The sequence below is a fragment of the Streptomyces sp. NPDC034084 genome, from assembly GCF_055575535.1.
On the sequence record NZ_JBVISK010000009.1, the window covers coordinates 129,716 to 187,386 of the forward strand.

47 protein-coding genes and 1 pseudogene (1 of these 48 cut by a window edge) are annotated in these 57,671 nt (G+C 69.3%); 18 read left to right on the top strand and 30 right to left on the bottom strand.

Annotated elements, in window-relative coordinates:
- The 4 genes in view from ACZ51I_RS28825 to ACZ51I_RS28840 are tightly spaced (at most 59 nt apart) and all read right to left on the bottom strand, a layout consistent with a single transcriptional unit that may run on beyond the window.
- On the bottom strand, positions 1-1,284 hold the beginning of the coding sequence (locus tag ACZ51I_RS28825) for an AfsR/SARP family transcriptional regulator (protein WP_468881557.1). 2,007 nt of this gene lie to the left of the window's left edge; 1,284 of the gene's 3,291 nt are visible here — the first part of the coding sequence; the start codon lies at positions 1,282-1,284; the stop codon falls past the left edge of the window.
- 59 nt (positions 1,285-1,343) lie between these two features.
- Positions 1,344-2,342 (bottom strand): ArsR/SmtB family transcription factor, encoded by a 999-nt coding sequence (locus tag ACZ51I_RS28830; RefSeq protein WP_468881560.1) that lies wholly within the window; start codon positions 2,340-2,342, stop codon positions 1,344-1,346.
- A gap of 52 nt (positions 2,343-2,394) precedes the next feature.
- Positions 2,395-3,189 carry an ABC transporter permease gene (locus ACZ51I_RS28835; RefSeq protein ID WP_468881563.1) on the bottom strand — a complete coding sequence of 265 codons (795 nt, stop codon included), beginning with the start codon at positions 3,187-3,189 and terminating at the stop codon, positions 2,395-2,397.
- A gap of 5 nt (positions 3,190-3,194) precedes the next feature.
- A complete protein-coding gene (locus tag ACZ51I_RS28840) occupies positions 3,195-4,181 on the bottom strand; it encodes an ATP-binding cassette domain-containing protein (RefSeq protein ID WP_468881565.1) in 987 nt (328 codons plus the stop codon).
- 336 nt (positions 4,182-4,517) lie between these two features.
- On the opposite strand from ACZ51I_RS28840, the gene ACZ51I_RS28845 reads away from it, so the two are divergent.
- Both ACZ51I_RS28845 and ACZ51I_RS28850 read left to right on the top strand, forming a co-directional pair.
- Positions 4,518-6,584 (top strand): SpoIIE family protein phosphatase, encoded by a 2,067-nt coding sequence (locus ACZ51I_RS28845; protein WP_468881568.1) that lies wholly within the window; start codon positions 4,518-4,520, stop codon positions 6,582-6,584.
- A gap of 300 nt (positions 6,585-6,884) precedes the next feature.
- On the top strand, positions 6,885-8,039 hold the full coding sequence (locus tag ACZ51I_RS28850; RefSeq protein ID WP_468881570.1) for a DUF2254 family protein: 1,155 nt from the start codon (positions 6,885-6,887) through the stop codon (positions 8,037-8,039).
- A 30-nt stretch (positions 8,040-8,069) separates the two neighbouring features.
- Here ACZ51I_RS28850 and ACZ51I_RS28855 read toward each other — a convergent pair whose 3' ends face one another.
- Positions 8,070-8,459, bottom strand: a complete 390-nt coding sequence (locus tag ACZ51I_RS28855; RefSeq protein ID WP_468881573.1) for an SHOCT domain-containing protein — start codon at positions 8,457-8,459, stop codon at positions 8,070-8,072.
- A 341-nt stretch (positions 8,460-8,800) separates the two neighbouring features.
- The gene (locus ACZ51I_RS28860) at positions 8,801-9,445 is read right to left on the bottom strand and encodes a LysE family translocator (protein ID WP_468881576.1); all 645 of its coding nucleotides are present in this window, start codon (positions 9,443-9,445) and stop codon (positions 8,801-8,803) included.
- A 763-nt stretch (positions 9,446-10,208) separates the two neighbouring features.
- Between ACZ51I_RS28860 and ACZ51I_RS28865 the strand changes: the two are divergent.
- Both ACZ51I_RS28865 and ACZ51I_RS28870 read left to right on the top strand, forming a co-directional pair.
- Positions 10,209-10,973, top strand: a pseudogene (locus tag ACZ51I_RS28865) (collagenase); the annotation flags it as partial.
- 525 nt (positions 10,974-11,498) lie between these two features.
- Positions 11,499-12,833: a hypothetical protein gene (locus ACZ51I_RS28870; RefSeq protein WP_468881579.1), complete on the top strand. Its 1,335-nt coding sequence runs from the start codon at positions 11,499-11,501 to the stop codon at positions 12,831-12,833.
- A gap of 248 nt (positions 12,834-13,081) precedes the next feature.
- Here the strand turns inward: ACZ51I_RS28870 and ACZ51I_RS28875 are convergent, their stop codons facing one another.
- Complete coding sequence (locus ACZ51I_RS28875; RefSeq protein ID WP_468881582.1) at positions 13,082-13,990, bottom strand: hypothetical protein; 909 nt, start codon at positions 13,988-13,990, stop codon at positions 13,082-13,084.
- 421 nt (positions 13,991-14,411) lie between these two features.
- Here ACZ51I_RS28875 and ACZ51I_RS28880 point away from each other — a divergent pair, with 421 nt between their 5' ends.
- On the top strand, positions 14,412-15,068 hold the full coding sequence (locus tag ACZ51I_RS28880) for a hypothetical protein (RefSeq protein ID WP_468881584.1): 657 nt from the start codon (positions 14,412-14,414) through the stop codon (positions 15,066-15,068).
- A 263-nt stretch (positions 15,069-15,331) separates the two neighbouring features.
- On the opposite strand, the gene ACZ51I_RS28885 is transcribed toward ACZ51I_RS28880, so the two are convergent.
- Positions 15,332-15,784 (bottom strand): hypothetical protein, encoded by a 453-nt coding sequence (locus ACZ51I_RS28885; protein ID WP_468881587.1) that lies wholly within the window; start codon positions 15,782-15,784, stop codon positions 15,332-15,334.
- A gap of 14 nt (positions 15,785-15,798) precedes the next feature.
- Entirely contained in the window at positions 15,799-17,442 is a 1,644-nt protein-coding gene (locus ACZ51I_RS28890) for a restriction endonuclease fold toxin-2 domain-containing protein (protein WP_468881589.1), read from the bottom strand.
- A gap of 792 nt (positions 17,443-18,234) precedes the next feature.
- On the opposite strand from ACZ51I_RS28890, the gene ACZ51I_RS28895 reads away from it, so the two are divergent.
- From ACZ51I_RS28895 to ACZ51I_RS28920, 6 genes are all read left to right on the top strand, one after another.
- Complete coding sequence (locus tag ACZ51I_RS28895; protein WP_468881592.1) at positions 18,235-19,842, top strand: hypothetical protein; 1,608 nt, start codon at positions 18,235-18,237, stop codon at positions 19,840-19,842.
- A gap of 26 nt (positions 19,843-19,868) precedes the next feature.
- Complete coding sequence (locus tag ACZ51I_RS28900; protein ID WP_468881594.1) at positions 19,869-20,264, top strand: hypothetical protein; 396 nt, start codon at positions 19,869-19,871, stop codon at positions 20,262-20,264.
- 171 nt (positions 20,265-20,435) lie between these two features.
- On the top strand, positions 20,436-20,936 hold the full coding sequence (locus ACZ51I_RS28905) for a very short patch repair endonuclease (RefSeq protein ID WP_468881597.1): 501 nt from the start codon (positions 20,436-20,438) through the stop codon (positions 20,934-20,936).
- 989 nt (positions 20,937-21,925) lie between these two features.
- Entirely contained in the window at positions 21,926-22,912 is a 987-nt protein-coding gene (locus ACZ51I_RS28910) for an AAA family ATPase (RefSeq protein ID WP_468881599.1), read from the top strand.
- 34 nt (positions 22,913-22,946) lie between these two features.
- Positions 22,947-24,902: a S8 family peptidase gene (locus tag ACZ51I_RS28915; protein ID WP_468881601.1), complete on the top strand. Its 1,956-nt coding sequence runs from the start codon at positions 22,947-22,949 to the stop codon at positions 24,900-24,902.
- Positions 24,899-25,552 carry a hypothetical protein gene (locus ACZ51I_RS28920; RefSeq protein ID WP_468881604.1) on the top strand — a complete coding sequence of 218 codons (654 nt, stop codon included), beginning with the start codon at positions 24,899-24,901 and terminating at the stop codon, positions 25,550-25,552. Before ACZ51I_RS28915 ends, ACZ51I_RS28920 begins: the two co-directional genes overlap by 4 nt.
- A 67-nt stretch (positions 25,553-25,619) precedes the next feature.
- On the opposite strand, the gene ACZ51I_RS28925 is transcribed toward ACZ51I_RS28920, so the two are convergent.
- From ACZ51I_RS28925 to ACZ51I_RS28945, 5 genes are all read right to left on the bottom strand, one after another.
- The gene (locus ACZ51I_RS28925) at positions 25,620-28,694 is read right to left on the bottom strand and encodes a type I restriction endonuclease subunit R (protein WP_468881606.1); all 3,075 of its coding nucleotides are present in this window, start codon (positions 28,692-28,694) and stop codon (positions 25,620-25,622) included.
- Between the two features lies 1 nt (position 28,695).
- Positions 28,696-29,925 (bottom strand): restriction endonuclease subunit S, encoded by a 1,230-nt coding sequence (locus tag ACZ51I_RS28930; RefSeq protein ID WP_468881609.1) that lies wholly within the window; start codon positions 29,923-29,925, stop codon positions 28,696-28,698.
- Positions 29,918-31,432, bottom strand: coding sequence for a type I restriction-modification system subunit M (locus tag ACZ51I_RS28935; RefSeq protein ID WP_468881611.1), 1,515 nt, complete (start codon positions 31,430-31,432; stop codon positions 29,918-29,920). Before ACZ51I_RS28935 ends, ACZ51I_RS28930 begins: the two co-directional genes overlap by 8 nt.
- A 495-nt stretch (positions 31,433-31,927) precedes the next feature.
- Positions 31,928-33,256 (bottom strand): class I SAM-dependent RNA methyltransferase, encoded by a 1,329-nt coding sequence (locus ACZ51I_RS28940; RefSeq protein WP_468881613.1) that lies wholly within the window; start codon positions 33,254-33,256, stop codon positions 31,928-31,930.
- Positions 33,257-33,329: 73 nt separating this feature from the next.
- Complete coding sequence (locus ACZ51I_RS28945) at positions 33,330-35,381, bottom strand: APC family permease (RefSeq protein ID WP_468881616.1); 2,052 nt, start codon at positions 35,379-35,381, stop codon at positions 33,330-33,332.
- Between the two features lie 235 nt (positions 35,382-35,616).
- Between ACZ51I_RS28945 and ACZ51I_RS28950 the strand changes: the two genes are divergently transcribed.
- Positions 35,617-36,285: a potassium channel family protein gene (locus tag ACZ51I_RS28950; protein ID WP_177151612.1), complete on the top strand. Its 669-nt coding sequence runs from the start codon at positions 35,617-35,619 to the stop codon at positions 36,283-36,285.
- The gene (locus tag ACZ51I_RS28955; protein WP_468881619.1) at positions 36,285-36,962 is read left to right on the top strand and encodes a potassium channel family protein; all 678 of its coding nucleotides are present in this window, start codon (positions 36,285-36,287) and stop codon (positions 36,960-36,962) included. The genes ACZ51I_RS28950 and ACZ51I_RS28955 overlap by 1 nt, the downstream gene beginning before the upstream one ends.
- Positions 36,963-37,060: 98 nt before the next feature.
- On the opposite strand, the gene ACZ51I_RS28960 is transcribed toward ACZ51I_RS28955, so the two are convergent.
- From ACZ51I_RS28960 to ACZ51I_RS28995, 8 genes are all read right to left on the bottom strand, one after another.
- Positions 37,061-37,810, bottom strand: a complete 750-nt coding sequence (locus ACZ51I_RS28960) for a DUF3159 domain-containing protein (protein ID WP_468881621.1) — start codon at positions 37,808-37,810, stop codon at positions 37,061-37,063.
- A gap of 3 nt (positions 37,811-37,813) precedes the next feature.
- Positions 37,814-38,212, bottom strand: a complete 399-nt coding sequence (locus tag ACZ51I_RS28965) for an OB-fold nucleic acid binding domain-containing protein (RefSeq protein WP_468881623.1) — start codon at positions 38,210-38,212, stop codon at positions 37,814-37,816.
- 69 nt (positions 38,213-38,281) lie between these two features.
- Positions 38,282-38,968, bottom strand: coding sequence for a response regulator (locus tag ACZ51I_RS28970; protein ID WP_468881625.1), 687 nt, complete (start codon positions 38,966-38,968; stop codon positions 38,282-38,284).
- A 108-nt stretch (positions 38,969-39,076) separates the two neighbouring features.
- The gene (locus ACZ51I_RS28975) at positions 39,077-41,623 is read right to left on the bottom strand and encodes a DUF4118 domain-containing protein (RefSeq protein WP_468881627.1); all 2,547 of its coding nucleotides are present in this window, start codon (positions 41,621-41,623) and stop codon (positions 39,077-39,079) included.
- A gap of 107 nt (positions 41,624-41,730) precedes the next feature.
- Positions 41,731-42,459, bottom strand: a complete 729-nt coding sequence (locus tag ACZ51I_RS28980; RefSeq protein ID WP_468881629.1) for an ABC transporter ATP-binding protein — start codon at positions 42,457-42,459, stop codon at positions 41,731-41,733.
- Between the two features lie 250 nt (positions 42,460-42,709).
- The gene (locus tag ACZ51I_RS28985) at positions 42,710-43,471 is read right to left on the bottom strand and encodes a DUF3710 domain-containing protein (protein ID WP_468881632.1); all 762 of its coding nucleotides are present in this window, start codon (positions 43,469-43,471) and stop codon (positions 42,710-42,712) included.
- A 1-nt stretch (position 43,472) separates the two neighbouring features.
- Entirely contained in the window at positions 43,473-43,985 is a 513-nt protein-coding gene (gene dut / locus ACZ51I_RS28990) for a dUTP diphosphatase (protein WP_468881634.1), read from the bottom strand.
- Positions 43,985-44,569, bottom strand: coding sequence for a PaaI family thioesterase (locus ACZ51I_RS28995; protein WP_468881637.1), 585 nt, complete (start codon positions 44,567-44,569; stop codon positions 43,985-43,987). The genes dut and ACZ51I_RS28995 overlap by 1 nt, the downstream gene beginning before the upstream one ends.
- 58 nt (positions 44,570-44,627) lie before the next feature.
- Between ACZ51I_RS28995 and ACZ51I_RS29000 the strand changes: the two genes are divergently transcribed.
- On the top strand, positions 44,628-45,119 hold the full coding sequence (locus tag ACZ51I_RS29000) for a DUF3093 domain-containing protein (RefSeq protein ID WP_468881639.1): 492 nt from the start codon (positions 44,628-44,630) through the stop codon (positions 45,117-45,119).
- Between the two features lie 16 nt (positions 45,120-45,135).
- Here ACZ51I_RS29000 and ACZ51I_RS29005 read toward each other — a convergent pair whose 3' ends face one another.
- The 4 genes from ACZ51I_RS29005 to ACZ51I_RS29020 all read right to left on the bottom strand — a co-directional run bounded on the left by ACZ51I_RS29005 (position 45,136) and on the right by ACZ51I_RS29020 (position 48,762).
- Positions 45,136-46,161 carry a hypothetical protein gene (locus tag ACZ51I_RS29005; RefSeq protein WP_468881641.1) on the bottom strand — a complete coding sequence of 342 codons (1,026 nt, stop codon included), beginning with the start codon at positions 46,159-46,161 and terminating at the stop codon, positions 45,136-45,138.
- A 12-nt stretch (positions 46,162-46,173) separates the two neighbouring features.
- The gene (locus tag ACZ51I_RS29010; RefSeq protein ID WP_003955561.1) at positions 46,174-46,470 is read right to left on the bottom strand and encodes a DUF4193 domain-containing protein; all 297 of its coding nucleotides are present in this window, start codon (positions 46,468-46,470) and stop codon (positions 46,174-46,176) included.
- Positions 46,471-46,865: 395 nt separating this feature from the next.
- Positions 46,866-48,104 carry a sensor histidine kinase gene (locus ACZ51I_RS29015; RefSeq protein ID WP_468881643.1) on the bottom strand — a complete coding sequence of 413 codons (1,239 nt, stop codon included), beginning with the start codon at positions 48,102-48,104 and terminating at the stop codon, positions 46,866-46,868.
- A gap of 4 nt (positions 48,105-48,108) precedes the next feature.
- Positions 48,109-48,762 carry a response regulator transcription factor gene (locus ACZ51I_RS29020; protein WP_017237674.1) on the bottom strand — a complete coding sequence of 218 codons (654 nt, stop codon included), beginning with the start codon at positions 48,760-48,762 and terminating at the stop codon, positions 48,109-48,111.
- A 363-nt stretch (positions 48,763-49,125) separates the two neighbouring features.
- Between ACZ51I_RS29020 and ACZ51I_RS29025 the strand changes: the two genes are divergently transcribed.
- Positions 49,126-49,299: a hypothetical protein gene (locus ACZ51I_RS29025; protein WP_468881647.1), complete on the top strand. Its 174-nt coding sequence runs from the start codon at positions 49,126-49,128 to the stop codon at positions 49,297-49,299.
- Positions 49,300-49,455: 156 nt separating this feature from the next.
- Here the strand turns inward: ACZ51I_RS29025 and ACZ51I_RS29030 are convergent, their stop codons facing one another.
- Positions 49,456-50,265, bottom strand: coding sequence for an inositol monophosphatase family protein (locus ACZ51I_RS29030; RefSeq protein WP_468881649.1), 810 nt, complete (start codon positions 50,263-50,265; stop codon positions 49,456-49,458).
- 9 nt (positions 50,266-50,274) lie between these two features.
- The gene (locus ACZ51I_RS29035; protein ID WP_468881652.1) at positions 50,275-51,402 is read right to left on the bottom strand and encodes a ferrochelatase; all 1,128 of its coding nucleotides are present in this window, start codon (positions 51,400-51,402) and stop codon (positions 50,275-50,277) included.
- Positions 51,403-51,650: 248 nt separating this feature from the next.
- Here ACZ51I_RS29035 and ACZ51I_RS29040 point away from each other — a divergent pair, with 248 nt between their 5' ends.
- Both ACZ51I_RS29040 and ACZ51I_RS29045 read left to right on the top strand, forming a co-directional pair.
- Complete coding sequence (locus ACZ51I_RS29040) at positions 51,651-52,922, top strand: MFS transporter (protein ID WP_468881655.1); 1,272 nt, start codon at positions 51,651-51,653, stop codon at positions 52,920-52,922.
- Positions 52,852-54,201 (top strand): D-arabinono-1,4-lactone oxidase, encoded by a 1,350-nt coding sequence (locus ACZ51I_RS29045; protein WP_468881658.1) that lies wholly within the window; start codon positions 52,852-52,854, stop codon positions 54,199-54,201. Before ACZ51I_RS29040 ends, ACZ51I_RS29045 begins: the two co-directional genes overlap by 71 nt.
- Before the next feature lie 34 nt (positions 54,202-54,235).
- Here the strand turns inward: ACZ51I_RS29045 and ACZ51I_RS29050 are convergent, their stop codons facing one another.
- A complete protein-coding gene (locus tag ACZ51I_RS29050) occupies positions 54,236-55,153 on the bottom strand; it encodes a hypothetical protein (RefSeq protein WP_468881659.1) in 918 nt (305 codons plus the stop codon).
- A gap of 465 nt (positions 55,154-55,618) precedes the next feature.
- Here ACZ51I_RS29050 and sepH point away from each other — a divergent pair, with 465 nt between their 5' ends.
- Positions 55,619-56,659 (top strand): septation protein SepH, encoded by a 1,041-nt coding sequence (gene sepH / locus ACZ51I_RS29055; RefSeq protein ID WP_468881662.1) that lies wholly within the window; start codon positions 55,619-55,621, stop codon positions 56,657-56,659.
- Between the two features lie 126 nt (positions 56,660-56,785).
- Here the strand turns inward: sepH and ACZ51I_RS29060 are convergent, their stop codons facing one another.
- Positions 56,786-57,613, bottom strand: coding sequence for a sulfurtransferase (locus ACZ51I_RS29060; RefSeq protein ID WP_468881664.1), 828 nt, complete (start codon positions 57,611-57,613; stop codon positions 56,786-56,788).
- Positions 57,614-57,671: the final 58 nt, after the last annotated feature.

Here is a 57,671-nt window from a genome sequence, read left to right on the forward strand (position 1 = left end):
CCCCGGGCAGGCGGCCAGCAGCTTGGCGGCGAACCGGGAGACCTCGGTGATCAGGTGCTCGCAGTTGTCGAGTACCAGCAGTACACGCCGGGCCGACAGGAACGCCGCGAGCCGGTCGAACCGGCTTCGGCCGGGCTGGGGCTGTTCCAGCAGGGGGGTGCCGGGGAGACCGAGGGCCCGTGCGACGGCATCGGCGAGGTCCTCGCCACCGCTGAGTCCGACGAGTTCGACCAGATGGACGAGGTCGGCGGTGTCCGTGCGGGTACGCGAGGCGAACTCGGTGGCGAGCCGTGTCTTGCCGACCCCGCCCGGCCCGTACAGAGTGACCAGGCGGGAGCCGCGCAGCGAGGCCGCCACACGCTGCAGTTCGTCGTCGCGACCGACGAAGCGGGTGATGGGGCTGGGCAGGCCCGGGGTTCCCGCCGCGGGCGTACCGGTCCGCGATGCGGCCGTCAGGGCCGCCGTGTCAAGGCCCGGACTCCGCGGCCGCGCACCGGGGGGCCTGTCCCCCGGAGCCTCGCCGGAGCCCCGCCGGGCGCCGTCGGTCAGTGCCTGGGTATGGATGCGCCGTAGCTCGGCCGACGGTACGGCACCGAGCTCGTCGGCGAGCGCGGCCCGCAACCGCTCGTACGCGGTGAGTGCCTCGGCCGGGCTGCCCGAGAGCTGCAGGGCGCGCATGAGCAGCCCGGTGCCACGCTCGCGCAGCGGATGACTGCTCGTCAGAGCATAAAGTTCAGCAAGGAGTTCGGGGGCACGGCCCAAGGCCATCCGTGCCTCGATGTGGTCCTCGACCGCGGCGAGCCGCAGCTCCTCCAGCCGGGCGGCGGTGCGGCTGGCGAACCCGGTGTCGGTGTATTCGGGCAGGGCCGCCCCGCGCCAGAGCGACAGGGCCTCCTGGAGCACGGGTACGGCCTGCTCGGGGGCGCCCGCGCGCAGCAGCCGACGGCCTTGCGCGGCCAACTGTTCAAAGCGGTGCGCGTCCACGTCGGCGGGACCGACGGTCAGGGAGTAACCGCCGGGCCCGGAGATCACGCCTCCGTCGTCGTGGCCGGCCTGCTGCAGTGTGCGGCGAGCCCGGGAGACCAGCCGGTGGAGCGCGTTGATCCCGCCGGCGGCCGGCGGTTCGTCCCCCCACAGATCGGCGATGAGTGTGCCGGTGGGGACGAGTTCGGCGGGGTTGAGGGCGAGCCGGGCGATGAGCAGACCGACCCGGCGGCCACCCGGCGGTATCGGTCGCTGATCAGGGCCGCGCAGCTCGAGCGGACCCAGCAGCAGTAATCGCACGATCGCTACACTCTCGCCACGTCTCTTGACACGTCTCGCCGTCCATGACGATCACCTCGTCATGCGACCTGTTCCCTCGCTTCGCTACCCATGGCACGCCGGTCTACGCAGTCACGGCACCATGAATGGGCGGGATCCTTGGGCGAGTTCAGCATCAGCGCGCCGAGTGCCGTCACCTCGTGGCGCACGCTGACGCCGTTCCGGGTCGTGGAGACGAGCCCGGAGCTGCGCAGCACCGAGGTGTGCTCGCTGGCCGTGGTCGCCGAGATGTGCAGTGCGGAGCTGAGTTCACTGGTCGACTGCGGCTCCGTGAGACGTTCCAGTACCGCTGCCCGGGTCCGGCCGAGTAACTGAGGCAGCGGCTTGGCGGTCCGCTGGGTCTCCTTCACCAGGGCGGTGGAGGCCAGACCGTGCGGGCACACCGGAAACACCATGACGCGCACGGGCCGGACGACCGCGCGCTCGGCCGCGGTGCGCCCCGCTGTCCGGTCCCGGAAGGTGTACAGCCGCGGGGTACCGCTGAGGAACACCGACGGCACCAGCTCCAGGCCCTGGCCGTCGAGGAAGACCTCGCGGTCCACACCGTCGTCGACGGTCAGGGTGGCGGCCTCCCATTTGGCGTTGCACTGCAGTCGTTCGAGCGTCGCCGCCAGGCCGAGCCGCGCGACCATGTCCGAATAGCAGTGACGGGTCTCGTCGAGCATCTCCTGGATGCTCGTGCGATATGGCGTGATGCAGGCCTTCTGGAAATCGGCCAGCGCCGCCAGCGCCTGCCGCATGTCCTCCGGAACCGCCGCGTCCCGGTCCGGAGCGTGCCGTGTCAGGAGGAAGGGCAGCAGTTCGTCTCTGCGTCTCAGCGCGTGCTGCAGACCGGGGCGGCGCGACGGTCTGGCCGCGACCCAGGCGCGTGCGTGCGAAACCCAGCCACCCACGCCCCTGTTCCGCTGCGCGGAGCGTTCCAGATGGCCGAGGGCGAACAGCGTCTCTGCCCGGTGGCGGGCCCTGGGCGACATATGGGTTCTGGCGATGTCCTCGTGAGTGAAGTGCACGGTCAGCACGCTTGTCCTCCTGGCCTGTGTCCGACGGCCGGCTTGCCCGCCCGTGACCGACTCATCTCGTCCGGCGGGCGTACGCCCGTACGGCCAGCGGGAACAGTACGGTAAAGAGAACGGCCATCCAGATGAGACTGGCCATAATCGGCCCCGAGGCGTCGCCGCCGAGCATCAGGGCCCGGGTCGAGTCCACGAAGTGGCTGACCGGGTTGACATCGACCCACCACTGCAGCCAGCCGGGCATGGTCTCCGGCGAAGCGAAGATATTGCTGCCGAACGTCAGCGGGAGCACCAGCGCCATGGCGATGCCGGGAACCGCCTGCGGGCTTTGCGCGACCATGCCGATCAGCACGGACAGCCAGCACAAAGTAAGGCCGAAACCGATCGACAGCAGCATCGCGAGTGCGACCTCGACGGGGCCGGTTTTGACCCGGAAGCCCATCGCGAAGGCCAGCGCGAGCAGGACGACCAACGCGAGGGCGTAGCGCACCACATCGCCGAGGACGGCACCGACGAGCGGCGCGGAGCGCGCGATGGGCAGGCTGCGGAAGCGGTCGAACACTCCCTTGACGACGTCGGTGTTGAGCGCGAGGCCGGTGCCCACGCTCGCGTAGAGGATGATCTGCACCATCAGGCCGGGTACCAGCGGCTGGAGGTACGACTGCCAGTCGCCCGCGATCTCGCCGCCGAACAGCAGCGCGAACACCACGAGGAAGAGCACCGGCTGGATGATCGTGTCCACCAGGGTGGCCGGGGAACGCAGGATGTAGCGGATGTTCCGGGCGGCCAGGGTGAGACTGTGCCCGAGCCCGCGCACCGGACCTATCCGCACGTCGACGGGGGGCTCGACCATGGCACTCATGCTGCGCTCCGCTCGGTGGTCGGTTCGAGGGCGTCGCCCGTGTTCTCCGTGGCGGGCTTGCCGGTGAGGGAGAGGAAGACCTCGTCGAGGCTCGGCAGCCGCAGTGCGAGCTCGTCCACCGCGATGCCCGCCTCGTCCAGCCGCCGCACCAGCGCGGACAGCAGGACGGTGTCGTCGGCCAGGGTGGTGATCAGGCCGGTGTCGGCGTCGGCGGTCGGGGCGGCCTCGGTGAGCAGGCCGAGTATCCGCATCACCTCCGGCACGTCCCGGGGGTCGGCGGGCCGAACCTGGAGCGTCTGGCCGCCGGTGCGCTTCTTCAGCTCGTCGGCCCGGCCCTCCGCGACCACACGGCCCTGGTCGATGACCGTGATCCGGTCCGCGAGGCGGTCCGCCTCCTCCAGGTACTGGGTGGTCAGCAGGACGGACACACCGTCATTGGCCAACCCCTGCACGACGTCCCAGACTTCGTTCCGACTGCGCGGGTCCAGGCCCGTGGTCGGCTCGTCCAGATAGAGCACCTCCGGCCGGCCGACCAGGCTGGTGGCCAGGTCCACCCGGCGGCGCATCCCGCCCGAGTACGTCTTGACCTGGCGTCCGCCGGCGTCGGTGAGCGAGAACCGCTCGAGCAGCTCCGCGGCGCGCGCCCGCGCATCCGCCCTGGACAGTTCGAGCAGCCGGCCGACCAGAACGAGGTTCTCGAGTCCGGTGAGTTCCTCGTCGACCGAGGCGTACTGTCCGGTCAGGCCGATCCGGCGACGCACCGCGACCGGCTGGCGCAGCACGTCGTATCCGGCGACAGTGGCCCGGCCCTCGTCGGGCCGCAGCAGGGTGGAGAGGATGCGTACGGTCGTCGTCTTGCCCGCACCGTTGGGGCCGAGCACGCCGAGAATCGTCCCGGCGGGTACGGCCAGGTCCACGCCGGCGAGCGCCGTGTGCGATCCGTACCGTTTCACCAGACCTTCGGCCTGGATTGCGAGTGTCATGGAGCCTCCCTGGTCCGCAAGGGATCGTTCAGGGACGCTCTGACAACGGGCCCACAACTCGCTGACAGAGTGATGGGGCCTGGTCGGAGAGTGCGGTGGCCGTGGCGGGCGCGCGCTGAGGCCCAGGACCACGACCGCGCGGGGCTGTGACGGAGCGGTGGCCGGGTCTTCGACACCGGTCTCGCCTTCGCGGCCCGTATCCACCTCGCGCCGGCGCCCCCCACCTGCTGCCTCGTGATGTCCGAACCTCGGACGACGAGCAGAATTGACGTGAGGTCCCCGTCGACCGACGAGTGGCGCACTCGGCTGAGGCGTGTGCGCTCGAAAGGGCGCCTGGTGTCATCGAATCCCACGGGGGTGCAGGGTCCCGGCCCGCTCTGGTCGGAGCCGGGAACCCTGCTGGAGCACGTGGCCGTCGCCGTGCTCGGGATGGATGACGAGGACCGGATCTGCTACTGGGGACCCGGCGCGCGAAGACTCTTCGGATATGAGGCCGGGGACGTGCTCTCCCAACCTGCCGCGAACCTCTTTCCCGCCGCCTCCGTGGACGGGTCCAGCGCGGCGGAACGGCTCGCGGAACGCGGCCGCACCCTGGGCTACTGGCGGGTAAGAATGCCCGCCCTGCACCAGGACGGCACGGTCTTCGACTGCGGATTCCGGGTCTTCCCGGTGACCGGCCGCCAAGGCCGCACCGTGATCGTCGGTCTCGCCAGCAGGGGCGACGAACTCGACCGCGTCAAGACCAACCTCGCCTTCCTCGACGCCCTCTTCGAAACCTGCCCGATCGGCCTCGTCATGCTCGACGAGGACCTGCGCTACGTCCACCTCAACCAGGCCCTCGCCGACATGGACGGCATCCCGATCGAGGACCACATCGGGCGCAGCATGGAAGACTTCATGATCACATTCGACGGCGGCGAGTACCAGCGCATGCTGCACGCCGTCGCCGACGAGGGGCGGCCCGTGGTGAGCGCGCTGGTCGTCCTGCGCACACCGGGCCGTCCCGACCGGGACCAGGTGCGCTCGGTGAGCTTCTTCCCCCTGAGCCAGGCGGGGGACACGCGGCCGGGACTGGGCGGTCTCCTCGTGGACGTCACCGACCGTGAGCAGGCCATCGTGGAAGTGACGGCCGGACGGCAGCGGCTGGCTCTGCTGGACAGGGCGGCGGCCAGGATCGGCACCACGCTGGACGTGGACGTCACCGCCCGTGAGCTGGTCGAAGCGGCCGTCCCGGAGTTCGCCGACGCCTCCGTCGTGGAGGTCGTGGAGTGGATGGACGAACCGGAGGTGTTCGACCCGGCCATGCCCCTGGTCACGCGTCGGATCGCAGCCGGCACCACTCTGCCGCCTCCGGCCCCCGAACTCGTCGGCGGTCTGGAGCGCGTGACCTACCCACCGGGCTCCACGATCCACGAGACGCTGAGAACGGGCCTGCCCGTCTGCGTGCCCGTGAACGAGGAGTTCATGACACGGACCGTGACCCACCAGGCCCGCAGCCGGTTGCTGATCGACAGCGGTCTGACCTCCCTCCTCATCGCTCCCCTCATCGCCCGGGGAACAGTCCAGGGCATCACCATGTGCGGCCGCTCGGCCGACCGCCCGGTCTTCACCGAACAGGACCTCAGCCTGGCCGGCGAACTCGCCTCCCGCGCCGCCCTGTGCCTGGACAACGCACGCCTCTACAGCCAGGTCCAGGAGATCGCGCTCACCCTCCAGCGCGCGCTGCTCCCCACCAATCTGGCGACCAGCCCAACCCTGCGCATCGCTCACCGCTACCTCCCCGGCAGCCACCTCACGGAGGTCGGGGGCGACTGGTACGACGTGATCGACCTGCCGGGCGGTGGCGTGGCCCTCCTGGTCGGTGACGTCATGGGGCACGGCGTACCGGCTGCCGCGGCGATGGGCAGATTGCGGATCACCGCGAAGGCGCTGGCCCGCCAGAACCTGGAACCCGGCGATCTCCTCAGGGAACTCGACGCCTGCGTCCAGGAGGCGGGCATCGAGCTGGCGACCTGCCTCTCCGTCCACTACGACCCCGGGACGGGCCGAGCCCGCATCGCGAACGCCGGCCACCCACCGCCGCTCGTACGGGAACCGAACGGCTCGGTGAGGATCATCGACAACGTGCCGGGGGTTCCCCTCGGCGTCGGCGGTTTCCCCTTCGGCACGCTCGAGATCACACTCCGGCAGGGCGACATCCTGGCCCTCTACACCGACGGCCTCATCGAGTCCCGGGGCAAGGACATCGACGAGGGCATCGCAGCACTGCGCACCCGACTGTCCGCAGCCACGGGCACGTTGGAGCAGACGGCGGACGGCATTCTCGCCCACCTCCTGCCGACCGGCCCGACCGACGACACCGTCCTCCTCCTCGCCCAGGTCACTCCACCGAGAGGCCCGTAGTCGCGAAGCGCCGCGATCTTGGCGGCTGGAGTGGGCGGGCCGGGTCCGACCCCCGGAAGGCGCCGGTGCCGGTGCCGGGGTCGGACTGTGCAGGCGTGGCGGCTGCTTGTGTGGATTTGGGCGTGGTTGCATCCGTATCGGCACGCGATGAGGTGGGTAAGAGGAGGCTGGATGACCGGCTCGGCTGACGTTCCGACGCGGCGTGGCCGGTGGGGACGCCGTTGGAAGCAGACGCGGGAGAGAGGGTTTCGGCACCTTTCCCGGACGGAGCGCCGGGGTGCGTCCCAACTGCTGTGTGCGGTGGTCGGCCTGGCGCTGGGGATGCTGGTTCCGAAGGTCTCGGCAGGACCGCAGGTGGAGACCGAACGGGTGGTGTCTTTCCTTTTCACCATCGGATTCGGAGTCGTCAGCCTGGTGAGCATCATCTACTCGATGCTGTTCCTGGTCGTGCAGTTCTCCTCGAGCATGTTCACGCCGCGCCTGGCACTGTTCCGCGAGGAGCCGATCGTCTGGCGCACGTTCGCCGTCACCGTCGGCGTGTTCGTCTTCTCCATCACCGCGGCCCTGTCACTCGGGACGCGCAGCGACGTCTCGGCCCTGGTGCCCACACTCGCCATGGTGTTGGCGCTGGTCGCCCTGGCATTGATGTGGACTCTGCAGGCCAGGGCGTTCCACTCGATTCAGCTCGCGCATTCACTGACCGCGATCACCGCGCGCGCGTACCGGCTCCTCGAAGGACTGTATCCGCCGGTCCGGGAACAGGCCGTGGACGCCGTGGCGCCGCCCACGGCTCCCGGCGTCCCGGTCCGATGGACAGGAGCCGCGTGCGTGGTCCAGCAGATCGACGTGCCTGCGCTGGTCGGGATGGCGAGGCAGCGGGACTGTCGCCTCACCTTTCGCGTGCGCCCTGGTGAGACCGTGTCGTGGGGGATGGTCCTGGCCGAGGTGGCGGGGGGCGCGGTGTCCGAGGACGAGCTGCGCGGCGCTGTGATGACCGGGGTGGAGCGCACGTTCGATCAGGATCCCGAGCTGCCGTTCAGGCTGCTCGCCGACATCGCGCTGAGGGCCCTGTCCCCCGCTGTCAACGATCCGGCCACCGCGCTGGAGAGCATGGATCGTCTGGAAGACCTGCTGGCCCGTCTCGCCGACCGCGAGCTGGAGGTCGGCACCTTCACCGGGAGCGACGGCGTCGTGCGCGTGGTCGTCCCGGTGCCAGACTGGGAACGGTACGTCCGTACGGCTGTCGACGACGTCATCGTCGCCGCAGCCCACTCCCCGATGGCGCTGCTGCGCATGCGTACCCTGCTGCGTCGGCTGGTGGAGCGAAGTCCCCGAAGCCGCAGGCGCGTCCTCGAAGACCGGCTGCGCTGGGTGGAGCGCACGGGCCGTGGGGCCTACCCGCTGATCTGGCCGGCCGACACCTGGCCCCCGGCGCCCGCCGGCAGGTCTTCCTGAGGCGGACGGGGAGAAGAGCTTCGGGCGGGCTCACGCCAGGAGCTTGGCCTTGGCGCGCTCGAACTCCTCCTGAGTGATGCCGCCCTCGTCCCTGAGCGCGGAGAGCCTGACCAACTCGTCCACCGAACCGTTACCGGGCCCCGCCGCCTTCCGCACGTACTGACGGAATGCCTCCTCGTTCTCCCGGACCTGCTTCACGTCCCTTTCGCCCATGCTCTTCCCGCGGGCGATGAGATACACGAAGACACCGAGGTAAGGAAGCACGAGCACGAGGACGAGCCATCCCGCCTTGGCCCAGCCGCTGAGGCTGTCATCACGGAAGATGTCGGTGATGACCTTGAACAGCAGGAAGAACCACATCACCCACAGAAAGAGCCACAGCATCGTCCAGAACAGGTTGAGAAGGGGGTAGTCGTCCATTCTTCGCTCCGATCATGGATGCCCTTCCTCATTCATACCGTCAGACGCGAAGGCCCGCATTTCAGCAGGTGTGTCTCTGCCGCATCGGCAAGCTACGAGGCCGGTAGCACCGGGTCACCACGAACGGCGGGCTACGCCCGGGCGTCGGTGCGACTGAGGAGGGAGACACCGATGGAGGGAGACAACGCTGTCACGCTCGGCTCGTCCGCAGCGTCGCTCCAAGTCTGCCGACGAACGCGTAACCCGGTCCATGTTTTCCGGTCGCGTCCAGCTGAGATCAGCTCCCCGTCGACGCCACGACTTCCTGCGGAGCACCGGTCTCACAGGCGCACGTCCCTGGCTCAGGCCGAGACAGGGGTACGGGACAGGGCTGTGCGCAGCGCGAAGACACCGAGCAAGCCGCCTGCCGCGAACCGCTGAGCGGTCATCACGCGGGGCCGGGTAGCCAGAAAGCCTGACACCCGTGCGGCGCCCAGCATGACCAGAGCGTTCACGGAGATCCCCACGATGATCTGGACACTGCCGAGCTGCAGCAGTTGCGCCCAGGCCGGACCCGCCTGCGGATCCATGAACTGGGGCAGAAGAGCGGCGTACAGGAGAGCGATCTTGGGGTTGAGCAGGTTGGTCAGAAGCCCCATGGAGAACAGGCGGGCATCGGATACGGGAGGCAGGTCCTGGGCCGGAGCGAAGGGGGAGCGCCCACCGGGCTTGAGCATGCTCCAGGCCAGGTAGGCGAGGTAGGCGGCCCCGGCGAGCTTGACGATCGTGTACGCGAGCGGCACGGCGGCGAACAACGCGGACAGGCCGGCAGCCGCGGCCAGCAGATAGCACAGGAATCCCACGGCGGTCCCGCTCAGGCTGACGAGGCCGGCCCTGCGGCCTTGGGTGATCGCGCGGGAGGCGAGGTGGATCATGTTCGGTCCCGGGGTCAGCGCCATGCCGAGCTCGACCAGGGCCACTCCCCCCACTGCGGCCAGACTGATCACTGTCAACTCCCGATCGTTTGGCGGGCACCCGGTACCCAGCCGGAGCGGCGACGGACGCTGCGACGCATCGGCAGTGCCGGCGTCGCCTGCCTCAGGATACGGCCCGGCCGTTCGGTCTCTCCGTGCACCCTCACTCCGGCCGTCAACGGCAGCGACGACTGCCGGCCCGCGAGGTCCCGCCGTCGTCGGCACTTGAGGACGGCAGGGCGCCGAGCGTGGGGGACGATCACTCCGGATCCGGGAAACGCTCACCGGGTCCAGTCGTTCTGACTGGTCAGGCCTGCTCGTGCCGCTGCGCGAGCTGCGCCGCGCCGACCTGCTGGACCAGGACGGTCGCTCCGTGGACGGCTCGCACGTCCGGGGGCTTCGGGGACGCCCTCTCCACAAGCCGCAGGGTCTGTACAAGGCGCGCGGGATGGTCGAGCGCGCCTCCGCCTGGTCGCGCCGGTTCAAGCGGCTCCGCGCCCGACCTCGGCATGAATCGATGTGTCCCTGTCAAAAACCTTGTACAGCCATGTGACATGTGCCATTTTACAGCGCAGCCCGTCGTGGACGGGACCCCTCCTCCCCTCCCCAGGAGTGAATCTTGCGCACCATGGCCGTCGCCACCGCCCTGCTCATCGCCGCCGTCGCGGCCTCCCCCGCCCAGGCCTCCCCTGCCTCCCAAGCCGACCCGAAGCCGGACCACGTCTTCGCGGACCCGGGCCGACGCCCGGCCCACGGCAACGCCAAAGACACTCTCGGCGCGACCGCCGGCGGCGGAAGGCTGGAGTCGCGCATCCTGCCGCTCGTCCACGACTGCAGCCCGTCGCTGCGGATCCGCGCCCAGGAGATGACGGCAGACCAGCTGACGGCGACCTGCGCGAGCCTGGCCAACCAGGACGCCTACTTCCACAACGTGGTCAAGGACTCCGGGCCGGTCGCAGACGACCACAACACCACCCTGGAGGTCGATGTCTTCAACTCGAGCGCCGACTACAAGGCCTACGCGGGGAGGATCTACGGCATCGACACCAACAACGGCGGCATGTACCTGGAGGGAGACCCCTCCCGTACGGGCAACCAGCCGCGGTTCATCTGCTACGAGCGCACCGACGTCAGCCCCGGCTGGCAGATCTGGAACCTCAACCACGAGTACACCCACTACCTCGACGGCCGCTTCGACCTGTACGGCGACTTCGACGCCGGCCAGACAACCCCCACCGTGTGGTGGGGCGAGGGCATAGCGGAGTACGTCTCCTACTCCTACCGCGGCGTCACCTACTCCCAGGCGCTGGCCGAGGCCGGCAAGCACACGCACTCCCTGCGCACGCTGTTCGACACCACCTACGCCAACAGCGACGTCAACCGCACGTACAACTGGGGCTACCTCGCCGCCCGCTACATGGTCGAAAGACACCCGGCCGACGTCGCCACCGTGCTCGGCCACTACCGCACCGGAAACTGGACCGCCGCACGTGCCTTCCTCACCTCGCTGGACTACGAGAGCGACTGGAACGCCTGGCTGACGGCCGTGGCGGCGGGTTCCTGACCCATACGCCGGCTACAGCCGGACTTCCAGATCCCGACCGATCAAGCAGATCGGTCGGGATCTCGTCACCGTTCCTGATCGTCGTGCCGGCCTGCTCATCAGCGTCACGAGCATCAAGACATCACCCGTAGCGCCCCCACCACGCATAAAGCGCACCCATAATTCGTCAGTGGCATGCTCATTCGGCCAGACGAGCGGCTACCACGCTCGGCATCACGCAGGCCTCCGGCAGGGTGAAGCGGACCCGCGAGGAGGGACATGTGCTGGTCGCAGACGAACGGCCGCAGGCACGCTACGCGGGCGGGCTGGCGGCTGAGTGATCTCTGCAATTCTCGCTGCGGCAACAGCCTGTAGGAGGCGGCCGCCTCACGGACGATGCTCAGGTTGCGAACGCCCCGCGCCGCGCAAGGTCGCCGTCGCCGGGCAGCTGCCGAGATGAGCCTTGCCGACCGCGCCGATCCGGGACGGCCGTGCGGCTCTCACAACTTCTGCCATAGGGTGATCGTTTGACTACTGAGAAAGGTGCATCGCCTCGTGAATTCATGCCGCGCGTCAAGCAGTTCAGCCTTGATCACCGCTCTCGCGATGGTCTTCGCTGTTGGCTGCACCCAGCAGCCCGAGCGCGTCGATGCCGCCCCTCCAGCCCCGTCCGGCAAGCAGACGTTACCGGCCCGCGCCGTCTATGATCCCCCGGCGAAGTTCGACACCCAGGCTGGCATCCTCATGCCCTGGGAGGCTTCATCCGGGTTGCTGAGCATCGGCGGAACCTGGCTGGGGGACAGCAAGATCCCGGTGGCGCTCCACAAGGACAAGGCATACGTGGCGACCCTCGACCGCCTGCTGGCCTTCAACACGACCACCGGTTCGCTCACAGCCACCATCACTCCCACGGCTGATGCGCTGAGTGTGCTCAGCCGGGACGATCGCAACAACGCCGCTCCTCCGGTCGTCACCCCAGGAGCCGATCCGCTGGTCCTCGCGCCGTTCTTCGTACGGCGGCCCGGAGTCGGAACCCAGGCAGCCACCAACTTCATCGAACTCACTGCCATCAACGCGTCCAGCGACAAGGTCGGTTGGAGACTGCCCCTGACGCTGCCGTCCTGGACAAAGGACGGCAGTCCGCGCACCGTCTCGGTCGTAGGAGCCTCGGAGAAGGTCGCCATCGTGACGGTCAGCACCGGCGCGTCCTCACTGTTCTCCGCTGCTACCACCTACGGCATCGACCTCACCGCACGCCGTGTCCTGTGGACCAAGGACCGGTTCGAGGCGACCGCCGTAACCGGGAACATCGTGGCAGGCGAGCTGGAAACCTCCGACGGGACCTACGAATCCGCACGCGGTTACGACCTGCTCACCGGCACCGAGCGCTGGCGCGGAGAGGACCGTCTCAACCTCGACGTGAAGCCCGCCGGACCGCACCTCCTCCTCGTCCAGGCACAGAACAAGGACGACTACCGCGTACATATCCAGCAGTTCCTCGATCCCGTGACCGGCGCGGTGAAGCACGAGGCTCCGGAGGACATCGCCGGCTCCCGCTGTGACCATGACGGGCAGAACACCGTTGTCTGCTCCTGGAACCAGGGAAACCTGTACAAGGTCTGGGCGTTCAACGACCGCACCACCTCCCTGCTGTGGCAGCTGCCAGACCAGACTGCCAATCGCATCGCGCCGCGGGTGACAGCCGTCTGGAACGGACGGGTCTACGGCAAGACGGACACCGGCCCCCTCGCTCTGGACTCACAGACCGGAGCGGACCTGCCGACCCTCCCGGGTGTCGCCCCCTTCCTCGTCAACGGGTACACCGGACTCGCCCTGTCCCCGGAAGACGACCTGACCGCGTACCCGGCCGCTGGGTAGCCAGGATGCTGCCCGGTCGACGTCCCTGACCGAGGGGTGGCCGCCGCCGCACAGAGCCGGGCATCGGATGAGGGCTGCCGGCAAGGCCGCATGCCGTGCCCGCCGCTCCGCCTTTGCTGAAGTTCTTTGGCGGGCCCCCAAATGGGGAGGCCGGCAGGCCTGTCCGGTCTACGTCACCTGAGGTTGGTAAGTGCGCCAGAGACGTCTTAGGGCTTCGAGTTCGGTTCGGGGGAACGATCTGCACGAAGTCAGGCCTGATCCCACGGTGTGGGATCTGGGCGGCGATGCCACCACCAGCCGACCGAGGTCCGTTCAGACACAGCGGTCAGCTCCCTGCGCAGGCTTCCCGACGGATCTTCGGCTGTTGCCGCGGAAAACCGGCTGTCCAATTCTTCCAGAGCTCTGTCAAGCAGCTCGGTGACCTCGCGAGGCAGCCGGGCACCGATGCCGGCGAGCTCGTCGCGGGCTTCCAACCGTTCTCGATAGAGGTCGGCCGGATACCACCCGGATGGCGCCCACCCGGATTCCAGCTGCCTGATGACTCGCTCCCATACGACCAGGATGCCCTTGGCCGACCAGATGGGACCGCCCGTGTCGTCGTCCCAGGCAAGCCGCGCCAGGCCCGAGGCTGCTTGCCGCACCCGTTCCACCGATGCCGCAAAGGCCTCGGCCACAGGAGTGTCCGGCTTCTGTTCCCGCACGATCTCGGCAAACCTCGTCACGATCGCCCGGGGCAGCTGCGGTACCGGCGCCTCGACGGCGGTGACCTCGTAGAGAGGGGGCTCGTCGTCGGAGAGTTCGAGCCGGGCGCGCGTGAGAAGGCCGTCCGGCGTCACCGCCCAATAGGCGCTCGGGATTGCTTCGGCTGCGGGATACAGGACCGTCGTCGCGGCCGCCTGCGCAAACGCCGCGGCGAGCTCGGACTCGAGCGGCTGATCAGCCGCTTCGCCCTGGACGTAGATGTCCAGCGACCACGCGATGTCACCGTGGACTGCGCGGTGTTCGCACGAGACGGGTGCATCCCAGTTCCGAAGGTCCGGGTCGCCGTCAGGATCGGCCACGTCCACATCACCGACTGCGATACCAAGGCTTCCGGCAAATGCGACGCCCATGGTCTCGGGGCTGACGGCGCCGACGGTGAGGAGGTTGTATGCCACGGATACGTCCCGTTGTAGATGGCCAGGGCTCTCTCGACGATGCCTGGGTTGTTGGTGAAACGCGGGTTCCTGGTCAGCTGCGGTGCGGCGCTGATGTCCCCCTTCGCCTTGGCCACCTGCTGCAGGGCTGCGTACTCATTTCTGTCGAGCTTCACGATGCCTGGACCGGAGTCGGGATAGACCGTTCCTGAGTCTTCTACACCATAGGTCCGCCCGTTCACCTCGTAGCGGTTGAGTTCCTTGACGTAGGTCGCCTTACCGCTGGCGATGTCGGCTGTGTCCTGGGAGACAGCTTCCTGGTGGCCCCACAGGATGACACTGTTGTTCTCTTTCACCTCACCACTGGCCGACCCCGAAACGGTGTGGCGCGCGTTGGGCCGTTTGAGCTCCTTGCCTGCGGCCGGTCCTTTCAATTCGCTCGATGCCGACCAAGGGCCTCGATCAGGTCCCGAGCCTGTCCCGGAGGGTGCCCCCGGCTACACACTGCACGCTGCCGCCTCAAAAGCACCTGGCGCAGAAGCGAGCTACCGGAAACCATGCTCACCGATATGGCGCAAATCTGGGGGACGGGACTCTGACCAGCCCAACACAGCCGGAGCCCCCAGCCCTGGCGGCCGTCACCGCGATGTTCGTGGAGGTCCTCGTGGTTGGCATTGGCACTCTCACCGCAGCAGTGCTGCTCTTCATCGCCCTCCTGGGTCCGGCCACTACGACCAAACTCGCTCCCATCGCGGATTCCTCTCTGGCCGCCGGCGTAGGACTCGCCGCCGCGTACGCTCTGGGCATCCTCATCGACCGCGCCGCCGACACGATCCTGACCCCTCAGCGCCGCCGCCTACGCACCCGGCACTTCCCCGCCCACAACACCTACGCTCAGGCACGCCTACGCCTGTCCGACTATCCGGTCCTGGCCGCTCGGGCGGACTACGCCCGTTCTCGCATGCGCATCTGCCGTGGATGGCTTCTCAGCACCATGGCCTTGACCCTCACCACCTACCGCAAGCTTGCTGAGCAGACCACCCCCGCCGCCAGCCCACCAATGGCGGCCCAGCCCCAACACGGCGCGGTTCCAACCTGAGCCACCCAGAGATCGCCGGCTCCCGGCCTGCGTTGCCCGCAGGTCTGGGGCCGGTCAGTCGTCCATCTGCCCGCGGATCTATGCGTCGAGTCGCCACGATGCCGGGGACGATCCATTAGCGATGCTCTGGATGAGGGCGGGGATGTCGGAGTCCTCTGACAGTCGGGGCCGTGGCTCGGAGCCGTAGCGCTCGCGAGTCGCATCGCAGATGCGGCGAGGAAGGCCCCCGATTCGGTAATCGCCGGAGTCGAGGTCGTGCCCCATCAGTAGTCGAATGTGTCGAGGTGCCGACGCAGCAGGTCACCGATGTCTTCGCGGCCCCCTTCGAACGGCAGAGGCGAGGGGGTGTCCTCCCCGTTCGCCATGGCGAGGCTGCTGGTGAAGCGCACGAGGTTCGGTGCTGGGACGAAGGAGTCACGTAGCCAGACGGCGAAGGCGCCGGCTTCGTGGGCGGTCACGTCGGTGAGGGTGATGTAGGCGTAGTCGGGGGTGGTGATAGCCGCAGTGCCGTCCAGCCACACGTCCGGCGCCAACTCGATCTCGAAGTCGAGCACGGTCATCTCGTGGATGCCGGACCGCCGGTGTCCGATAGTGGGATCGGGAAACGCCTCACGCAGTGCCCGCTCCAGGGTCTGCAGTGTGGCGTGCCAGGCTCCGCCCTCCCCCTCGGGTGGATAGAAGGCGAAGTTCGTCCGGATGTTTCGTTCCGTGGCCATGGTCTTCCTTGTGCTCAGGGGACGTACCGCGTCGAGCCGGGCGTGCCCGTCATCGCCATCATGGACTGCCAGTAGGCGGCGTTGTCCTGTCCATTCGTCACGATCTCCAGACCCCTGATCTCTCTGTTGGCGGGATTGGCCATGGCCTGCTTATAGCGGACGAGCTCCCTCTCGTCGCCCGCGTACATGGAGTCGATGACGGGGTCGAAACCGATCTTCCCCTGTTTGTTCACCTTGACGGGCTTCGTCAATGCTGCCTCGACCCGGTCGAGTGTGCGGAAACTCTTGTTCGTGCAGTCCGGGTCCCGTACGTGCTTCGCCTCGACGAGATATCCGTCAAGAGGGCGGATGCCGTCCACCATCAGTCCGCGTCTGCTGCCGAGCAACGGCACCTCCCGCTCGGGATAGCCGGACACACGGAGCTGGTAGGCGTTGTCTGGATCCAGCGGTCCGCCGCCTCCCGCAAAGCCACCGGTCTGGAGACCGTTCATCCACGCACGAAACTGCTGCTGCTCCGCCGCTGTGAGCAGGCGCGTCGTGCCCGGCGTCGGCGGAATCGGGTCGGCGGAGGGGATTGCGGGGTCGACCTTATTGCCCATCGGGGCAAGCGCCGGCACCTGTCCCGTGTACGACGCGAGCACAACCGGCATGGGCGCCGGCGCAGGTACGAGGGGCGGCAGAAACGGAAATCCAGGGATGACGGGCGCCGCCGGCGGATCTGCAGCGGGAAGCGTGATTCGTGCGGCGGAGGAGTCCAGTGCGTGCCCCACTGAGCCGAGGTCCCGGATCCAGGAGTCTCCGAGTACGGCGTCTAGCAACCCGCCGTCGTACCCGTTGCCCCCGAACATCGGCTGGTCCCAAGGCATGTCGACCGCAAAAAGGTCCAGCTGGTGCTGGGCGATCTTCCCCTTGGCGATCTCCACATGCTCGGCGTACCGGTCGCATGCCTTCGCGATCTGCGTGCAGGCGGCGACGAGGTTCGTCACCAGCGGCTCGCCGTCCTCCGCCTTCGCCGGCGGGCAGGTGAGGCCGACGCTGTGCTTGACGTACGTCTGGAAGGCATCGGCAGCCTCACCGGAGTGAGCCTTGCTCGCGGTGAGGGAGTAGGCCTGCGCGTCCTCCAGGAAGCGCTGCATGAGCACTCCGGCGTGACGCCAGGAGCCGGCGACATCCCGGATCTTCTCCGGCGAACCACGGAAGCGGTCGCTGCCGCCGCTGGGGACGTATTGCTCGTACCAGGCGGTCTCTCCCACTACCTCGGGCAGTTCCTGGCCGAGCCCGAGGTAGTTCTCGGTGCAGTCGGCCCCGGGGTCGCCCATCCCCGCCGTGAGGTCGGTCTGTCGCCCGAGGAAGGCGGCAACCCGCCGGCTCTCCTCGGCCATGAACTCACGGGCGTTACGCATCAGCCCCTTGCTCGTCTCGCCCAGGACGTAAGAGCTGAAGCCCATCTTGTCGAGCGTTGCAGCGGCTGCTGAGGCGTACACCTTGGCAAACGCTCGCCCGGCGTCGTCGTCCCCTGCCATCCCGTGTTGCCGCGCCAGTTCGTGGCCCAGGGCGATAGCCGTGTCACGCGCTCCCCGCATGGTGTCGAGAAGCCCCATGGAACCGCGGATCATTCCTTCCGCGATGAACTTGACGTCCGCAGCAAGACCGGTCACCGTCGCCCCCCTTGCAGACGTGAATCGCCAACCTATCTCAGGCAGGTCGCCGTTGTCTGGGCGGTGCCGACCCTCGGCTCATTGCTGTCGCTGAAACAGGCGCGAATCAATCAGCGGCACCACACCCGGGTCGAAGCTGTCGGAGACCTGCCTCCCAGAACGCGAAGACGAGCCAGCCAGAAGCTCTGCGCATCGCCTACGGACCATCTGGCCTCCGGCTGTCCCGAGAACGCCCGAATTTTTCGGGCGCAAATGAGGGCTGAGCACAAAACCGCAGGTCAGAGCCACCCCGCTTCCCCATCCACCAAGTCCCTTCTAAGCACTTGGCCGAAGGTTCGAGTCCTGCGGAGGGACACGACGGACGGCATTCCCCGGTTACGCACAGTTCCTCAATGGCCATCGAACGATCGGCGCGCCCGGCCCTCCGGGTCGACGTGTCCGCCCCCAAGCTCCGGATGAGGCTTCGCCCCCCTCGCGATGAACACCCGTCGCACCCGCCGCGTAGACAGCAAGGGTGGGCCGCCGGCCGCTCTCAAGCACTCGATTCGACCCGAACCGAAAATCTTGAGCACCCGAACAGCCTCTCCCGCGAGGATGTAACTTTCGGTCATTGTCCGACCGGAACACCTCCCCGACCGCCTTGTGCGGGTTTGCGGTATGGCGCCCCCTCCTCCACCCGAGGACGATGCCCCTCTGTGTCCGCCCCTGATCTTCAGCGCGGTCGACACGAGGAGACACGGGGGTGGGACCTTGTCATACGCGGAGCACCAGTCGGTGTTCTCAGCTCCTGCAGTGCCCCTGGGCACCGCAGCCAAAGCTCGAGAGTCGATCGGCCACGGCACCTACACCGAAGGCGTCACCCGTCGGTTGAGCGCTGCCGCCTTCTCCCGCGCCGACTGGTCGGCCGTGCTCCGCGCCGTTCTGGCACAGCATTGGAAAGCGCTGAAGGCCGCGGTGCGGAAGCGTCTGCGATGGATCTTCCCGGATAAGGCCCAGGAGGCCGCCGACCGAGCGGAGTCGGCGACCCCTGCGGTCGTACTGGGCGAGGACTACGCCGTCTGGGTCCGCCGTCGGATCAAGAAGCCGGCACGACCGGTACCGGTCTACGGCTTCCACCAGGAGCCGGTGGTGCACGCGTGCGACCGGGCCGTCCGGCATATGCGTGGACGCCGGACGGCGATCGTGATCCTCATCGCTGCCGTCGCGTGGCAGACGGCCGTCGGCACCCTCGGCGCGGGGTGGGCGGTCCTCGTCCTACTGGCCGGGTCATGGGGCGTGCACCTGGTGGATCGCTACTTGGCGCAGTTGCGGCTCAATGCCCTGCTGGCCGGGGAACTGCAAGCGCCTGTGGCAGCGGAGCAGGCCCACGCCCTGCCCTACCAATACGAACACCGCCCCACCGGCGACCGGCACCGATTCATCGGGGCGGGACTCCAAGGGTGGCACGAGGCCGTCATCGGCATCGACGTCGAGCCGGCCCCTGAGTATCAGGACGCCGAACACGACGGCGCAGCGGAACCGTTCCCGAGCCCTGGCTCACCGACGTTGCGCTCCGGAAGCCCCGACATGGCGGCGGTGGCCAAGGCGGTGCTCGACGCGTTGACGAAGCACAACGAGCCGGTGGCCAAGAAACCGCTGAAGCACTTCACCGCCGCCCAGCTGCACGCTTACATCGCACGCCGCCTCGGCGACCCGGCACCTTCCCATCACCAGAGCCATCCGAAACTCCGGGTGGAGGTCGTGGGAATCGCCGGCATCCACCAGAAGCGGTGGAACCAGATCGATGACGACACCTGGCGCAGCCTCCATGCCCTCGCCGCGGACGAGACCGGTGACAAGCCCGCCGAGGAGATCGCCCGTCGCTACATCTGGGCCCGCGTCACCGCCTGGAACGGGGAGCTCGTGGCGACAGTACTCGTCCACTTCGCATACCAGGGCGGCTTCCTGCGCGTCACCGTTCGCCCCCACATCATGGGGCCCCTCAATCCGAAGGTGGCCGGGCTCGTCCCGGCCGTCCCGCGCACTCCCACGTGGCTGGCCCGGGCCGCCTTCAACGCGTTCGTGGACGTCTACGTCGGCCTTGACCGTCTCCTACGCCGCAAGGCCCGCCCGCGCCCCGAGCTCGACCCCGGCAGCGGCCCCGTGAGCCTCCGCGAGGTCTACAGCACCCGCCGCCTGGACGACATGCACGCCTACGACGACGCCCGCTACTACGTGCAGATGATGCAACGCAGGGTCTTCGACTCCACGGAGATCTTCTTGCGCGACCACAACGTCGACATCGCCGCCTACCGCCAGCAGTCCACCGCGATCTACAACTTCGGCGTCATGAACGGCGGCACCATGACCGGCCCCGTCCAGGCAGCGCCCCTCTCGGCCAATCCGTCCATGAGCAACTGACCCTTCGAACAAGCCAGGAGCCCAGCATGCCCCTCCGAAGCCAGCCCGACCCCGACCCGAACGGCGTGAACTTCGGCATCATCAACACCGGCCGCATGACCGGACCCGCCCAAGCCGCTCCCTTCTCCCAGAACGCCGCTCAAACCAACAACCTCACCAACGAGGCCGTGGACAGGGCCCGCGAGAGCATCGACGAACTGCGTCAACGCCTGGAAGAGCTGCGCGACCAGCACCCCGGAGTGGACGGCGCCCTGCGCGACCTCGACATGATTGCCCCACGGTTGGACGAGCCCGACCGAGACCCCGGAGCCCTCCGCTACATGATCGAGAGCCTGGTCGAACGGTGCGGGGGCATCCCCGGCGTCCTCGCGGCGGCCCAACTCGTTCAATCCACGGTCACGGCGCTGCTGCCCGGCTCCTGATGCCTCCCCGTCGCGCAGCCATGTCCGACCGCCGCTACGCAACCCCTCGCTGAAACCGGGAAAGAACGCGATGCCGAGTTCGGTCGCAGCATGAGCGGCGGTCGTGAACGGCCCGGGCAGATCACCGGCACGCCGCCCGTAACGGCGAGGCGACCCGATGGTTGACCAGGCGTGGGAATCCAGGAACGCCGCAGAGGGACGCCGACGCCGCGCGATGCCAACGCGCGGAGGGTCATGGTCGCCCAGCGAAGCCGGGACACGGCTCCGGAGCTTGTGCTTCGCCGGGCTCTGCACTCATTGGGCTTCCGCTACCGCGTGGACCTGCCGATCGTCGGCATGCCACGTCGTCGCGCCGACGTCACGTTCACGAAGTGGCGCACCGCCGTGTTCGTACAGGGCTGCTTCTGGCATGCGTGCCCGAGCCATCTACACGAGCCACGGCACAACGCGGAGTGGTGGCGGCAGAAGCTTCGGGGAAACGCCCGCCGCGACGAGGAGACCGATGCCCACCTCGCGCTGATGGGTTGGCTGCCCCTCCGCATCTGGGAACACGAGACCGTCGACGGCGCGGTCGAGCGGGTGGCGGCGGCGCTCGCCACCCGGGGGCATCCCCGCGCCCTGGCCATCAGCGCCTGGGCGCCCGTGTCGGAACGGGCGACCGAGGGATCGTAGAGGAGCTCGTGCGGCATCCAAACATACGCGGGGCGGGGCTCAGTCGTGGGGAAGCCGCCACGCCCAGCGCCGCCCAGTGGAGGTGGAAGACGCCTTGCGTAGTCAGCAGGACAGGGAGGAGAACGACCTGGGCGACCTAGCCATGGACTGACACCCCATCAGAACAAGCGTCAAATGAGCGTCACGGGCGTCATCTCAGCGTCAAGACATCGCCCGTGACGCCCACACCGCGCATATGGCGCGCACGCAAAACCGCAGGTCAGGCGTCCTACTTCACCGGCTCCAGAATCGCCACGCACTCCACATGGTGCGTCATCGCAAAAATGTAGAGCCAAAACAGGTTGAGGGAAATCGCAGGTCAGAAGCACGCAAATCACAAAACGGACTCAAGATCAATGTGCATTACGTGCGCTATGGGCGCTACGGGGCGACCTCTGACGCACACCAGAGAGCGCCGACGGATCTCCTCAGACAGAGACTCGGACAGAGGCTCCCGGCACCTCGAGCACTTTCAGGCCGACGCCCTCCTGCTCTGGGACATCGGCAACGCCGCCGTCGGCACGGGAGCCGCGCCCGCCTCCTTGCAGGGCTTGGCGAACATCGTCATCACCGTCGAGCGGCTCATAAGGCGAGATCCGCTCCGGCATGTTTGGAGGCCCCTCCCTGCACGCCCTCGCCGCCCTCATCTATGCCTTATCCACCCCACAGGCCCCAAGACCGACGCCACGCGCATCGACGGCCTCGACTACGAGGGCTGGGGATGGGGTCGGCTTTGACAATCAGTAGTCCGCACCGCCGCCGGGCGCCACGGCAGCGGGATACGGTCGCCCTCGGTGTGGCGTCGCTGCGGCTCACGCTGGCCATGCCCACTCTGGCGGCAACCGGTCCGATAGGGCCGTACGATGCAGGCGCGGGCGCATTCGTGGCTCCCGGGTATCGAACCACCTAACGCTCTTACGAGGAAGCCAGCATCAGAAGGGTGACAGGCGATGGCAGCGAACGCCGAGCACCTGAAAGCCCTGGTGCGCGCGCATGCCGAAGCCGATGACGATCTCTTCTACAGCGTGGCCCTGCAGGTGGCGGCCAAGTCGGCCCGCCAAGGGCAGGGAAAGTTCGCTGTGGACCTGCGGGAGCTGGTCGAGGCCGCACGGCAGAAACAGGGGCAGGCAGATAAGCGGCGTGCCGCGACGCCGGTGGTGCAGCCCCGCGGTGAGCTCTCCAGCCTGCTGACGGCCGGATACCCCGACACACAGCTCGACGACATGACTCTGGATGCCGGGCTGCTCGCGTCTCTGGACCGGGTGCTGCACGAGCAACGTCAGCGTGCCAGGCTGGAGCGTTTCGGCTTCACTCCAGTACACCGGATCCTGCTGTCGGGGCCCCCGGGCACGGGCAAGAGCATGACGGCTTCGGCACTGGCCGGCGAGCTGAAGCTGCCGTTGTTCACCATCCGCCTGGACGGTCTGATCAGCCGGTTCATGGGCGAGACGGCGGCAAAGCTGCGGCTGGTCTTCGACGCGGTGGCCCAGACACGGGCGGTCTATCTATTCGACGAGTTCGATGCGCTCGGGGCTGAGCGGGCGGCGGGTAATGACGTCGGCGAGGCCCGAAGGATCCTGAACTCGTTCCTGCTGTTCCTCGACGAGGCGCCCTCCGAGAGCCTCGTGGTGGCTGGCACCAATCACCACCAACTTCTCGACCGGGCGCTGTTCCGCCGTTTCGACATGGTCGTCACCTACGGCCCTCCCACTCCCAAGCAGGCGGTTCAGGTGATGCGCCGACGCCTAGCCGGAATGGATACGAGCACACTACGGTGGAGTGCTGTGACAGACAGTGCATCCGGCTTGAGCCATGCCGAGCTGGTCAAGGCGGCGGAAGCCGCGGCCAAGCGGGCCATCCTCGCCGACCAGCACGTGGTGGACGAGCAGCTGCTGCTGGAAGCGCTGAGCGAACGGCACGCCTCACACCATGCCTGAGCCCTCCATCGCCGCACGCTCTACGCCACACCTCATGGTGCCCTGGCAGGCCGCCACCCTGACACCGCGTTCCGAGCCCTCCGGCGGAGGCGGTCCGAAGCTTGTCCGCCGTGAGGACCGCAACAGGCACGCAGCCGCGCTGGTCGATGGTCTGGAAACGGCCGAGGAGGAATCGGCTCGGCTTGCCCAGGAGGCACCCGACGAGTTCCGTCCCGACGGGTTCGCGGTGCGGATCAAGGCAGCGCGTGACCATCCGCTTCAGCTGGAGCGGCTGGACGGCTCCGGTCTGACCCTGATGAGCAGCCATCCGCAGACCGAAGACCGTCAGCAGGACGCGCTGGTGTGGATCCCGTTCGACAAGGTCGCCTCATTCACGCAGCGGATCGCCGCCTTCTCCCAGGACACCGACGACGGCAATCCTCAGCAGGCCGCGCTCGTGGCCAATATGGAGCAGATCCAGCGAGCGCTACTGGAACACCTCTGGCAGGAGCGGCATGAGCTGCCGCCGCTGGACGACGAGCGGTGGTGGGAACTGTGGTTCGACCCGCGGATCTCACCGACGGACCCGGTCGCCACTCTGCGTGCCCTGGCCGAGGCGCGGCAGTGGCGGATGAGCGACCGGGCGATCCATGTGGGTGAACGCCTCGTAGCACACGTCTCAGCGACCGGCAACGACCTCGCGGTCCTGCTGGGCACGAACGCCTGCCCTGTCGAGATCCGCACACCGACGTTCGCCGAGGGCCTCTACGCCGTTGACCGCTCCTTCCGGGTGAACCTCGTCGAGGAACTCGCCCAGCGCGTCAAGCCGGCTGCCCCGCACGCACCCACGGTGTGCGTCCTGGACACAGGGATAGCCCAGGAGCATCCGCTGCTGAAGCCGGCACTGCACGAGCGCGCCTACAGTGTGCTGCCCGGCAGGGCCCCGGCCGATCGGAACGGACACGGCACACAGATGGCCGGACTCGCGCTGTTCGGCGATCTCACCTCCGCCCTGGAAGCACAGGGCCCCGTGGTTCTCGGCCACGGGCTTGAGTCGGTGAAGATCCTCGACGACGGTCTTGCGCCGGTCGAGTCCCCGCGGACCTTGGCCGAGACCACCGCGAACGCGGTGGCGACCGCTGAGATCGGCAACGGCGGTCCCACACCGTCCGCCCGAGTCTTCTCCATGGCCGTGACCCGGTGGTCCCGGGACGGCGAGAACGGTGTCGACGGCACAGCGACCCTGTGGTCGGCCACCCTGGACGCTTTGGCAGCCGGAACAAGCGTGGCCGTACGCGAGGACCGTATCGACCTCATCGGCGCACCGGACCCGCAGGCGTCGCGGCTGATCATGGTCAGCGCCGGCAACATCCGCGGGCACCTCCCCCACCAGATGCGTGACGACAACGGCCGACTCGACCCCTTGCTGCTATGCGACCTGTCCCGGATCGAGGAACCCGCCCAGGCACACAACGTGCTGACCGTCGGCGCTTGCACCCATCTGGACACCGTCCCCGCCACCCCCCTGTTTCAGGGTTACCGGCCCTTGGCCGCTTCGGGCGGCCTGTCCCCGTTCAGCCGGACTTCGGTGGCCCTGACCAACGCGGCCATCACCAAGCCCGACATCGTCCTGGAGGGCGGCAACCTGCTCGTTGCCCCGGACGACAGCTTCCTGGACCCGCACGAGCTGTTGAGCGTGCCAACCACGCACCACGACGCCGCGCACCATCTGGCCTGGGCCAACGCCACCAGCGCTGCGACCGCCCAGGCAGCAGCCCTCGCCGCCACCGCGATGACCACATACCCCGGACCGCGGGCGGAGACGGTCCGAGCCCTGCTCGTCCACGAGGCCCAGTGGACTCCGGCCATGGTCGAGCCTGGCCTGTTCAAGAAGACCGGCGCCCCCAAACTCAACAAGGGCGAGCTCATGCGACAGGTGATCCGCCGGTACGGCTGGGGAGTCCCCACCGCCGAACGCATCCGAGCAGCGCTTCCAACGCCGTCACAATGATCATCCAGAACACTCTGGTCCCGCTGAAGCAGGGCAAGAACGGACAGGTCCGGCTGGCCGAACTGAAACTGCACGAACTGCCCTGGCCGCTGGAGCAGCTGCGCGATCTGGCCGAGACCACAGTCGACCTGCGCGTGACGCTCGCCTACATGGTCGAACCCAACCCCGGTCGGCGCGGCATGGTCGGTCGCTACAGCTACGCCTCGCACGGTCTGCGCTTCGCCATCAAAGGCCCCACCGAATCCGCCGGCGCCTTCCAAAGTCGCCTGGCCGAACAGGCCGAACAAGAAACCGACGGAGCCGGCAACCCCAAAGCATTCGAGTCCGACAGCCGCTGGCTGGTCGGCCCCCGATCCCGCAACCTCGGCTCCCTGCACGCGGACATCTGGCGCGGTTCCGCCGCCGAGCTCGCTGACTGCGGCATGCTCGCGGTTTACCCCGTCGGCGGCTGGTGGAAGGCGAACAAGCGCAAGGACCGAATCGGCCTGCCCGTCAGCTACGCCCTCCTTGTATCCCTACAGACCCCGGAGGTCTCCACCGACCTGTACACGCCTGTTGCCATCCAGCTCGGCGTACCGGTGGAGATCGCACCGGCTGGTCAGAACAAGATCACCAGCGGTATCCCCGTCCAGATGGAGCTTGGCCGGTGACCTTGCCGTGGCATTTCCGCCTAGAGCACTTGGGCACTCCTTACAATGGTTCCGGTCGTGACGTCGTTCAATAGTTCTCCCGCACATACTCGTAAGTGCGGTCGAACAGCTCGCCCTTGATCGGCAAGCTGTACTCCTTCAATGCGGAACGCAGCTCGCGACGCACCCGTTTGTCGCCCGCGTCACTCGCGCTCCAACCGGCATAGGCGACCTCGACGACGATCGAGTCGATCCGCAAGACTATGTCGGGGACGATCTTATGCAGCCCAGGCGGTGTGTTCTCCGCGACGATCTGAGTGAGCGCCCCGCGCTTGGGATCGGCCAGCCGGTCGAGCGCTCCCTGGTCGCCCTGTTCAGCTGCCCGATCCGCGGCGACCACCTCCTGAGCGATCTTCAGGGCTTCCTCAAGGAAGGCCAGCGAGTCTTCGACGTTCTCGATCGCCTTGGCACGGAGCTTCTCGATTCGCTCGGCCAGCGACCGATACGCCGGGCTCTCGGTATCGGCCAGCCGACGTCTGAGGCGCGCCTCGATGGAGTCGAGGACCTCCTGGTACACGTCCTCGGCTTTCGACTCCGAAGTCTGCCGCTCCGAAAGCTTGAGCTGCTCGGCGATCTTTTTCACCAACGCTAGGCCGGCAGCGTCCAGCGTGACTGTCTTCGACGGCATTGACCTCACTCCCACATCGGTCATGTGGCCGTGAATCAGGTCGGTGGTCTTCGCGCCGAGACGTGCCCAGAGGAAAGTCTTGGAGACGTCCTTGGGTCGGATCGACTCGTATACCTTCGCGAGCCAGAAGTACTGCCCCTTGAACGGCCGCAGCATCGGGTGGGGGTCGAGGAACTCCCACACCGTCTGCAACGCGACGTAGGTCTCGATGAACTCTGTGCGCTGCGCACCGCCCTCAGGGATTCGCTCGTGAGCCTCGGCGAGGGACTCGAATGATGAGTCACTGGTGTCAATGCCATCGAACAGATGGAGCAGACGCGTGAGGTCGGTGACGAATTTCCCCGCCAGCTTGGAGGCGTCCGTGACGTTGAGCTCGTCCTCTTCGTCGTCCTTCACCTTCGGACCGGCGACTGCCTTACCGATGGCCCTCGCGAGACCGATGTAGTCGACGACCCGCCCGAAGTCCTTGCGCTGGCCGGTGACCGGGTTCTTCCACGGCCGGTTGGGCCGCGTGATCGTCTGGAAGAGGTTCGTGTCCTTCGCAGGCTTGTCGAGATACAGCACGCCCTCGATGGGTGCATTGAAGCCGGTCATCCACTTCGCGGTGACGACGATGAACGACAACGGGTCATCGACCTTCTTGAAGCGGCGCTTAAGCGCCTCCTCCTGCTCGGGAGTAAGCAGGTGCTTCTTGTATTCCTTGGGGGTCTCCTTGCTGTCGGCGACGTGCATCACCACACCGACCTCACGGAGTTGTCCGTCCGGCATGACTGCAGCGCGGCGCTCCAGCTCGGCCTCGATGGCCCTGGTGTACGCGATCACAAGGCGCTGGTTGTAGGCCACGACCTGAGCCTTCTGCCCCAAAGGTGCGACATAGGTTAGGAAGTGGTCGACAATGTCGGCGCACACAGCCGCCACGCGCTCGGGGTTGGATAGGATCGTCTCGATGTGAGAAGCCTTTCCCGACAGGAAGACTTTCTCCTCCTCGTCCAGGCCCTCCTCTGTGGCCAGCTCGTCGAAAGCCTCGTCCAAGGCTTCCTTGTCAAGGTTGAACCCGACAGACCGGCCCTCCACGATCACCGGCTTGGTGAACCCGTCGGCGATCGATTGCTCCGGCGTGTACCGCGACATCACAAAGTCCGGGTCGTCAGGGTCGCCGAACAGCTTGAACGTCGAACGGTCCTTGTCCTCGATCGCAGTGCCTGTCGCGCCGAAGAACTTCGCGTGCGGCACCGCCGCGCGCCACGCGTCGCCGAACTTCCCCTCCTGTGAGCGGTGCGCCTCGTCGACGAGGACCACGATGTTCGACCGGTTGTTCAGATGGCCGGCCTCAGCGAACTTGTGTACGGTCGTGATGACCACGCCCGACTCACCGCTGCGTAGCAGACCGTGCAGCTCGCGCCGGTTGCGGGGCACCGTCATCCGCGGCATGCCGGCAGTCTCAAACATCTCTGCCGTCTGCCGGACCAGATCCTTACGGTCGGCGATCACGATGACCGTCGGCGCGCTCCCGAATTTTTCTGTCACCGCGTCATCGCGCAGCAAACGGGCGGCAGCGAACGCCATGAGTTCGGTCTTTCCCGATCCCTGGTGATGCCAGATCAATCCGCCAGGACGGCCGGCAAGCACCTTGGCGTGGATTGCCAGAGCCGCCTCGAACTGCGGGTAGCGAGGCAAGAACTTGATGTCGACCTCGGAGGCGTCCCGCGCATGACGGAACATCACCAGGTCCTTCAGGATCGGCAGGATAGTCTCCGGCCGCAGCAACAAGCGTGCAGTCCGCTCGACACGAGCCGGTCCCGTGATGGTCTTCGGGTCGTCCTCAGTGGACCCCCATGGGGCCCAGATCTCGGAGTCAGGGTCCGGAGCCGCACGGATCGGAGCCATGCGGAACTCCAGGCCCTCGGTGGCGACGTTGAAGACGTTCGTCGCGAAGAAGTTCGGGTATTCCTCTTCGTACACGTCATGAAGGTCCTTCGCGGCGTTGACCCACGAGACCTGATGCTTCACAGGCGTTTTGGTCTCGGCAACAACCAGGGGGAATCCGTTGACGTAGTAGACGACGTCGAACCGGCGCGGTTTGGTCGCACCGTTGATGGTGACCTCGTCAGCGACTGTGAAGCGGTTGTTATTGAGGTCTTTGAAGTCGATCAGCTGACGAGGCACATGCCTGCCGTCGATCGTCGTGAATGAGTGGTCGCCACGAAGCATCACGGTCAGCCGCTCGTTGGCCGCAACGAGACCATTGTGGGCATCAAGAACAGCCTGGTTGAGCTCATGCAGGACAAGATCCGCCGACTCGGGGTCGTCCATCAGGTCCGGGTTCAGTGCGAGTAACGCTTTGCGTGCCCAATCTTCGACGATGACGTCATGCTCATCGCGCGGCAACTCCTCGCCTTGGAGACGCTCCCAGCCAGCCTCCTCCGCCCACTCGAGCAGAGAGCGCTGGATCGTGCTCGCTTCCGTCCACCCCATGTCAGGACACCTCCTCGAGTAGCTCGTCGTAGGACTCGGAAATCTCGATTTCCTGGTTGAGCAAGGAAGTCAGGAGCGCGGAGCGGAACGAGCGGAGGTGAGCCAGCTCGGTTTCGCACTGCTGAACGTTTTCGTCGAGCGCATCTAGCGCATCGGCGACCCGTTTCTGCTCGTCGAGGGGCGGAAGGAATACGGGAACTTCGAGGATCTTCGTCGGAGACGTGTGCAGCACCTTGGTTCCCGCCGCCGTTACACAAAGCGCTCTATTCAGATGGTCCGACCGAAAGATGTGGTATGCGTATCGGAGGTCGATCCGGTCAGCGGCGGTCACCTCCACTCGGCCGATCCGCTGGTTATGGAGATAAGGGCCGCCGGCTGGAGGGACGCGCATCGGCCATCCCAGGATGGCACCGTCGGGAGTCTGGCAGGTCATAACCACAAGCAAGTCTCCTGCCGACAGGAGAAACCTTTCCGGGTAATCTCCTGTGAATTCATCCGACCGGCCAGGATCGAAGTGACTTCTACGGTTACGGGCAAAGTCGCCGATTCGGATCAGGCGCGGAGTCCCGTCACCAAGCGGCGGACGGCACCCAGAAGCTGGAAAGGCCCACCCGTGATGGACTTCCATAACCTCCCCAAGGGGCGTTCCCTCCCGCCCCTCAGGCGTGGATACGAGTTGGGACCGCTGAATCGAGCAGTAATTGTGCCCCGCGTCAGCCTCCGCCTCCAGTGCCTCAATCTGCGCGTCCAGCGCTGATGCGGCATCGACGATACGGCGCTGCTCGGTCAGAGACGGTAGAGGGATTCTCCACGCCTCGAAATCGGCCTCCTTCCAGCGTGACCTTCCTTCGCTACCGGCGCGCATAGTGTCGATCTGCCCGAGTACCGATCGCTGCTGGAAGTAGAGGAGGAGAAAACGAGGAAGGAGCCGATCTGGATCTGGGACATAGAGGGGAAACTCATTGGTCGCAAGGGCGCCATGGAGTTCGGCTGGAACGACGTCGAAAGCCCCGTTCTGCGTGTCGATTCGGTTGAAGACGAAGTCACCCTCGTGCGCCCGGAACAGGCGCTTGGCCTTGATGGTTTCGGTGCTTCCAATGCCTCGATCGTACGCTCCCTTGCCGTACCAACGCACACCCATCGTCCGGTACTCAACACCAGGCTCAAGCACCACCACGTCCTTGCGTTGCGTGGCGACAGCCCCGGCCTGAATAGTTTTCCACTTACTCATCGGGCGCCTCGAACATGCTCAGGTCGATGCCAGCCGTGGCAAGGCGTTCGAACATGACAGCCTCGGTCTCCATCCGGTGCTGACGAGCATCGGCATACGCGACAAGCGCTGCACCCAGATCGGCAGTCTCTTCGGCAGCAACCCTGATATAGCGGCCGATGTTCAGGTCGAAGCCGTTCTGCTCGATCTCCTCGAACGGCACCAGTCGGACATTTGCACCGCCCTCACCATCTGGGTCCTTACCTGTCTGGTACGCCTCGATAAGAACCCTGACGTCCTCCTCGGACATCAGGTTCTGGTTCTTTCCCTTAACGAACCGCGCCGAGCCATCGACGAAGAGCACATGCTGCTTGCGTTCGGCGCTCTTCTGGTTGCGGAAGATCAGCAGGCACGCCGGGATCGAGGTCGAGTAGAAGAGATTGGGCGGCAGCCCGACAACGGCTTCCAGAAGGTCCTTCTCGATGAGACCCCGGCGGATCTTCGCCTCCGCGCCTCCGCGGAACAGCACGCCATGGGACATCACCACACCGACTCGGCCAGATACAGGTTTCATCGACGAGACCATGTGCTGGACGAAAGCGTAGTCACCGCTCTTCGCCGGCGGCACACCGCAGATTGCCCGCGGGTCAGATGCCCAGCGATCCGCTCCCCAATTCGCCAGTGAAAAGGGCGGATTGGCGATCACGGTGTCGAACTGGCGGACAGCACCGCTAGGGGCCTTGAACGCCGGAGCCCGAAGGGTGTCTCCGCGCTTGATGTCGAAGTCCTCGATCTCGTGCAGGAACAGGTTCATCCGGGCGATTGAGGCCGTTGTCAGGTTGATCTCCTGGCCATACGCCCTGAGCGTGCGGTGGTCCTTGCCTGACTCGCGCAGCTGGTTGATCGTCGCGACAAGCATCCCCCCGGAGCCGCAAGACGGGTCGTAGACGGACTCGCCCGGCTGCGGTTGGAGGATCCCGACGAGCAGGTTCACGACCTCGCGGGGGGTGAAGAACTCGCCGGCCTTCTTGCCCGACTCGTCGGCGAAATTCTTCAGCAAGTACTCATAGCCCGCGCCGAGCAGGTCGTGCGAGACCGTCGACGGATCTAGCCTGATCTTGTTGAACGCTCGGATGAGCCCCAGCAAGGTCGACTCCGGGATGCGCTCCTGGTTGCCCCACGAGGCGTCGCCGAAGACGCCAGCGAGCGAGCGGGGGTTGGCCATTTCGATCCGCTGGAAGGTCTTCGCGATCTCCGCACCGAGGTTGGTGACCTTCCCAGTGACCTCGCTCCACAGCGTGCCCTCAGGCAGCTCGAACCGGTGAAATTCGGCCTCAATCTCGTCATCGAGGTCCTCGCCGTACTTATCGAACGCCGCGTCGTGCTCGTGGACCCAGGTGTCACTGATCCACTTCCAGAACAGCATTGGGAAGACATAGGTCTTGAAGTCAGCGGGGTCGACGGGGCCGCGGAGCGCGTTCGCGGCGTCCCACAGCCGGGACTCGAGCTCGTGCTGGGTGATCGTCACAGAGGTGAGGTCCTTCGTTGAAGACGGTGCCCCGATTATGAAGGAGGGCACTGACATTTCGGGAGTCCGATACGGCAGGCAACGGCGACCTTCAGACGATGACCGTCACCCAAGCGCCGAACCGAGCGTGATTGCGGCCGCTAAGCACACCGTCCCGGCCGTTCGACATCCCCGCACCAGAAGCAGACGACTTGACGCCCTTCCTCGGACACAACTCCTGACAAGCCATCCGTCCGACACCCGCCCCAGCATCACAGAACGTCACGGCCGAGAAGCGAAGGGGCGGGGCCGACCAACCGCTCACCAGCCGGCCTCACCACCCCACCGCGGAGACCACCCCCACATGGGCGAGTGCCCTTCCCGGCAGACTCACACCCCGTGCGACGACCCGTCAGGTAACGGGCAGTGCATGCGTCAAACGTGCGTCACGTGCGTCAGATATGCGTCAAGATAACGCCCGTAACGCCCGTAACGCACACTCGGCAAAGTCGCAGGTCAGCGGCCCTTTTCGGTGGGCTCAAGGATCGCGACGCACTCGACATGGTGGGTCATCGGGAAAAGGTCGAACGCGCGCAGCGTGCGTACTCGGTAGCCGCGGTCCGCGAAGTAGGCGAGGTCTCGGGCCAGGGCTGCCGGGTCGCAGGCGACGTAGGCGATGCGGCGGGCGCCCAGGCTTGCCAGGTGGTGGACGGTCTGCTTGCCGGCGCCCGCGCGGGGCGGGTCCAGGACGATGAGGTCGACCTCGGTGATGCCGGTGCGCGGGAGGACCGACTCGACCTTGCCCTGTTCGATGCGGACGCGCGGGAAGGCGGCCAGGTTGTGGCGGGCGTCCTCGACCGCGCGCTTGCCGGACTCGATGCCGAGGACCGCGCCCTGGTCGCCGACGCGGTCGGCGAGGGCGCCCGCGAAGAGGCCGACGCCGCAGTAGAGGTCGAGGGCCGTCTCGCCCTTGCGGGGGGTCAGGCCCTGCATGACGGCGAGCATCAGGGTCTGCGCGGCCTTCGGGTGGACCTGCCAGAAGCCACCGTTGCCGACGCGGTAGGTGCGGTCGTCGGCGCGCTCGCGGACGAAGGCGCGGCCGTGGACGCGGTGGACTCCGCCGTCCTTCTCGTCGACGCGCATCACGGAGACCGGCTTGTCGAGCTCCACCAGGGGGAGACGGGCGCCCGGGCGGGGGGTGAGGATGACCTGGCGGTCGTTCGAGCCCGAGGCCGCGATGGCCTCGATCGCCGCCATGCCCGGCCAGTCACGCTTCTCGATGCCGAGTTCCGAGACGCCCTCGGCGGCGATCATGCAGTGGTCGATGACCTCGACCTCGTGGGAGCGGTGCTTGCGCAGGCCCGCGTGGCCCTCGGCGTCGACGGCGTACTGGACGCGGGTGCGCCACTGCGGCACCTCGCCCGCGGGAAGCTTGTCGCCCTCGGCCGGCATGACCGTGCCGTCCCAGCCGGCCTCCTCCGGGGTGAGTCCGGCCAGGCGCTGGAGCTGCTCCGCGATGACCTCGCCCTTCAGGCGGCGCTGGGCGCCGGGCTTGGCGTGCTGCCAGTCGCAGCCGCCGCACTTGCCGGGGCCCGCGAAGGGGCAGGGCGCTTCGACGCGGTCCTTGGACGCGTCCAGGATCTCGATCGCGTCCGCGCGCAGGAAGCGGGAGGTCTCCTCGCCCTCGGTGACCCGCACCCGGACCCGCTCGCCCGGCAGCGCGTGGCGGACGAAGAGGACCCGGCCCGCCTCCGTACGGGCGATGCAGTGGCCGCCGTGGGCGACCGGGCCGACCTCTACCTCGTACTCCGCCCCGACCAGCGACGTAACAGGGGTGTTCTGCATGAGCGGGGACTCCAGGGAGAGAAGAGAGTGGGCTGCCGTTCACACGGCAGCCCACCAGTCTAGTTCTTCTTTTTCAGTTGTTCTTCGCGGCCGGTTCCTTCTGGCGCTTCTCCACGGGGCCGCGGCGGACCGAGCCCGGCGCGTTCCACTCCTGGCGCTTCCTGGCCCGCTTCTTCGCGGCCTCGGAGGACTGGAGCTGGTACGGGACCGAGGTCACCATCACGCCGGGCGTGAAGAGGAGGCGGCCCTTGAGGCGCAGGGCGCTCTGGTTGTGGAGCAGGTGCTCGTACCAGTGGCCGACGACGTACTCCGGGATGTAGACGGAGACGGCGTCGCGCGGGCTCTCGCGGCGGATGCTCTTCACGTACTCGACGACCGGCCGGGTGATCTCGCGGTACGGCGAGTCGAGGATCTTGAGCGGTACGTTGATGCCGCGCCGCTCCCACTCCTCCTTGAGCGCCCTGGTCTCGGCCGGGTCGACGCTCACGGTGAGCGCCTCCAGCTCGCTGGCGTGCAGCAGCTTGGCGTAGGCCAGGGCGCGCAGCGTCGGCTTGTGGAGCTTGGAGACGAGCACGACCGAGCGGACGCGGGAGGGCCGCACGTACTCGTCGGGGCGCTCCTCGGCGGCGGCGATCTCCTCGGCCACGGAGTCGTAGTGCTTACGGATCGCGGTCATCGTCCCGTAGAAGATCACCATGCCGAGCAGGGCGACCCAGGCGCCGTGGGTGAACTTGGTGGCGAGGACGACGACGAGGACGAGCCCGGTGAAGAAGGCGCCGAAGGCGTTGATCGCGCGGGAGCGGATCATGTGGCGGCGGTTGGCCGGGTCGCGCTCCGCCGTCAGGTGCCGGTTCCAGTGCCGGACCATGCCGATCTGGCTCAGGGTGAAGGAGACGAAGACGCCGACGATGTAGAGCTGGATCAGCCGGGTGGAGTCGGCTCCGTAGATCCAGACGAGGAGGGCGGCGGCGCCGGCGAGGAGCACGATGCCGTTGGAGAAGGTGAGACGGTCGCCGCGGGTGTGCAGCTGGCGCGGCAGGTAGCGGTCCTGGGCGAGGATCGAGCCGAGGAGCGGGAAGCCGTTGTACGCGGTGTTGGCGGCCAGGAAGAGGACGAGCGCGGTGGCGGCGGCGAGGACGACGAAGAAGAACGTTCCGTCGCCGAAGACGGCGGCCGCGACCTGCGAGATGACCGGGTCCTGGACGTAGCTCTCGCCGACCGGGACGCCGTCGCGCAGCAGGTCGTGGGCGGGCTTCTCGGCCATCCGGACGTCGGTGGCCATGGCCAGGAAGATGATCCCGCAGAACATGGTGACGGCCAGGCCGCCCATGAGCGCCAGCGTGGTGGCGGCGTTCTTCGACTTCGGCTTGCGGAAGGCGGGGACGCCGTTGGAGATGGCCTCGACGCCGGTGAGGGCCGCACAACCGGAGGAGAACGCGCGGAGCAGCAGGAAGACCAGTGCGAAACCGGCCAGGCCCTGGTGCTCGGCCTTGATCTCGAAGTCGGCGGTGGGGGCCTTCATGGTCTCGTCGAGGACGAGCCCCTTGTAGGCACCCCAGATGATCATGATGAAGACGCCGGCGACGAAGACGTACGTCGGGATGGCGAAGAGACTGCCCGACTCCTTCACCCCGCGCAGGTTCATCAGGGTGAGCAGCAGGATCACGGCCACGGCCGAGGCGACCTTGTGCTCGACGACGAAGGGGACCGCCGAGCCGAGGTTCTCGATGCCGGAGGCGATCGACACGGCGACGGTCAGGACGTAGTCGACGAGCAGGGCGCTCGCGACGGTGAGTCCGGCCTTCGGCCCGAGGTTGGTGGTGGCGACCTCGTAGTCACCGCCGCCGCTCGGGTACGCGTGCACGTTCTGCCGGTACGACGCGACCACCGTGAACATCAGGACGACGACCGCGAGCGCGATCCACGGGCTGAAGTGGTAGGCCGACAGGCCGGCGACGGAGAGGACGAGCAGCACCTCGCCTGGTGCGTACGCCACCGAGGACAGCGGGTCGGAGGCGAAGACGGGGAGGGCGATCCGCTTCGGGAGGAGGGTCTCTCCCAGCTTGTCGCTGCGCAGGGCCCGCCCGATCAGGATCCGTTTGGGCACGTCGGTCAGTTTGGACACGGAGAGGATCGTAAGCGTTCGAAAAGAGCCACGCGCTACCGGCACCCCCGAACAGCACCGAATCTCCCTGAGTACCACCTCGGATGCGGTCCCCGCCAGCGTTGCCGCTTAAGCTCGGACCGGGCGACCCGTCAGGGCGTCGCCCGCCGCGGCCCGGGCCGATCGGGCGAGGAAAGTTGTGAGCAGGGTGTTTTCGCAGGTCAGCAAGGCGATCAGGAGTGCGGGGTAAGGGGACGTGCACATCGTCATCATGGGCTGCGGGCGAGTGGGAGCCGCTCTCGCGCAGACCCTCGAGCAGCAGGGGCACACCGTCGCCGTCGTGGACCAGGACCCGACGGCTTTCCGCCGTCTGGGCTCGGGCTTCGGGGGCCGGCGCGTCACGGGCGTGGGCTTCGACCAGGACACGCTGCGCGAGGCCGGGATCGAAGAGGCCGGTGCCTTCGCCGCGGTGAGCAGCGGCGACAACTCCAACATCATCGCGGCGCGGGTCGCCCGCGAGATGTTCGGCATCGAGAACGTGGCGGCGCGGATCTACGACCCGCGGCGCGCCGAGGTCTACCAGCGCCTCGGGATCCCGACGGTCGCGACGGTCCGCTGGACCGCCGACCAGATGCTCCGCCGGCTGCTGCCCTCGGGCGCGGAGCCGCTGTGGCGTGACCCGAGCGGTGGCGTGCAGCTCGCCGAGGTGCACACCTCCCCGGCGTGGATCGGCCACAAGGTGAGCCGGCTCCAGGAGGAGACCGGCGTCCGTGTCGCGTTCCTCACCCGACTGGGCGAAGCGGTTCTGCCGACCTCGCAGACGGTGCTCCAGGAAGGTGACCTGGTGCACGTGATGATGCGTACGGACGAGATCGCGAAGGTCGAGGCGGCCTTCGCCGAGGGTCCCGAGGAGGGCGGTCACTGATGCGTGTCGCTATTGCGGGCGCGGGTGCGGTGGGCCGGTCCATCGCGGGCGAGCTCCTGGAGAACGGGCACGAGGTCCTGCTGGTCGACAAGGCGCCGACCGCCATCTCGGTGGAGCGGGTGCCGCAGGCCGAGTGGCTGCTGGCCGACGCCTGCGAGATCACCTCCCTGGACGAGGCGGCGCTGCAGCGCTGCAACGTGGTGATCGCGGCGACCGGTGACGACAAGGTGAACCTGGTCGTCTCGCTGCTCGCCAAGACCGAGTACGGCGTGCCGCGCGTGGTCGCCCGGGTCAACAACCCGAAGAACGAGTGGCTGTTCAACGAGGCCTGGGGCGTCGACGTGGCCGTCTCCACGCCGCGCCTGATGTCCGCCCTGGTCGAGGAGGCGGTGAGCGTCGGCGACCTGGTCCGGCTGCTCCGCTTCAGCCACGGCGACGCGAACCTGGTCGAGCTGACGCTCCCGCCGGAGTCGGCGGTCGCCGGTACCGCCGTCGGGGACGTGGCCTGGCCGCAGGACACCTCGCTGGTGACGATCATCCGCGGGTCGCGGGTGCTGACGCCGAGCCCCGAGGAGACCCTGGAGGCCGGCGACGAGCTGCTGTTCGTGGCCGCGCAGGCCCGCGAGGAGCAGCTGGAGGACCTTCTCCAGGTCCGCCGGGAGATCCCCGAGTCCTGATCGGGCGTGGTACGCGGAAGGGCCCGGGACCTTGAGGGGTTCCGGGCCCTTCCGCGTACCGGCTCAGGACCAGGCCGCCGGGCCTTCCGCGCGCCGGCTCAGGCCTCCGGGTGCCGCTGCGCGGCGGCCGCCGCCTTGCGCTCCTTCTCGGCGCGCTCCTCGGCCTCCATCTCGGCGAAGACGTCGATCGGCGCCGGCGCCTTGGCGAGGAACACCCAGGTGAGGTAGACCGCGAGCAGGAACGGCGGGATCTTGAGGGCGACGAGCACCCAGCCGAACTTGGTGGTGTCGGCCCACCAGTACATCGGGAAGAGGATCGCGCACTTGCCGAGCAGAATCAGGCCCCAGGCCCAGCTGGCCTTCGTGTAGGCCTTCTTGCGGCCCGGGTTGCGGGTGCGCCAGGAGAGGTTCTCCTTGAAGACCGGGCCGAGGATCAGGCCGATCAGGGGCACTCCGGCGAGCGCGGTGATGATGTACGCCAGGGCGAGGCCCAGGGTGTACAGCATGCCCGGCAGGTAGAAGTCCTTGGCGTTGCCCGTCATCATCGCGAAGACCACGCCGAACGCGACGCCGAAGACACCGCTGAAGGCGTGCTTGACGGTGTCCCGGCGGATCAGCCGGACGGCCACCAGGACCAGCGAGACCCCGAGCGCGGCGATCGCCGACACGTGCAGGTTCTTGTTGATCGTGAAGATCGTGACGAACAGCAGGCCGGGCAGGACCGTCTCGATCATGCCCCGCAGGCCGCCGAAGGCCTCGAAGAGCGCGGCCTCGGTCACCGCCTTGTCCGCCTGGGCGTCCTGGTCCGGGGTCGACTTGGCCTCGGTCGGCTTGTCGAGGGACGTCACCGGCTACTCCTGTCCGAGCGGTCGGAGCTCGTATTTGGGGTTGAAGAGGACCCGCCGGCCGTGGCTCATGGAGATCCGGCCGGAGGCGATCAGCTTGCGGCCGGGCTCGATGCCCACGATGGAGCGCCGGCCGAGCCACACGACGTCGAGCGGTGCCGAACCGTCGAAGAGTTCGGCCTCCAGCGCGGGCACACCGGCCCGGGGACGCAGCGTGACCGTGCGCAAGGTACCAGTCACCTTGACTATCTGGCGGTCGGAGCAGTCGCAGATACGCGTGCACCCCGAGGCCTCGGCGTCCTCCTGGAGCTCCTCCGACTCCAGGTCCTCCACGGAGGACGAGAGCCGGTCGAGCATCCGGCGGAACCGTCCGGCCGGCTTCTCTGTACGCGGTGCAGCACTCATACAGAAAGCGTACCGGCCACCGGTGTCACCGGAGGCGGCCCCGGACCACCCGTCCGCACGGCTCCCGTTTCAGCGTTCGAAGCGGTACCCCATGCCCGGTTCGGTGACGAAATGGCGCGGGTGGGAGGGGTCGGTCTCCAGCTTGCGGCGGAGCTGCGCCATGTACACCCGGAGGTAGTTGGTCTCCGTGCCGTACGACGGCCCCCAGACCTCCTGGAGCAGCTGCTTCTGGCTGACGAGCCGGCCGCTGTTGCGGACGAGGACCTCCAGGAGGTGCCATTCGGTGGGGGTGAGCCGGACGTCGCGCCCGTCGCGGTGCACCTTCTTCGCCGCCAGGTCGACGGTGAAGCCCTCGGTCTCGACCACGACGACCCCGTCCTCGGCGCCGCCGACGGGCTCGGCGCGGCGCACGGCCGCGCGCAGCCGGGCGAGCAGTTCGTCCATGCCGAAGGGCTTGGTGACGTAGTCGTCGGCGCCCGCGTCGAGCGCCTCGACCTTCTCGTCGGAGGTCTGCCGGGCGGACAGGACGAGGATCGGCACCCTGGTCCAGCCGCGCAGGCCCCTGATGACCTCGACGCCGTCCATGTCGGGCAGTCCGAGGTCGAGGACGACGACGTCGGGGTGGCGTTCGGCGGCGAGCCGGAGGGCGGTGGCGCCGTCCGGCGCGGCGTCGACCTCGTACTTCCGCGCCTTCAGGTTGATCACCAGGGCGCGGACGATCTGCGGCTCGTCGTCGACGACGAGGACCCGGGTCATGGAGGGGGCCTTCCTTCTGCTGGGGGCTCTGCTGTACGGGACGGGGGACGGGGACGGAACGAGGTACGGGGCCGAGGTACGGGGCGGGGTGCGGGGACGGCCCGGCTGTCAGGTCCCGGCGTGGGCCGGGAGGTCGGCGGCCGGGGTCCGGGGTCCGCCGGGCGCGGCCCGCAGGGTGAGGACCATGGTGAGGCCGCCGCCGGGCGTGTCCTCGGCGCCGAGGGTTCCGCCCATGGCCTCGGCGAAGCCGCGGGCGACCGCGAGGCCGAGCCCGACGCCGGAGCCGCGCGGGGCGTCGCCGAAGCGCTGGAAGGGCTCGAAGATGCCGTCCTTGGCCGCGTCGGGGACGCCGGGACCGCGGTCCACGACGCGCAGCTCGACCCGGTCGCCCAGGGCGCTGGCGGCGACGGCGACGGGCGCGCCCCCGGGGCTGTACTTCACGGCGTTCTCCACGATGTTGGCGACGGCCCGCTCCAGGAGGCCCTTGTCTACCTCGACCATGGGCAGCGACTCGGGGATGTCGAGCTCGGCGCTGCCGTCCGGTACTCCCCCGAGGGCCATGGGGACGACCTCGTCGAGGTCGACGGTGCGGATCAGGGGCGTGACGGTGCCGGTCTGGAGGCGGGACATGTCGAGGAGGTTGCCCACGAGGTGGTCGAGGCGGTCGGCGCCGGCCTCGATGCCCTCCAGGAGCTCGGCCCGGTCCTGCTCGGACCATTCGACGTCGTCGGAGCGGAGGGAGGAGACGGACGCCTTGATGCTCGCGAGCGGGGTCCGCAGATCGTGGCTGACGGCGGCGAGCAGGGCCGTACGGATCTTGTTGCCCTCGGCCAGCTTCCGGGCCTCCTCCGCCTCGCCGACGAGCCGCTGCCGGTCGAGGACGACGGCGGCCTGGGCGGCGAAGGCGCCGAGCACCCGCCGGTCCTCGGCGGGCAGCACCCGGCCCGTCAGGGCGAGGGCCAGGTGGTCGCCGACGGGCATGTCCACGTCCGCGTCCTCCGGCCGCGCCGCCGGGTGGGGACCCACGCTCGCCGCCCGCGTCCACGGCTCGGCCCCGTCCGCGCGCTCCAGGAGGGCCACCGACTCCATGGAGAACGTCTCGCGGACCCGTTCCAGGAGGGCGTCCAGGCTCGTCTCGCCGCGCAGCACACTGCCGGCGAGGTAGGACAGCACCTCGGACTCGGCGCGCAGCCGGGCGGCCTGGTGCGTGCGCCGGGCGGCCAGGTCGACCACGGAGGCGACCGACATCGCGACGCCGAGGAAGACGGCGATGGCGACGATGTTCAGGGGGTCGGCGATGGTCAGCCGGTGGACCGGCGGGGTGAAGAACCAGTTGAGGAGGAGGGATCCGGCGGCGGCCGAGGCGAGCGCCGGCAGGAATCCGCCGAGCAGCGCGGCGGCCACGGTCAGGGCGAGGAAGAGCAGCATGTCGTTGGCGAGACCGAGATCGGCGTCGACGTGCGTGAGGAGCAGAGCCAGCCCGACCGGACCCGCGACGCCGGCCAGCCAGCCGCCGAGGATCCGGGGGCGGCCGAGGCGGGCCCCGCGGGAAACCGGCAGGCCCCGGCCCTTGGCGACCTCGTCGTGGGTGACGATGTGGACGTCGAGGTCGGGCCCGGAGTCGCGGGCCACCGTCTGGCCGACGCCGGGGCCGAGGATGTACTGCCAGGTCGGGCGGCGGCTGGAGCCGAGGACGATCTGGGTGGCGTTGACCCCGCGGGCGAATTCGAGGAGCGCGGAGGGTATGTCGTCGCCGATGACGTGGTGGAAGGTCCCGCCGAGGTCCTCGACGAGGGTGCGCTGGACGGCCAGCTCCTTCGGGGAGGCCGCGGTGAGTCCGTCGCTGCGGGCTATGTAGACGGCGAGGACCTCGCCACCGGCGCCCTTCTCGGCGAGCCGCGTGGCGCGCCGTATGAGGGTGCGGCCCTCGGGACCGCCGGTCAGTCCGACGACGATGCGCTCCCTGGCCTGCCAGGTGGAGCGGATGTCGTGCTCGCCGCGGTACTGCCGGAGGTACTCGTCGACCCGGTCGGCGGTCCAGAGCAGGGCGAGCTCGCGCAGGGCCGTGAGGTTGCCGGGGCGGAAGTAGTTGGAGAGGGCGGCGTCGACCTTGTCCGAGGTGTGGACGTTGCCGTGGGCCATCCGGCGCCGCAGCGCCTCCGGGGACATGTCGACCAGCTCGATCTGGTCCGCCCGGCGCACCATCTCGTCGGGGACGGTCTCCCGCTGCCGTACCCCGGTGATCGCTTCGACGACGTCGCCAAGGGACTCCAGGTGCTGGATGTTGACCGTCGACACGACGTCGATGCCGGCCGCGAGGAGTTCGGCGACGTCCTGCCATCGCTTGGGGTTGCGTGAGCCCGGCACGTTCGTGTGGGCGAGCTCGTCGACGAGGGCGACCGCGGGGCGGCGGGCGAGGACGGCGTCGACGTCCATCTCGGCGAAGACCGCCCCCCGGTACTCCAGGGTGCGGCGCGGCACCTGCTCCAGGCCCCGCAGCATGACCTCCGTACGCGGGCGTCCGTGGTGCTCCACGAAGGCGACGACGCAGTCCGTGCCGCGCTCCACCCTGCGGTGGCTCTCGGCGAGCATCGCGTAGGTCTTGCCCACGCCCGGCGCAGAGCCGAGGTAGATCCGAAGCTTGCCGCGTCCCATGGGCTCGACCATACGTCCAGCCAATCGGACATTCCGCACGCGGGAGGAACCCCGGGGCGGTATTGACGTCATCCTGATGTCGTCCCGGGACCTCCTCGGCGGTCGGTTCAGTGTTCGATGATCTCGCCGTCGCTCAGCTCCAGGACCCGGTCCGCCAGACCGAGGAGCTGAGGGTCGTGGGTGGCGACCAGGGCCGTGCAGCCCTCGCTGCGCACCACCGCGCGCAGCAGCTGCATGACGGCGAGGCCGGTCTCCGCGTCCAGCTGGCCCGTGGGCTCGTCGGCTATGAGCAGCGCCGGCTTGTTGGCGAGGGCGCGGGCGATGGCGACGCGTTGCTGCTGGCCGCCGGAGAGCTCGCCCGGCCGCTGGTTCGCGTGGTCGGCGAGGCCGACCAGTCCGAGCATCAGGGCGACCCGCTCCTCGCGCTCCCTGGGGTCCGCCTTGCGCAGCCGCAGGGGCACGCCCACGTTCTCGGCGGCGGAGAGGATCGGGAGCAGCCCGAAGGACTGGAAGATGAAGCCGATCCGGTCGCGGCGCAGCTCCAGGAGGCCTTTCTCGCCGAGCGTGGAGAGGTCGGTGCCGTCGATGACGATCCGGCCTCCGTCGGCGGTGTCGAGCCCGCCGACGAGGTTGAGCAGGGTCGTCTTGCCGGAACCCGAGCGGCCCTTGAGCGCGACGAGCTCGCCGCGGGGGATGTCGAAGGAGACGCCGCGCAGCGCGTGGACGGCGGCCTCGCCCGTGCCGTACGAGCGGCGCAGGCCCTCGACGCGGACCATCGGCGGTCCGGCCGGGTCCTCGACGACGGCCGTGGCGGACCTGCTGCTGCTCTCGCTCACGCGGTGCTCCCCCTCCTCGAACCTCTGCGCCGCCAGTATGGTCCGCGGCCCGGTCCGAGGCCAGGGCCCTGTTCCGGACCTGTGGAAAACGCACGGTGGGCCGCGTCCCGCCCTGGAGGTGCGGGAAGCGGCCCACCGGCCATGCCTCGAGCACGCCGGACCGCCCGAAGCGGGCCGACGCGTTCGGCCGGGCCGCCGAGACGGCGGTCAGGCTTCGGCCGGGCCCCCGAAGCGGCGGCCCCGCCGGGGTTCAGCGGATCTCGGAGATCTCCGGGCCGCGCTGGAGCTGCCCCATGCCGCCGGAGAAGCGGGAGTTCTCCTGGTCCTCCTGCTGCACGGCGTCCGGCACCATCTGCGCGTCGTTCGGCAGCTTGAGGACGATCGGGTCGCGCGGGGCCATCGGGCCCTCACCGCGGACGACCACGGTGTCCCGGACGATCTGCTCCAGGAGGCCGGCGGCCTCGGGCTGGACCGCGCCCTGCCCGGAGATCACTCCGCGCAGGAACCAGCGGGGCCCGTCGACGCCCACGAAGCGGACCAGCTGCACACCGCGGTTACCGTCCGGCAGCTGCACCGGGACCTGGGCCCGCAGCTCCCAGCCGAGCGGGCCCTCGACCTCGTCGATGACCCCGCCCTGCTGGACGATGCCGGTCGCGATCTCGTCGCGGACCTCGCCCCAGATGCCCTCGTTCTTGGGCGCGGCGAAGGCCTGCAGCTGTACGGCGCTGTCGCGCAGGACGACGGTGGCCGCGACGATCGCGTCGCCCGCCACCTCCACCCGCAGCTCCATGCCCTCGACTCCGGGCACGAAGATCCCGCCGAGGTCCACCCGGCCCTCGTCGGGCTTGGCGACCTCGGAGATGTCCCAGGGCCCGTCGGGCCGGGGCGCCGGCGGAAGGTTCACGCGGCGCGGCGCCTCGGCCGCGTCCTCGCCCTCCACCGCGTCGACGACCTGCTCGGCCTCGCCCGCCGCGTCCTCGGCGGCACCGCTCTTCTTGCGACGTCCGAACACGTCACTGTCCTTCCCGGTCGGATACGACCGAAGCGTATCGATTCCCACCCGTAGTGCCGTCCACGGCGGCGTGACCGCCGGTGGACCCGAAGCCCCCCTCGGCCCGCGCCGAACCGGGAAGTTCCGCCACCTCGTGGAAGCGCACCTTCTCGACCTGCTGGACGACAAGTTGGGCAATCCGATCGAATCGTTCGAACCGCACGTCCTCGCGCGGGTCGAGATTGACCACGATCACCTTGATCTCTCCACGGTACCCGGCATCCACCGTCCCCGGGGCATTCACGAGCGCCACTCCGCAGCGGGCGGCGAGACCGGAGCGCGGGTGCACGAAGGCCGCGTACCCGTCCGGCAGGGCGATGGAGACCCCGGTGGGCAGCACGGCGCGCTCCCCGGGGGCCAGCACGGCGGCCTCGGTGGTCACGAGGTCGGCCCCGGCGTCGCCGGGATGCCCGTAGGCCGGGAGCGGCACGTCCGGGTCCACTCGGCGGATCAGTACGTCGACAGGGTTGCGCATCAGGGGTTCACCTCGAAGGCGCGGGCGCGCCGGACCTGGTCGGGGTCGGACATGGCGGCCTGGATCTCCTCCGGGCGGCCGTTGTCGATGAAGTGGTCGACCTTGACCTCGATGAAGAGGGCGTCGGCGCGGACGGCGACGGGGCCCTCGGGCCCGCCGATCCGTCCGACGGCGGTCGAGTAGATCTTGCGGCCGTGCACGGCGGTGACGGCGGCCTCCAGGTGGAGGACCGTGCCGACCGGGACGGGCCGGACGAAGTCGGTCTCCAGGCGGCCGGTCACGGCGATGACGCGCAGCAGCCAGTTCAGGGAGCCGAGGGTCTCGTCGAGCGCGGTGGCGAGCACGCCGCCGTGCGCGAGGCCGGGGGCGCCCTGGTGGTCGGCGGTGACCGTGAACTCGGCGGTGACGGTCACGCCCTCGCCCGCGCGCGCTTCCAGGTGGAGGCCGTGGGGCTGCCCGCCGCCGCACCCGAAGCAGTACGCGTAGTGCGCGCCGAGCGGCTCGCCGGGGGCCGGCGCGTCGGGGTGGCGTACCGGCGGTATGGCGTCGGCCGGCGGGGTGAGGGCGGCAGATGTTGCAGTCACAGCCGCAGACCTTACCCGCGCGGGTGGGCGCGGGTCGCGCCGTGCCAAGCTTGGACACATGCAGCCTTCCGCATCGTCCCCGGCCCCCTCCCCCGTGCCCTCCGCCGCGCCGCGTTTCGACGAGCGGCTGACGGCGCCCCGCTCGTGGTGGCTGATCGTGGGTCTGCTCGGTCTCTCCGGCGGCCTGATCCTGTTCCCGCTGGGCACGGTCCCCATGCTGGGCGGCCTGATCGGCGCGGCGGTGCTCGCCGGGGCGGCGGTCTCCTCGTACGGCTCCGCCCGGATCCGGGTGGTGGCCGGTTCGCTGGTGGCGGGCGACGCCCGGATCCCGGTCACGGCGCTCGGGACTGCCGAGGCGCTCGACGCGGAGGAGGCGCGCGCCTGGCGCACCCACAAGGCGGACCCGCGCGCCTTCATGCTGATGCGCAGCTACGTGCCGGGGGCGGTGCGGATCGAGGTGACGGACCCGGCCGACCCGACGCCGTACGTGTACCTCTCGAGCCGCGAGCCGGAGGCACTGGTCGCGGCCCTGGAGGCGGAGCGCGCCTGACCGGTGCGCGCGGGGGCTAGAAGCCCAGCTCCTTGGGGTTCTCGGGCTGCTCCAGCGGGGGCAGCTCCGGAAGGCTGTCCCAGGGGATCTGGCGGCGTCGGAGGTCCGCGCGGATGTGCGCGGCGAGTTTCTTGGTGTCGCGCCGGTTCATGACGGCGCCGACGGCGGCGCCCACCATGAAGGGCATGAGGTTCGGCAGGTTGCGCATCATGCGTTTCGTGATCTGCAGGCGCAGTTCGCGCTTGAGCGGGCCACTGAGCGCGGCGTTGACCGTGGTGGGCTTGGTGGGGTCGATGCCCCGTTCCTCGGCCCAGGCGGTCAGGTAGGCCACCGAGCGCTGGGTGAGCCGGCCGGGGGGCCGCAGACCGTAGACCTCGTGCAGTTCGGCGATGAGCTTGATCTCCACGGCGGCGACGCCGGTGATCTCCGCGGCCAGTTCGGCCGGCATGGCCGGGGCCACGGGGAGCATGGCGGCGGCGCCGACGCCCGCACCCACGGTCGAGCTCGCGTTGGCCGCTCCGGCGACGAGTTTGTCGGCGAGCTCCTCGGGGCCGAGCCCGGGGAACTGCCTGCGCAGGGTCGCCAGGTCGCGGACGGGGATCCGCGGGGCGAGTTCGATCAAGCGGTCGGCGAGGTGTCCGAGGCCGGCCCTGGCGCTGTCTCCGCCACGCTTCACGCCGTGCGTGACGCCGCGCCGGACGGCGTCGATCCGGTCGGAGTCGATCCGGATCCGGTCGAGCTGGGCCCGCGCGGGGTTGGCCAGCCGCCTGACGGCGCCAAGACGTCCGCCCTGCCGCGCTCCGCGCTCTCCCGGCTCCGCGGGTGGGCCCGCGGGATCCGTCTCGGCGACCTCGATGACCGCCTCGAGCGAGGCCGGGAGGCCCCGCTCGTCGTCACGTGCGCCGAGGGAGGGCAGGGAGGCTCCGTGCTCGGCGTCAGGGGCCTCCTGGGCACCCTCCGCCGGGCCTGAGCCGCCCTTGTACGTCTCCGACTTCCGGGGAAGTCGCAGACGCCGCTTCCGGGACGGTGTGTCGCCTGCCACGGCCGACCTGTCTCAGTCGCAGTCGCGGCAGATCGGCTGGCCGTTCTTCTCCCGGGCCAGCTGGCTGCGGTGGTGCACGAGGAAGCAGCTCATGCAGGTGAACTCGTCGGCCTGCTTCGGCAGGACCCGGACGGCCAGCTCCTCGTTCGAGAGGTCGGCGCCGGGAAGCTCCAGGCCTTCGGCGGCCTCGAACTCGTCGACGTCGACGGTCGAGGTCGACTTGTCGTTCCGGCGGGCCTTCAGTTCTTCAAGGCTGTCCGAGTCGACGTCGTCGTCGGTCTTGCGTGGGGTGTCGTAATCCGTTGCCATGTCGCTCTCCCCCTCTGGGTTGGTTGCGGTGTCTCCAGCGCACGTAACGCGTGAGAGGTCGGACTTGTGCCCGACCTGAGGCGGAGATTTTGCCTCACATCAAGGTCTGTTACTCAATCGACACCCGTCGCGCGCTCTCGTAAGTGATCGGCTTCGGGTGGCGAACCGGACCGTACACGGCCCTCCGGGCGGCCCTCGCAGGCGCCACCCCGTGTACTTCCCGTCATTCCGGGCCCCGGAAACCCGGACTTTTCCTGGTTTTCGGAGGGATTTCACGGTCACGGAGAGTGGAGGGCCCGACACCCCCCCTGTGATCGATCACACATGAGCGTCTCAGGATCAGGGACCCGGAATTCCGCGCAAAGCGAACGGAACCGGTCGGCTCGTGCAGTGTGTCAGATCGGCAGAGTGACGCGCATCACGAGCCCGCCGCCCTCGCGTGGCTCCGCGATGATACGGCCGCCGTGGGCACGAGCCACGGACCGGGCGATCGACAGGCCGAGACCGACCCCCTTGTCGCTGCCGGTCCGCTCCTGCCGGAGCCTTCTGAACGGCTCGAAGAGGTTGTCGATCTCGTACCCGGGGACCACGGGGCCGGTGTTCGAGACGACCAGGACCGCCTGGCCGTCCTTGGCCTCGGTGGTGACCTCCACCCAGCCGCCCTCCGGCACGTTGTACCGCACGGCGTTCTGGAGCAGGTTCAGCGCGATCCGTTCGAGCAGCACGCCATTGCCCTGGACGACGGCCGGCGCGCGTACGCCCCGGATCTCCACGCCCTTGGCCTCGGCCTCGGCGTGCACCTGGTCGACGCCTCGCTCGGCGACCTCGGCCAGGTCGACGGGTTTGCGCTCGATGATCTGGTTGTCGCTCCGGGCCAGCAGCAGCAGGCCCTCGACCAGCTGTTCGCTGCGCTCGTTGGTGGCGAGCAGGGTCTTGCCGAGCTGCTGGAGTTCCACCGGCGCCCCGGGGTCCGAGAGGTGAACCTCCAGGAGGGTGCGGTTGATCGCGAGCGGGGTCCGCAGCTCGTGCGAGGCGTTCGCGACGAACCGCTGCTGGGCGGTGAAGGCCCGCTCCAGGCGGTCGAGCATCTCGTCGAAGGTGTCGGCGAGCTCTTTGAGCTCGTCGTCCGGGCCGTCCAGCTCGATCCGCCGGGACAGGTCGGAGCCGGCCACCTGGCGTGCGGTCCGGGTGATCCGGCCGAGCGGGGAGAGCACCCGTCCCGCCATGGCGTAGCCGAAGGCGAAGGCGATGATGCTCAGGCCGAGCAGGGCGAAGAGGGACCGGCGCAGGAGGTCGTTCAGGGCGATGTCGCTCTGGTGGCGCAGGCAGAGCGTGACGGCGTCGTTGAGCTGGTCGCCGGTGGGCGACTGGGGCAGCTGGCACGAGGAGGCGGTGGGCTGGACCGTGCCGTTGACGACCTTGAAGGGCAGCTGGGAGGTGCTGTCGCTGAGCGCCTGGGCGGTGAAGAGGTAGATGATCGACAGCAGCAGGATGCCGGCGATCAGGAACATCCCGCCGTACAGCAGCGTGAGCCGTATGCGGATGGTGGGGCGCAGCAGCGGCCGGACGGGGTCCCGGGGGTCCCAGGTCGGTTTCGGTGGCGCGTGGGGGTGGGGCGCGGGAGTCGTGGCCATCGCGTCAGATCCGGTACCCGGAGCCGGGGACGGTGACGATGACCGGCGGCTCGCCGAGTTTGCGCCGGAGGGTCATGACGGTGACGCGCACGACGTTGGTGAACGGGTCGGTGTTCTCGTCCCAGGCCTTCTCCAGGAGCTGCTCGGCCGACACGACGGCGCCCTCGCTGCGCATGAGGACCTCCAGGACGGCGAACTCCTTCGGGGCGAGCTGGACCTCCTTGCCCTCGCGGAAGACCTCGCGGCGGTTGGGGTCGAGCTTGATGCCGGCGCGCTCCAGGACGGGCGGGAGCGGGACGGTGGTCCGGCGGCCCAGGGCGCGCACGCGCGCGGTGAGCTCGGTGAAGGCGAAGGGCTTGGGGAGATAGTCGTCCGCCCCGAGCTCCAGTCCCTCGACGCGGTCGCTGACGTCGCCGGAGGCGGTGAGCATCAGGACGCGGGTGGGCATGCCGAGTTCGACGATCTTGCGGCAGACGTCGTCGCCGTGGACGAGCGGGAGGTCCCGGTCGAGGACGACGACGTCGTAGTCGTTGACTCCGACGCGCTCCAGAGCGGCGGCGCCGTCGTACACGACGTCGACGGCCATGGCCTCCCGGCGCAGTCCGGTGGCCACCGCATCGGCGAGCAACTGCTCGTCCTCGACGACGAGTACGCGCACGTCGTACATCCTTCCCGTTGAGCCGCTGTCCGGGGTGGGGACCGGCTGAAACCTGAGCACTGACTGTGCGTGCCCATCCTGCCCCGTACGCGCGTAAACCGGCTGTAAGACGGCGGCGCGGGGCCGGGAGCGGCCGGGGGCGCGGGGCTGGGGGTGCGGTTCGGAGCGAAGAATTCACCGGATTCACCGGCCAGTTGAGGTTTCTGTGAGGAAGGGGGTGGGGAGGACGACTGCACACCCCGTGATCACGCCCTGTATGTGGCGCGCCACCTACCGCTCTCTGTCCCCCAGAGTTCGCAGTGTGTGATCCACCCACCCTCGGCACAGCCCCGTGCCACCGGACCCACGAGGAGGGGGCGCACGATGGACGCTTTCACCGCAGGACTGCTGCACCGCATCAGGACCACGCAGACGGACCTCACGCGGGCCCGTGAGACGGGCGACGACTACCTGGCGGAGGTGGAGCAGGCGGAGCTGGAGGACCTGCACCGGCTGGCCGCCGAGTACGGCGTGGAGGTCGCCACGCCGGTCGTCTGACCCGTCCCACCCGGCCACGGTCCTCCCCGGACACATCCGACCCGCACCGTCTCACCCGGAGGCCGTCCGACCGGCCTGTGGACCGTTCGACCCGTACGCACGCGTGGGCCCCGGCGCCGTCCCGGCACCGGGGCCCACGTGCGTCCGTCTCCAGCCTCAGTCGTGCCAGGCCCCCAGCTCCTCCAGGAGTTCCTGGAGGGGCCCGAAGAGGCCCGGGGAGGCCGCCAGGGTCAGCTCTCCCGACTCCGGCTCCCCGGGGCGGCCGCCCGTGAGGCCGCCCGCCTCGCGGGCGATGAGCGCGCCCGCCGCGAGGTCCCAGGGGTTGAGCCCGCGCTCGTAGTACGCGTCGAGGCGGCCGGCGGCGACGTCGCAGAGGTCGATGGCGGCCGAGCCGCCCCGGCGGATGTCGCGGACGCGCGGGATGACCCGCTGGGCCACGTCGGCCTGGTGGGCGCGGCGGGACTGGATGTACCCGAAGCCCGTGCCGAGCAGGGCCTGGTCGAGCGGGGGCGAGGGGCGGACGGCGAGCCGCCGCTCCCCCGCGTAGGCGCCGCCGCCGAGGACGGCCCGGTACGTCTCGCCGCGCATCGGCGCCTCGACCACGCCGACGACGGTCTCGCCGTCCCGTTCGGCGGCGATGGACACCGCCCAGGTGGGGAGGCCGTACAGGTAGTTCACGGTGCCGTCGAGCGGGTCGATCACCCAGCGGATCCCACTCGTCCCGGGGCTCGACGCGCCTTCCTCGCCGAGGAAGCCGTCCTGCGGGCGGTGCTCGGCGAGGAAGCCGGTGATCAGCTTCTCGGCGGCGATGTCCATCTCGGTGACCACGTCGATGGGGCTCGACTTGGTCGACGCCACGGCCAGGTCGTGGGGCCGGCCGTCGCGCAGCAGCGCTCCGGCCCGCTGGGCGGCCTCCAGGGCGAGGTCGTGCAGTTCGGTGAGCAGGGGGTCGGGAACGACGGTCACGCGGGCTCCTCAGGCGTAGGGGCTGTCGGCGCCGGCGGCGGCGGGCCGCTCGGCCCTGGACGGGCAGCAGCCGATGGGACAGAGGTCGTGGGAGGCGCCGAGGGCGCCGAGGGCGCACCGCTCGGCCCTGGTCCCCCGCTCGCTCGCGGCGCGCTCCAGGACGAGCTCGCGGACGGCGGCGGCGAAGCGCGGGTCGGCGCCGACGGTCGCCGAGCGCCGGACGGGCAGGCCGAGCTCGGCCGCCTTGGCGGTGGCCTCCGTGTCGAGGTCGTAGAGGACCTCCATGTGGTCGGAGACGAAGCCGATCGGGACCATGACGGCTGCGGGCACGCCGGCGCCGTGGAGGGCCTCCAGGTGGTCGCAGATGTCGGGTTCCAGCCACGGGATGTGGGGGGCGCCGCTGCGGGACTGGTAGACGAGCTGCCAGGGGTGGTCGATCCCGGTCTCCTCGCGGACCGCGTCGGCGATGACGCGTGCCACGTCGAGGTGCTGGCGCACATAGGCCCCGCCCCCGCCGTGCTCGGTGGCGGGGCCGGAGGTGTCGGCGGCGGAGTCGGGGATGGAGTGGGTGGTGAAGGCGAGGTGGGCGCCGTCCCGCACGGACGGGTCGAGCTCGGCGAGGGAGGCGAGGACGCCCTCGACCATGGGCCCGACGAAGCCGGGGTGGTTGAAGTAGTGCCGGAGCTTGTCGACCCGGGGCAGCGGGAGCCCCTCCGCCTCCAGGGTGGCGAGCGCGTCGGCGAGGTTCTCACGGTACTGGCGGCAGCCGGAGTAGGAGGCGTACGCGCTGGTGGTGAGGACGGCGATGTGGCGGCGCCCGTCGGTGACCATCTCGCGCAGGGTGTCGGTGAGGTACGGCGCCCAGTTCCGGTTTCCCCAGTAGACCGGCAGGTCGAGTCCGGCCTGCTCGAAGTCCGTCCGCAGCGCGGCGAGGAGCGCGCGGTTCTGGTCGTTGATCGGGGAGACGCCGCCGAAGAGGAAGTAGTGCTGCCCCACTTCCTTGAGCCGTTCCTTCGGGATGCCGCGGCCGCGTGTCACGTTCTCCAGGAACGGGACCACGTCGTCCGGGCCCTCCGGGCCGCCGAAGGAGAGCAGCAGCAGGGCGTCGTACGGGGCGGGATCGTGCTGATCGGACATGGCACCGATCCTCCCACCCGCCTCTGACGGCGAAGGGCGCGGCCCTTCCGTGGCCCGTCGTCCGCACACCCGTGCGCCGGGAAGTCCGCCGGGCCGCGCGCCGGACGGCGCGGGGCCGTTCGCCGGGCCGTGCCGGGCCGCTCGCCGAGTTGTCCGCCGGGCCGTTCGGCCGAAAAATGAGGATGACCGATCGACTTCAACACCGTAGGCTTTAGCTATTAATTACACGTGTTGACCAAGGACCTCTCTTGCCCAGTCCCTACCGCGCGATCTTCGCGGCGCCCGGAACCGCTTCGTTCTCTGTCGCGGGGTTCCTCGGCCGGATGCCGCTGTCCATGATGGGCATCGGCATCGTGACCATGATTTCGCAGGTCACAGGGCGGTACGGCCTCGCGGGCGCGCTGTCGGCGACACTCGCGATGTCCGCCGCGGTCCTCGGTCCCCTGGTCTCGCGCCTGGTCGACCGGCACGGACAGCGCACCGTGCTCCGCCCGGTCACGCTGGTCGCGCTCGCCGCGGCCACCGGGCTCCTCCTCTGCGTGCAGCAGCAGGCACCGGACTGGACCCTCTTCGTCTTCACCGCCGTCATCGGCTGCGTGCCGAGCGTCGGCGCGATGACCCGCGCCCGCTGGGCGGAGATCTACCGGGGCGAGGGACGGCGCCTGCACACCGCGTACTCCTGGGAGTCGATCGTCGACGAGGTGTGCTTCATCGTCGGGCCGATCCTCTCGATCGGTCTGTCGACCGCCTGGTTCCCCGAGGCCGGTCCGATGTTCGCCGGGGCGTTCCTGGCCGTCGGCGTCTTCTGGCTGACCTCGCAGCGCGCCACCGAGCCGGTTCCCCATCCCCAGCGGGGCGCCCGGGGTGTCTCGGCGCTCCGCTCCCCCGGCCTCCAGGTGCTCGCCCTCGCCTTCGTCGCCACCGGCGCCATCTTCGGCTCGGTGGACGTGGTGACCGTGGCCTTCGCCGAGGAGCAGGGCCACAAGGCCTCCGCGAGTCTCGTCCTCGCCGTCTACGCGCTGGGCTCCGGTGTGGCCGGCGCCGTCTTCGGGCTGCTCCACCTCAAGGGAGAGCCGTCCCGCAGGTGGCTTCTGGGCATCTGCGCGATGGCCGTGAGTATGATCCCCCTCCTACTGGCCGGGAACTTGCCGTTGCTGGCCGTGGCGCTCTTTGTCGCGGGCCTGTCCATCGCACCGACGATGGTGACCACGATGGCCCTCGTCGAAGCGCACGTACCGCGCACCAAGCTGACCGAGGGCATGACCTGGACGGGTACCGGGCTCGCGGTCGGCGTGGCGCTCGGCTCCTCGGCCGCCGGCTGGGTGGTCGACGCGTCGGGGGCAGAGGCGGGGTACGTGGTGCCCGTCGTCTCGGGCGCGCTCGCGGTCGCGGTGGGTCTCCTCGGACACCGCCGGCTGCGCAGGCCGGCTCCGAACCGGGAGGGGCAGCGTGAGCAGGACGGCAGCAGCGGGGACAGCGGGGTCGGGGAGCGCCGGGACGGCGAACAGCCCGTGGCGTAACTGGGCGGGGACCGTGACCTCCCGCCCGGTGCGGGAGGTGAGCCCGGCCTCGGCCGAGGAGCTCGCCGAGGCGGTGCGCCGCGCGGCCGAGGACGGGCTGCGGGTCAAGACGGTCGGCACCGGCCACTCCTTCACCTCGATCGCGGCCACCGACGGCGTACTGATCCGGCCGGGGCTGCTGACCGGGATCCGGCGCATCGACCGCGAGGCGATGACCGTGACGGTCGAGTCGGGCACGCCGCTGAAACGGCTCAACGTGGCGCTGGCCAGGGAGGGCCTGTCGCTCACGAACATGGGCGACATCATGGAGCAGACCGTCGCCGGCGCCACCTCCACCGGCACGCACGGCACGGGCCGCGAGTCGGCGTCCATAGCCGCGCAGATCCGCGAGCTGGAGCTGGTGACGGCCTCGGGAGAGCTGCTCACCTGCTCGGAGAAGGAGAATCCGGAGGTCTTCGCGGCCGCCAGGATCGGGCTCGGCGCCCTTGGCGTGATCACGGCGATCACCTTCGCGGTGGAGCCGGTCTTCCTGCTCACCGCACGCGAGGAACCGATGGCCTTCGACCGGGTCACCTCGGAGTTCGACGCGCTGCACGCGGAGAACGAGCACTTCGAGTTCTACTGGTTCCCCCACACGGACAACTGCAACACCAAGCGCAACAACCGCAGCGCCGGCCCCGCCGCGCCCCCCGGACGGATCAGCGGCTGGATCGAGGACGAGCTCCTCTCCAACGGGGTCTTCCAGCTCGCCTGCTCGCTGGGCCGCGCGGTGCCGCCGGTCATCCCGTCGCTCGCCAAGGTCTCCAGCCGGGCCCTGTCGGCCCGCACGTACACCGACATCCCGTACAAGGTCTTCACCTCGCCGCGCCGGGTCCGCTTCCTGGAGATGGAGTACGCCCTTCCGCGTGAGGCGGCGGTCGCCGCGCTGCGCGAGGTCAAGGCGATGGTCGAGCGCTCACCGCTCAAGGTGAGCTTCCCGGTGGAGGTGCGCACGGCCCCGGCGGACGACATCGCGCTGTCCACGGCCTCGGGGCGGGAGACCGCGTACATCGCCGTCCACCTCTACAAGGGGACGCCCCACCACGGGTACTTCACCGCGGTGGAGCGCATCATGACGGCGCACGGGGGCCGCCCCCACTGGGGCAAGGTCCACACCCGCGACGCCGCCTACTTCTCCGAGGTCTACCCGCGCTTCGCCGAGTTCACGGCGCTGCGCGACCGGCTCGACCCGGACCGGCTGTTCGCCAACGACTACCTGCGGCGGGTCCTGGGCGACTGACGGTCAGTCGGGCAGTCGGGCAATCGCCTGACGGTCACTCGGCTCCCGTACCCGTCCCGGCGTCGGCTCCGGTCGTCACCGGGGCCGAGGGCGCCCCGGACGGCGTGGTCCCGGTGGTGGGCTCCTGGGTCGGCGCCGTCGGTTCCGGCGTCGGGGCGGTCGGCGTGAGGGCGGGTTCCGTCCCGTCGTCGGCGGAACCGGAGGGGGTGGGCTCCGCCGACGGCGTCCCCGGATCGCCCCCCGCGGTCTCCCGGTCGCCCGGCGTCGGCGTGGGTGATCCCGTCGTGGGGGTGCCCGCGCCGCCCTGCTGCCGCCCGGGGCCCTCCGCGGATCCCGACGGCGCGGGCGTGGGCTCCTGGTCCCGGTGGGGCGTGTCCTGGACGGTGCTCCCGCCGCCCCGGACGACGGAGCCGAAGGTGGTGGTGCCCTGCTTGCCGCTGAAGTCCTGCCCGGAGACCAGTTCGTAGGCGGTGATGCCGCCCATGGTGACGCCGAAGACCAGGGCGGCGGCGATCGCCGGCCGCTTCCAGCCCCGGACCCGAGTGCCGTGGGTGGTCGCCTCCCCGAACTCCTCGCCGAAGTCCGCGTCGGGCCGAGCGGCCGTCAGCATCAGAGTGCGGTCGTCCTGCGGCCCGGCGGCGACCGGGACCTGACGCGCCTTCGGCTTGGCCGCCGAGGTCACGTCGCGGACCTGTTCGCCCGTGCGCTTGAAGAGGTGCTGGAAGAGCGGTCCTCCGCAGGTCGCGATGACACTGATCACACCGGCGCCGACGATCGTGCCGTACACCCCGAGGGTCGAGGCGAGCTTGGCGGCGATGACCGCGGCCAGCGCGCTGCCGGAGACCTGAGCCACGCTCAGGTCGATCCTTCTCCTGCCGCCCTCCCTCGCCTCCTCCGGCTCGTCCCCGTCGGTTTCCGGCCCGTGACGCATCTCCGACCCCTGATGGCTCATCCGTTCGCCTTGCACCCAGAAGGGACAAACGGGAGAAGCGAATAGTTCCGTTTCTGCTGTTTCTGTGAAGAGTGACACGTATGGGGGAAGATCACAGGGACTCAACTCCCGTACCGCCCGAGAAGTTGGGCGGCGCGCCGGTCCACCCAGGTGGCCCGAATGGAGTACATTGACGAACCCTGGGTCCGGACGCCCTCACGGGTGCCCCGGATCAAGGGGAGGGGGCCGGACACGGCGCTCGAACCGGCGGCGCCTCGGCATCGCACGGGAACCGGCTGCACAGAGTGACCGCCAGTCACTACGAGTAGCCAACAGGTCACCGTGCCATAACGGCGTTCCAGGGTTCATGCCCGACACGCCGGGCAACTCGGCAAGGTAGTGGCAGGCTGCACCCGGGCAGGCCACACTCGACTAGCGGAAGCAGCGACGCACGTGACGTCGGCAGGCACCACCCGGGAGGTCCCCATGCCCGAACTGCGTGTCGTGGCCGTCTCCAACGACGGCACACGACTGGTGCTGAAGGCTGCTGACAGCACGGAGTACACGCTTCCGATCGACGAGCGGCTCCGTGCCGCCGTGCGCAACGACCGCGCGCGCCTCGGCCAGATCGAGATCGAGGTGGAGAGCCACCTCCGCCCCCGTGACATCCAGGCGCGGATACGAGCCGGTGCCTCCGCTGAGGAGGTCGCCCAGCTCGCCGGCATCCCCGTCGACCGCGTGCGCCGCTTCGAGGGCCCCGTGCTGGCGGAGCGCGCCTTCATGGCCGAGCGGGCCCGCAAGACCCCGGTCCGCAGGCCCGGGGAGAACAGCGGCCCGCAGCTCGGCGAGGCGGTGCAGGAGCGGCTGCTGCTGCGCGGCGCCGAGAAGGACACCGTGCAGTGGGACTCCTGGCGGCGCGACGACGGCACCTGGGAGGTGCTGCTCGTCTACCGGGTCGCCGGCGAGGTCCACACGGCCAGCTGGACGTACGACCCGCCTCGGCGGCTCGTCCAGGCCGTCGACGACGAGGCCCGGGCCCTGATCGGCGAGACGGACGACACGATCGCCGCCGCGCCCGAGCCCAGCTTCCCCTTCGTGCCGCGCATCGCCCGGCTGCCCCGGGACCGGCCGCTCGACCGGGCCCTCGACCGCCAGATCGACCGGTCCGACCGCCAGCTGGAGCGGGCGCCCGCGCCCGTCGAGCCGGAGGAGGAGCGGGACTCGCTGACGAGCCTCCTGGAGGCCGTGCCCAGTTTCCGCGGCGACATGATCGTGCCCGAGCAGCCGGACTCCGAGCCCTCGGAGGAGGCGGAGGAGGAGGAGCCGCCGGCGCCGGCCGCCTCGGCGGGCGCGGGTTCGGCGTACGCCGACGTCCTGATGCCGCGCGCGGTCTCGGGCCACCGCGACCGTCTGCACGGCGCCACCGACCGCCAGGCCGAGGCGGACGGCGTCCGGCCGGGCCGCCGCGCCGCCGTCCCCAGCTGGGACGAGATCGTCTTCGGCACCCGCAGGAAGAAGCAGGACTGACCGCCGGTACTCGCACGCGTGTACGCGAAGGGCCCGCGCCGCACGACAGCGCGGGCCCTTCGCGTACGCCCCTGACTCCCGTACGGCGCCAGGGGCCACCTATCCGGCCCTGATCGCGGGCAGGAACTAGCCCGGGTTCGGGCCCGTGGCGACCGGGCGGGTGGGGTCCGAGGACCATTCCGACCAGGAACCGGCGTAGAGGCCCGCGGGGATGCCCGCGATCTCCAGGGCGAGCACCTCGTGGGCGCCGGAGACGCCCGAGCCGCAGTAGACGGCGACCGGGGCCCCCTCGGACGCGCCGAGCGCGGTGAAACGCTCCCGCAGGACGTCGGCGGCCAGGAAGAGGCCCTCGGCGTCGACGTTCTCCGTCGTCGGGGCCGAGACCGCGCCCGGGATGTGCCCGCCGACCCGGTCGATGGGCTCCACGTCGCCCCGGTAACGCTCGGCCGCCCGGGCGTCCAGGAGCAGCCCGGAACGGGCCAGCGCGGCCGCCCCGTCCGCGTCGAGCAGTCCCAGCGCGCCCGGCTTCGGCCGGAAGTCGCCCGGTTCCGGTGCGGGGACCTTCTCCGTGAGCTCCCCCGTCCAGGCCGGGAGGCCTCCGTCCAGGACCCGAACGTCCGGGTGGCCCGCCCAGCGGAGCAGCCACCAGGCGCGGGCCGCGCCCCAGCCGAGACCGCCGTCGTAGACGACGACCGGCCGGTCCGCCGAGACACCCGCGCGGCGCATCACGGCTCCGAAGGACTCCGGGTCGGGCAGCGGATGGCGGCCGCCGCTCCCGGGCGGTCCCGCGAGTTCCGCGTCCAGGTCGACGTAGACCGCGCCGGGCAGGTGCCCGGCCTCGTACGCGGGCCGTCCGGGCGGGCCGCCGAGCGTCCAGCGGACATCCAGGAGGACCGGCGGCCGGGGCCCGGCCGACTCGCTGAGCAGTTCGCTTGCGGAGATGATGGGCTTCATGGGTGCCATCCTCGCGCAGCCGCACGGCCGCGCGGGGCCGCACCGGGCGACCTCCGGC

What these genes read in the sequence shown, in the direction of transcription:
- ACZ51I_RS29000 (WP_468881639.1), top strand. Translation starts at nt 44,628, where the DNA reads ATGCAGCCTTCCGCATCGTCCCCGGCCCCCTCCCCCGTGCCCTCCGCC.
- ACZ51I_RS28940 (WP_468881613.1), bottom strand. Translation starts at nt 33,256, where the DNA reads ATGCAGAACACCCCTGTTACGTCGCTGGTCGGGGCGGAGTACGAGGTA.
- ACZ51I_RS28965 (WP_468881623.1), bottom strand. Translation starts at nt 38,212, where the DNA reads ATGAGTGCTGCACCGCGTACAGAGAAGCCGGCCGGACGGTTCCGCCGG.
- ACZ51I_RS28910 (WP_468881599.1), top strand. Translation starts at nt 21,926, where the DNA reads ATGGCAGCGAACGCCGAGCACCTGAAAGCCCTGGTGCGCGCGCATGCC.
- ACZ51I_RS28885 (WP_468881587.1), bottom strand. Translation starts at nt 15,784, where the DNA reads ATGGCCACGGAACGAAACATCCGGACGAACTTCGCCTTCTATCCACCC.
- ACZ51I_RS29050 (WP_468881659.1), bottom strand. Translation starts at nt 55,153, where the DNA reads ATGAGCCATCAGGGGTCGGAGATGCGTCACGGGCCGGAAACCGACGGG.
- ACZ51I_RS29060 (WP_468881664.1), bottom strand. Translation starts at nt 57,613, where the DNA reads ATGAAGCCCATCATCTCCGCAAGCGAACTGCTCAGCGAGTCGGCCGGG.
- ACZ51I_RS28975 (WP_468881627.1), bottom strand. Translation starts at nt 41,623, where the DNA reads ATGGGACGCGGCAAGCTTCGGATCTACCTCGGCTCTGCGCCGGGCGTG.
- ACZ51I_RS28855 (WP_468881573.1), bottom strand. Translation starts at nt 8,459, where the DNA reads ATGGACGACTACCCCCTTCTCAACCTGTTCTGGACGATGCTGTGGCTC.
- sepH (WP_468881662.1), top strand. Translation starts at nt 55,619, where the DNA reads ATGCCCGAACTGCGTGTCGTGGCCGTCTCCAACGACGGCACACGACTG.
- ACZ51I_RS28930 (WP_468881609.1), bottom strand. Translation starts at nt 29,925, where the DNA reads ATGAGTAAGTGGAAAACTATTCAGGCCGGGGCTGTCGCCACGCAACGC.
- ACZ51I_RS29025 (WP_468881647.1), top strand. Translation starts at nt 49,126, where the DNA reads ATGGACGCTTTCACCGCAGGACTGCTGCACCGCATCAGGACCACGCAG.
- ACZ51I_RS28955 (WP_468881619.1), top strand. Translation starts at nt 36,285, where the DNA reads ATGCGTGTCGCTATTGCGGGCGCGGGTGCGGTGGGCCGGTCCATCGCG.
- ACZ51I_RS28925 (WP_468881606.1), bottom strand. Translation starts at nt 28,694, where the DNA reads ATGGGGTGGACGGAAGCGAGCACGATCCAGCGCTCTCTGCTCGAGTGG.
- ACZ51I_RS28835 (WP_468881563.1), bottom strand. Translation starts at nt 3,189, where the DNA reads ATGGTCGAGCCCCCCGTCGACGTGCGGATAGGTCCGGTGCGCGGGCTC.
- ACZ51I_RS28880 (WP_468881584.1), top strand. Translation starts at nt 14,412, where the DNA reads ATGCCGACCAAGGGCCTCGATCAGGTCCCGAGCCTGTCCCGGAGGGTG.
- ACZ51I_RS28920 (WP_468881604.1), top strand. Translation starts at nt 24,899, where the DNA reads ATGATCATCCAGAACACTCTGGTCCCGCTGAAGCAGGGCAAGAACGGA.
- ACZ51I_RS28915 (WP_468881601.1), top strand. Translation starts at nt 22,947, where the DNA reads ATGGTGCCCTGGCAGGCCGCCACCCTGACACCGCGTTCCGAGCCCTCC.
- ACZ51I_RS28840 (WP_468881565.1), bottom strand. Translation starts at nt 4,181, where the DNA reads ATGACACTCGCAATCCAGGCCGAAGGTCTGGTGAAACGGTACGGATCG.
- ACZ51I_RS29035 (WP_468881652.1), bottom strand. Translation starts at nt 51,402, where the DNA reads ATGTCCGATCAGCACGATCCCGCCCCGTACGACGCCCTGCTGCTGCTC.
- ACZ51I_RS29010 (WP_003955561.1), bottom strand. Translation starts at nt 46,470, where the DNA reads ATGGCAACGGATTACGACACCCCACGCAAGACCGACGACGACGTCGAC.
- dut (WP_468881634.1), bottom strand. Translation starts at nt 43,985, where the DNA reads ATGCGCAACCCTGTCGACGTACTGATCCGCCGAGTGGACCCGGACGTG.
- ACZ51I_RS28900 (WP_468881594.1), top strand. Translation starts at nt 19,869, where the DNA reads ATGCCCCTCCGAAGCCAGCCCGACCCCGACCCGAACGGCGTGAACTTC.
- ACZ51I_RS29015 (WP_468881643.1), bottom strand. Translation starts at nt 48,104, where the DNA reads ATGGCCACGACTCCCGCGCCCCACCCCCACGCGCCACCGAAACCGACC.
- ACZ51I_RS28970 (WP_468881625.1), bottom strand. Translation starts at nt 38,968, where the DNA reads ATGACCCGGGTCCTCGTCGTCGACGACGAGCCGCAGATCGTCCGCGCC.